The organism is Candidatus Dechloromonas phosphoritropha, from assembly GCA_016722705.1.
Classification (GTDB): Bacteria; Pseudomonadota; Gammaproteobacteria; order Burkholderiales; family Rhodocyclaceae; genus Azonexus; species Azonexus phosphoritrophus.
Map to the genome: position 1 here is coordinate 226,623 of JADKGN010000005.1, position 57,671 is coordinate 284,293.

The following is a 57,671-nucleotide window of genomic DNA, read 5'->3' on the forward strand; positions in this document are numbered from 1 at the left end:
ATCAACAGGGCATCGACCAGCACGAAGGGATACTCGCCGTCCAGCCGCCGTTCGTTGAACGCGCTGACCCGCGGTTCCAGTCCGGCGCACAGTGCGCTCACCATCGATTTGGAGAAGCTGGCGCCGCACAGCTCTTCGGTGATCGCCGAGACCTTGCGCGTCGAGACACCGTGCACGACCATTTCCATGAGCGCCAGAACGAAGGCCTGCTCGCTCCGCTGGTAGCGCTTGAAGATGTCCGTCGAAAAGCTGCCGTCCCGCGTCTGCGGCACCAGCAGCGTCACCGGCCCAACCCGCGTGTAAAGGGTGCGTGGCCGGTAGCCGTTGCGATAGCCGGCCCGTTCGTCCGTGCGCTCGTGCCGCGTCGCCCCCAGCGTTTCCGTCACCTGCGCCTCCAGTACTTGATTGAGCACCGCTTCCACCAGTTTCGCCAGCCCGTCCTGCCCGTTTAAAAGCCCTGGCAGCAAGTCCGTTCCTACGCTAACCTCATACCCAGTCATCGCTTCTCTCCTTCGGTTATCGATCGTCTCGCAACGTCAGTTTACCGAATCGAAGCGGTGGCTACCTGCCACCCGATTTACAGCAGTTTAGGGACTCAATCGTCAACACACCCTAGCTAGAAGCCGCTCTGTCACTAGCTTTTCGTTGTTAACTTGATATTTTATGCAACATAAAAATCCATAAAAAGCGGCGCGGCCATATTTAGTCACTAACCAGTTCAATCATCACAAATCATGAGAAGAATTCAGGATGCGCAAGCCATGGTTGGCACTATGTTGAAGCGGGTCAATGAGCAGGCCGCAGCGACGACTGAACGTCCCAATCGAGTGAGGTAGTAGCGATAGGTATGAGTGACTTTCTTGATCAAGCCGAGCGTACGCAGTCGGGCAAGTTGGCGCGACATGGCGGACGGAGTGAGCTTCAGATAGCTGAGAAGATCGGCACGACGCCAACCGTGAATGTTGAACTCGCCGCGTTGCATGGTTTGCAGCAAGGCTTTCTCGGCAGGATCAAAGAAGTTCACCCCTTTGACACCGGGAGCCGCCCCCAACCGTGGCATGCTCAATCGCTCCAAGTCACGCTCGCCGGCACTGGGGTCATCGAGGCTGGAGAGGAACGCCAGGTAACGTTGGTTGCAGCCGAGCAGGATGTCGCGCAGGTCGATCAGGCTATAGATTGTCTTCTTCAGGGGCGCCAATTCTCGGGTGGCGTGCCTGTCCTTGTGTTCCACCTTGCGGTGGTGTTTGAAGAAACTCACGTCATTGACGGTCGTTTCGACCCGCAGTACGCGGGAGAATTTGTCATACACCTTGACGCCAGCGGCGCCCATGGTGTGCTTGATGCAGCGCCCCTCGATACGGGTGGACAACCGGGAACCGATCTCCTGGGCCAGTTGTGGCGTGACCTTCTTGCCCAGAAAGCTGGAGACGCGTTCTGCGTTGGCGGCCAAGACCGCTTGGCGCGAAATGGCGTCATACAGTGGAACCAATATCTGCTCACTGCGAAACATCAGGTCGGTGGAGTATTCGACTTGGCGCAAGCTCCAGTGATACGAGGATCCAAAGACGTCAAGCACTGGGCACAACCACTGCGCATAGCGATCCAGTCGCGGGTGAAGTACGTCGGGACTGAACGCATCCGCCAGCGCCTGCGCCTGCGCGATGTCGGCGACACGCAGGAAGGCGTTGTCCTGCTGGAGGAAGTCGATCCTTTCTCGCGTCAGAGTTCTTGCCAGAGCGCTGTGACCATTACAGTAGAACTGCAACCCGAACGGTGCCCACGTCGGCACACGCAGGTAGCACAACCCCAGTTCCTCGTCGATGAAATAGAAGTAGTCGTGCAGGCACTTGCCTTGATCGGGGCGCAGGTAAGTCTTGCCACTGCCTTTGTCATGCCACGGTTTGTAGCTCGGACAGGCTTCCATGGCCGAGAGCACATGCACCAAACCCGGTGCGTCGCCGCGACCGGCGAGCACTCGCGCGACCAACTCTTCCTTGCGAATATGGCTTTTGCTGACGTGCGCGATTTCAATACCCGCCGCCAGACACACCTCCTGCGCACGCTCACGAATGCGATCTCGCAGCGGCTCGGCAAATCGCGGGTAGTCGAATACCCGAATTCCGTGCGTGTACAAATAACTCGTCATTCCTGCCGCGTAGCACGCACCAGGCAGCGTGCCGGTGATAATGATCCGGTCAAAGCACGAAAGCACACCATGCATGTTCGTCGCGTATCGTTCCGCCAGAGCCATCGCCAACATGATCGCCTCCTCGGTCATTCGTCAGGCTTCTATCGTAATACCTGTTTGGTTCCGGCTCGTCCGGCTTAGGTTGAATACCGTGCAGCGACACACCTCCAGGCGACCATGATCCTTTTCGACAACGTCGTGAGCCTGATGCGCTGTCTTGTCCGGCGTCGTCTCAAAGGCCTGCCAGAAATCCTTGATCGATTCGGCCAGCATCGGCTGATTGTCCTTGACTGCCGGAACATAGCTCGCTCCCCGCACCCGATTGGCTTGTGCAATCGTCGCTTGCGTCCCCATGGCGTCAATGGTCGCGACGCAGCCTTCCAGCGCCAGCGTCGCCAGCAGTTCGGGAATCGCCGTCTTCTCGTTCGACTTGGCGGGGGTTGCCCGTTGTCCGAGTACCAGGCCAGCGCCCGCGGCAAAGGCGCTGACCAGAGGCAGGGGCGTGGCGTCGACGCCTCCCGAGCAACGGCTGGTCTTGCCATCAATGGCGATGACTTCGCCGTTCGTCAGTGTCGGCAAAACCTGGCGGATCCAACGCACAAAGGCAGCGCTGAACTGATCAGGATCAATCGCCGCAAAAAGCCGACCGAAGGTGTCATGCAATCCTCTTGAGTTAGCGTTTATCATCTAGTTTGCTTAACTTCGTCATCATGCCGCGCCAGGATATGATATATCCTGTAACCAATTGATATAAATAGATTTTATATGGCGGTCTAAATATGCCAATATCGTTTCTCAGCTGACGGACTACATTCATGGTGCTGATTTCCTTGGCGCCGCCCGACGTGACCCCCGGTTTTTCACCCAAAACCGTGTGTTGCCCTCCACAAATCTGATCGCATTCCTGCTTACCGGTATTCGCGGCGCAGTTCAGGCTGAGTTCGATTCCTTCTTTGCCCTGCTTGCCGGAAGAACCCGTCTGTGTCGGGTGATCACGGCCAGTGCCTTCTCGAAGGCGCGTCGCCATCTACTCGTCAATCCCTTCGATCTGCTCAATGTGGAACTGTTGCGTCTGGTCGATGAGGTCATTCCTCAGCAGCCCGACGAGCAAGGCTTGCGGGTCTTGGCGGCAGATGCATCGAAGGTTCGCCTGACCTTGCTTGACCCAGAAGGGCGACGCCATATTCGGGAGGTGGTGATCTTCGGTTTGTTTCGACCAGGGATCGCATTGTTCGACTCGCTGATTTTGCACAGTTCGCTGATCGGCGAACGTCAGATGTTGTTTGAGCGGCTTGACCGGCTCGGTGCCCAGGACATGTTGGTGCTTGATCGGGGATATCCGGGGGCCTGGCTGGTCGCGGCCCTGCGGCATCGGGGTATTCCCTTTTTGCATGCGCTGTGATTCGTCCGCTTCTTTTTCCGCCATCCCCCAGTTCATGCGATCCGGCCTCGATGAGGCGCAGGTGACATTGCCGCCACCCCACCGTCAGGATGCCATTAACTATGAGTGTCCGCGGCAGCCTTCTACGGTTCGTCGGATTCGTCAGTTAGTGCAACATCCGTTCTGTAAATTCTTTGCCTGTTGGTTTTGCGTGGCTGTGCTGGCCGGAGCGATGAGGGCGCGTAGCGCCCGAAGCGCGGAGGACGGCACAGCCGCGCGGCGAAACGATTGAGTCCCTAAACTGCTGTAAATCGGGTGGCAGGTAGCCACCGCTTCGATTCGGTAAACTGACGTTGCGAGACGATCGATAACCGAAGGAGAGAAGCGATGACTGGGTATGAGGTTAGCGTAGGAACGGACTTGCTGCCAGTGCTTTTAAACGGGCAGGACGGGCTGGCGAAACTGGTGGAAGCGGTGCTCAATCAAGTACTGGAGGCGCAGGTGACGGAAACGCTGGGGGCGACGCGGCACGAGCGCACGGACGAACGGGCCGGCTATCGCAACGGCTACCGGCCACGCACCCTTTACACGCGGGTTGGGCCGGTGACGCTGCTGGTGCCGCAGACGCGGGACGGCAGCTTTTCGACGGACATCTTCAAGCGCTACCAGCGGAGCGAGCAGGCCTTCGTTCTGGCGCTCATGGAAATGGTCGTGCACGGTGTCTCGACGCGCAAGGTCTCGGCGATCACCGAAGAGCTGTGCGGCGCCAGCTTCTCCAAATCGATGGTGAGCGCACTGTGCGCCGGACTGGAACCGCGGGTCAGCGCGTTCAACGAACGGCGGCTGGACGGCGAGTATCCCTTCGTGCTGGTCGATGCCCTGTTGATCAAGAGTCGGCAAGAAGATCGTGTGGTTTCGCGTGCCGTGCTGACCGTCTCAGGCATCCGCTCCGATGGCTTCCGGGAGATTCTGGGCGTGCGGATCGGCGACACCGAGAGCTTCGCCACCTGGGACGAGACCTTCCGCTGGCTCAGAGGGCGCGGCCTCAAGGGCACGCAGTTCATCATCTCGGACGACCACGGCGGCCTGCGTGAAGCGGCAGCGCGGCACTTTCAGGGGCCAGCTGGCAACGCTGTCAGGTGCATCTGATGCGCAACATTCTGGGCCAATGCAACACCCGCCACCGCGCCGAGGTGGCAGCTGCCGTCAAGCTCGTGCTGCAGGCGCCCGATTTGGTCGAGGCCAAGCGCCGCCTGGCGGAATTCACCGAGCGCTTCGCCAAGAGCGCCCCCAAAGCGGTGGCCTGCCTCGAAGCAGGATTCGAGGATGCCATGGCGGTAATGGTCTTGCCCGAGAAGTATCGCAAGCGGCTACGCACAACGAACATGCAGGAGCGGCTCAACGAGGAAATTCGCCGGCGGGAGCGCGTGATCCGCATCTTCCCCAACGACGAGTCAGCCTTGCGCCTGATCGGCGCTCTGCTGGCCGAACAGAATGAGGCTTGGCAGGAACGGAAGTACCTCGACATGGATGAATTCAAGGAGTGGGCGGCTTCCCGCGCCGCAGCTAGCGAGGGCAACAACGTTGTTGCCCTCGCTAGCTGAAAACCATTCGTCATTCATCGGATCGAAGAGTATTTACAGCAGATTTTGGACTTGACTGGCGAAACATTGACAGGCTACTCCCGCAGGCGATTTCTTCGGGGCATTCTTAGCCATTCCCACGAAAGAATCGACAGCATGGCACAACGCGTAGAACATCACCCTCTGGATGCCGCTTTTGCGGCGCTGCTAAACAACGGTCTGGATGGCGCCGGCGAAGCCCTGCGTATCCTAGTCAACGAGGCCAGCCGGATCGAGCGCAACCTTTTTCTCAATGCCCAACCCCATGAACGTACCGTCGAGCGCACTGATTACGCCAACGGCTTCAAGCCCAAAACGATGATGACCCGCGTCGGCGAACTGACCTTTGACGTCCCTCAGGTGCGCGGCGGTGGCTTCTATCCCAGCGCCTTGGAGAAAGGGTCGCGTACCGAGCAGGCGCTCAATATCGCCTTGGCCGAAATGTATGTACAGGGGGTTTCCACACGCAAGGTGATCACCGTCCTGCAAGCCTTGCTTGGGCCAGCGGTGTCGATTTCGTCGACGCAGGTGAGTCGCGCTGCCGAACAACTGGATGCGGGTTTGGCCGTCTGGCGTGAGCGACCGCTCGATGAGCCCTCGATCGCCTGACGCAAGAGGCGCTCCGCTTCGCTTTTATCCGGCGCATTGAAGATCGCCCGAATCCGCTGCGCCACGGGTTTGCGCTGATCGAGACGTGTGACATACGACTGCGCGTTCTGTTGCAGGTGGAACTGGCAACGTTGCCAAGGCACGCTGGGCAGGGTCGCGCGGCGAGCCGCATTGAGTCCGGCATGTGCATCGGCGATGATCATCTTGACGCCCTTGAGTCCTCGCCGCACCAGGCTATCCAGGAAAGCCCGCCAATGCACCTCTGCCTCGGACAAGGCAACAGAAACCCCGAGCACCCGGCGATGACCGCTGTGCGTGATGCCCACCGCCACCAGCACGGCACAATCGACTAGTTGGCCACCCTCGCGCACCCGCTCATAGCGCGCATCGAGAAAGACATAAGGCGGCTGGCGGACCGAGGCGCCCAAACTTGCCCAGTGGGGCGAGGAAAATCTGCCAGAGGGCTTCGCTGTCTTTAATTGGCCAGTGGCCCAACGCGTCCGGTTGCGCACGACCAACGGCCTCGAACGCATTAACCGCGAGATCAAACGCCGTACCCGGGTGGCTTCCATCTTCCCCAACACCGCTTCCTGCCTCCGCCTCGTCTCAGCGCTCCTCGCCGAATGCGATGAGGACTGGATGACCGGGAAAATCTATCTCAACCTCAAAGACTGAGCCCATCCCAATGGAATCGCCTGAGAACTTTTACAGAAAAAAAGTTGCGCTGCCATTCGTCAGGTGACACTGACTGGTCAGCTACGGGTGGGTGATGACGTCCTTGCTTGATACCTCGTTGGATCCGGCCACAGACTTTTCGGCGCTTTATCACAGTTGTTGGCGTATCGGAGAGGCGTTCAAGCGTATCAAGCACCGGCTCAATCTGGAGCACACGTCCGGGCTGACTTGGCTGGCCGCCTGCCAGGACGGTGGGTGACAATCTCAACGCCTTGGCCTCCTGTTTGGCTGCCGAGGAGAGGCTGGCCGGCAATTCACAATGGCGAGTGAATCGGACACTGGCCTTCAATACCGTACGCCGACTCTTGGCTCGGGTCCTGGCAGGGGTGCAGAAAATCACCACCTGGGTCACAACGGAAATCTTCTCGGAAATCGTCAAAAACCTCCAGAAATTCATCCCTGATCGATGCCGACCTCGTCCAAATCAGCGGAAACCTCACTTGTCTCATGCATATAAACCTGCCGTATGACCTCGTGTTAAGTTGCGAGGATTGAGGTGTCATGGCTGGGAATACCGTATTCAAGCGTCAGATGCTGGCGTAGCCAAGCTTCCTTCTCATTCGCCCAGGCTTCGATCTCGACGAAGGTATTCGCCCCTGAGAGCACAGCACAGACGGCAATTGTCAGCAATTCCACCCGCTTGTGTTCGACCTTCTTCATCTGTCGCGGATCACCCACACCAACTCAGATATCCAACAGCCGAACCGTGTTTCCTGTCGCTATGGAAAAACTCCAAAAAGCCAGGAAACTACACAAATCAAGGGGCTGTGAACATAGATGGTCGCCCCTCGTTTGCCAAGCCTTCAGTCCGTGACGTTCAACAGGTGGAGATTGCAGCCATAGATCCGGACTTTGATCGAGGCCACAGCCTCTGTCCCTGATGGAATATGCAGATCGGTCGCTCAACAGCCTCCAGTACCCGAAGTACGAAGTTCACAGCAGCATTCACCGATCCCGGTCTGACCTGTCTCGCCATCACGTCATGATTGCCTGTGCAATTGGTGGTTCTCCTTGAAGTTTGCTGCCGTTGTATTGCTACCTTGCAGGGTTATCCACGGGGCCGATAGCCGAAGGTCCTTTTAGACCGTAGGGCAGCGGCACGGTGGATAACCCGTATTCATGCCGCCGATCCATAGCAGGGTTCGTAGTCTCGCTCGTGGGCCAAGAGTGCTCAAACAATTCGAGCGTTCTTGTTGACCTGTGCCACCGCAGCCACGTTTTTGTGACGTCGCCCCATAACCTCTGCGAGCCAACTTCCGGTATAGGCTGCTTTGCGCTCGGCAACACGGATTACGGCTCGAGCTCCGTGGATCAGCAGGGTCCGCAGATACGTGTCGCCACGTTTGCTGATGCCCAACAGTGTTTGCTTGCCGCCGCTGGAATTCTGTCGTGGCACCAGCCCCAACCAAGCCGCCAGTTGTCGGCCATTCTCAAAGTTCCGCGCATTGCCGATCGATGCCACCAGGGCGCTTGCCGTGATCGGACCAATGCCGGGAATCTGCGCTAACTTTCTACTCGCCACGCTCTCCCGGTGCCACGCTTGGATTTGTATTTCCAACTCATGAACCTGCCGGTCCAACTCTTTGAGGTGGTCACCAAGGCGTGCAAGTAGTTGGCGAAACATGCCTGGCAACCCATTCTCACCATCCTCCAGAACCTCAGGTAGGCGCTTACCGATGTACCCAATGCCTTGTGGGATGATGATGCCGTATTCGGCCAGTAGACCACGAATCTGGTTGGCCTGAGCTGTTCTCGCCTTGACGAAGCCTTGGCGGGCGCGATGCAGTGCCAGAACGGCCTGCTGCTCGCCGGTCTTGATTGGCACAAAACGTATGTTTGGCCGACCCGCCGCCTCACAAATTGCCTCGGCGTCGGCTACATCATTCTTATTGTTTTTTACATACGGCTTCACAAACTGCGGAGCCATCAGTTTCACCGTATGGCCCATCGCCTGCAGTTTGTTCACCCAAAAATGAGCGCCACCACAGGCTTCCATGCCGATCAGGCAGGACTGGAAATTGGCAAAAAACGGCAATACCTGATCGCGCTTCAATTGCTTCTTGAGTACCACCTTGCCCCGTTCATCAACGCCATGAACCTGAAAAACCTGTTTCGCCAGATCAATGCCAACTGTCGTAATCTTCATCTCGGTCGCTCCTCTCCCTCAGTGGAATATTGCTATCGCCACTTTGGCATGTTGATGCCGTTTCTGGGAGGGGCGACCATCCCTTTAGCCACCTTCGTAAGCCATTGATCGTCAGAGACTATTTTTGAGGGTGTACAACAGTGGCATTCATGCGATTGCCGCGCCACTCACGCGCAACGGCCTCGAAGTTTTTTTCCGCCTTGAGGCGCGCGGTAATCTTGCCAACCTTGCGAACCATGCAGAGATCAACCTCGTCACGAAGCTGTTCGCGCGCTTGATCGCGAGCCTTACGAGCGGCTTCCAGCGTCACCTTGGGGTAGATCCCCAGGCCAGTGTCTCTTCTGCTTCCTGGCGAAACGATAGGCGAGGCGCCAATACTTTCCGCCCTTGGGATCGACCAGCATGAACATGCCCCCGCGGTCAGTCAGCTTGAAAGCCTTGTCGGCAGCCTTAACTTTCTTGACCACAACGGCGGTCAGCTTTTCGATGCCCGTATCATCCCTTCTGTTGGTATCAACATTGCTGGTATCGGATATACCAGCTAGTGTACCAACCGTTTGTTGGTACTTGAATGGTATTGGATGTTACGGGATGCTACAAGAAAACCCCCGGGATGCTTTAATTTCCGGGGCTTTTGCTATGGGGCGATACTCGGTGATGCTAAGTTTTGGTGGGTGCTGAGGGGTTCGAACCCCCGACATCCAGCTTGTAAGGCTAGCGCTCTACCAACTGAGCTAAGCACCCGAATCCGGTCAGTTGAGGTCATCTTTGAGGGTCTTGCCGGGTGTGAACTTTGGCACCTTGGCAGCCGCTATATTCAGTGACTCGCCGGTACGTGGGTTGCGCCCAGTGCGGGCAGCGCGCTCGCCGACGGAAAAAGTGCCGAAGCCGATCAGGCTGACGCTATCGCCAGCCTTGAGGGCGTCCTTGACGACAGTAAGCGTGGCATCGAGTGCGCGGGCGGAGGCTGCCTTGGAAAGTTCGGTACGCGCAGCAATCGCGTCGACCATTTCAGATTTGTTCATGGAATCCCCTTTAGGTTGGAAAAACGACATCAAAATTTGTTCGCGGAACGATTTATATCTCTGCCGAAATCCTTGTGTCAAGCGGATTCTGGGAGGTTTTGCCGGGCACGATAAAGCCAGTAAACAGGCCAACACAGTACGCAGGCATGCTTCCTTTCCAAATCAATGGGTAAGGACCATTTGTGTAGGCGCATTCTCGGGACCGGCCGCCAACGCTGTACCATCATCGCCTTGCTCCGCCAATGCCTCCGGCTTGCGCGCCAGCGCCCTCTCAAGTACCTGGTCGATCCACTTGACGGGCACGATCTCGATCTTGTTCTTGATGTTATCCGGGATTTCGGCTAGATCCTTGACGTTCTCTTCCGGAATCAACGCCGTCTTGAGGCCTCCACGCACCGCTGCCAGCAGCTTTTCCTTAAGGCCGCCGATTGCGAGAACCTCACCCCGCAGCGTAATCTCTCCGGTCATGCAGACGTCGCAACGGACCGGAATACCCGTGTAGGCTGAAACCAACGCCGTGGTCATGGTGATGCCGGCAGAGGGGCCGTCCTTGGGCGTAGCGCCCTCCGGTACATGGATGTGGATGTCAGTCTTCTCGAAGGCCTCGTCCCGGATTCCAAGGCGACGGGCGCGGGCGCGGACGACCGACCGGGCGGCTTCGACCGATTCCTTCATGACGTCGCCCAGCGAACCGGTGCGCAGGATGTTGCCCTTTCCGGGCATGTTGGCGCACTCGATGGTCAGCAGTTCGCCGCCGACTTCGGTCCATGCCAAGCCGGTGACCTGGCCAATCTGGTTTTCATTTTCAGCCATGCCGAAGCTGTAACGCCGGACACCGAGGAATTTGTCCAGATTTCGGGCATTGACCAGCATCTTGCTGCTGCGCTTCTTCAGAACCAGCGTCTTGACGACCTTGCGGCAGATTTTCGAGATTTCCCGCTCGAGCGCACGAACGCCGGCTTCCCGCGTGTAATAGCGGACGATGTCGCGGACCGCGCTGTCGGCGACGGCCAGTTCGGTCAGCTTGAGACCGTTGTTCTTCAACTGCTTGGGCAGCAGATAGCGCATGGCGATACTGACCTTTTCGTCCTCCGTGTAGCCGGAGAGGCGGATGACTTCCATGCGGTCGAGCAGCGGTGCCGGGATGTTCATCGTATTGGCGGTCGCCACGAACATAACGTCTGAGAGGTCGAAGTCGACTTCAACGTAGTGATCCTGGAAAGTGTGGTTCTGTTCCGGATCGAGCACTTCGAGCAGTGCCGACGAGGGATCACCGCGGAAGTCCTGGCCCAGCTTGTCGACTTCGTCGAGCAGGAACAGCGGATTGCGCACGCCGACCTTGGTCAGGCTCTGCAGGATCTTGCCCGGCATCGAACCGATGTAGGTGCGGCGGTGGCCACGGATTTCGGCCTCGTCGCGTACGCCGCCGAGCGCCATGCGCACAAACTTGCGGTTGGTTGCCCTGGCGATCGACTGGCCGAGCGAGGTCTTGCCAACGCCCGGGGGACCGACGAGGCAGAGGATAGGGGCCTTGACCTTATCAACGCGTTGCTGCACGGCGAGATACTCGACAATCCGCTCCTTGACCTTTTCCAACCCGAAGTGATCAGCATCTAGTACCCTCTCGGCCTCGCGCAGATCCTTATTGGTCCGCGTCTTCTTGCGCCAAGGCAAGCCGACCAGAGTCTCGATGAAGTTGCGAACGACCGTGGCTTCGGCCGACATCGGCGACATCAGGCGCAACTTCTTTATCTCGCCGAGAGCCTTCGCCAGGCCTTCCCTGCTCATCCCCGCGGCCTTGATCTTGCGGTCCAGTTCCTCGAGGTCGGCGCCTTCCTCGCCTTCGCCAAGTTCCTTCTGGATTGCCTTGACCTGCTCGTTGAGGTAATACTCGCGCTGGCTCTTTTCCATCTGACGCTTGACGCGGCCACGGATACGCTTCTCGACCTGGAGAATGTCGATTTCCGATTCCAGTTGCGAAAGCAGGCGGTCGATGCGCTCGCGGACGCTGTCCATTTCCAGCACCTCTTGCTTCTGCTCGAGCTTGAGCGGCAGATGGGCGGCAATGGTGTCCGCTAGGCGTCCAGCGTCCTCGATGCCCGTGATCGACGACAGAACCTCGGGTGGAATTTTCTTGTTCAGCTTGACGAACTGGTCGAACTGGGCAACGACGGCGCGGCGCATCGCCTCGATCTCGTGGTCGTCGACTCCGGATTGCGGCAACGGGGCAGCCGTCGCCATGAATACGGACGATTGCACCTCGATGGCTTCGACGCGAGCACGCTGCGTGCCTTCGACCAGAACCTTGACGGTGCCGTCGGGCAGCTTGAGCATCTGCAGGATATTAGCCAGACAACCGATGCGGTAAAGATCTTCTGGCTCCGGTTCATCCTTGGCGGCCGATTTTTGGGCCAGCAGCAGAATGCTCTTGCCCCCTTCCATGGCCATTTCGAGTGCCTTGATCGATTTCGGACGACCGACGAAGAGCGGGATCACCATGTGCGGGAAGACGACGACATCGCGCAGGGGGAGCAGCGGCAGCTCGACGGTTTCAGGGAGGGTGTGGGGGTTCGACATTAAGATGCCTTTGAAATAGGTATACCCCCGTTACTTGGGGGCGCGAAACCGCAATTCAAGCCCGGCTCAGTTGGAGCCGGAAACCTTCGGCTGATCGGCGTAAATCAGCAGGGGCGGGGTGTCACCGGTGATCATGTTCTCGTCGATGACGACCTTTTCGACATTTTCCATGCCGGGGAGTTCGTACATCGTGTCGAGCAGGGCATGTTCGAGGATAGAACGCAGGCCGCGGGCCCCCGTCTTGCGCGCCAGCGCCTTCCTGGCGATGGCGGAAAGGGCACCGGGACGTACTTCCAGTTCGACGTCTTCCATGCCGAACAACTTCTGGTACTGCTTGATCAGCGCATTCTTGGGTTCAGTAAGGATCTGGATCAGGGCCGGTTCCTCGAGTTCCTGGAGGGTGGCGACGACCGGCAGACGACCGATAAGTTCGGGAATGAGACCAAACTTGATCAGGTCTTCCGGCTCGGCATCGAGCAGGACCTGACCGATGGCCTTCTTGTCCTTCTTGCCCTTGACCTCGGCCCCGAAGCCGATGCCACCTTTTTCCGATCGGTTGAGAATGATCTTTTCCAAGCCGGAAAAGGCGCCGCCGCAGATGAAGAGGATATTGGTTGTGTCGACCTGGACGAAGTCCTGGTTTGGATGCTTGCGCCCGCCCTGTGGCGGAATTGAGGCGACCGTGCCTTCGATCAGCTTGAGCAGGGCCTGCTGCACGCCCTCGCCGGAAACGTCGCGGGTGATCGACGGGTTGTCCGATTTGCGGGAAATCTTGTCAATTTCGTCAATATAAACGATGCCCTGCTGCGCCTTTTCAATGTCGTAATCGCACTTCTGAAGCAGTTTCTGGATGATGTTCTCGACGTCCTCGCCGACGTAGCCGGCTTCGGTCAGCGTGGTCGCGTCGGCCATCACGAAAGGTACGTTGAGCAGGCGGGCGAGGGTCTGGGCGAGCAGGGTCTTGCCGGATCCGGTCGGCCCGACGAGCAGGATATTGCTCTTGGCCAGTTCGACTTCGCCGGCATTCTTGGCGGTGTGGCGCAAGCGCTTGTAATGGTTGTAGACGGCGACGGCGAGAATGCGCTTGGCGACTTCCTGGCCGATCACGTACTGGTCTAGAATCGAGCAGATTTCGCGCGGTGTCGGCAGGTCGGAGCGACCGGCCTTGGCGGACTCTTCCGGAAGTTCGTCCCGGATGATGTCGTTGCACAGCGCGATGCATTCATCGCAGATGAACACCGACGGGCCGGCGATAAGTTTCTTGACTTCGTGCTGGCTCTTGCCGCAGAACGAGCAGTAGAGCAGTTTTTCCTGGGCGCCTTTGGTCATCCGAGCCTCTCCATTCAAGCCGCATCGCGGCGGGTCAGCACCTTGTCGATCAGGCCGTATTCTGCCGCCTCCCCCGCCGAAAGGAAATTATCACGATCGGTATCCTTTTCGATGCGTTCCAGCGGTTGACCGGTGTGTTCGGCCATGATCTGGTTCAGACGATCACGAATCGACAGTATCTCCCTGGCGTGGATGGCGATGTCCGAGGCCTGGCCCTGGAAGCCGCCCAGCGGCTGGTGAATCATGACGCGCGAATTGGGCAACGCGAAACGCTTACCCTTGGCGCCGGCACAGAGCAGGAAGGCGCCCATCGAGGCGGCCTGGCCGATGCACAGCGTGGACACATCCGGCTTGACGAACTGCATCGTATCGTAGATCGAGAGGCCGGCAGTCACCGCGCCGCCCGGCGAATTGATGTAGAAATAGATGTCCTTGTCCGGATTGTCCGCTTCGAGGAAAAGTAGTTGTGCGACAACGAGATTCGCGGTGACGTCGTTGACCGGGCCGACAAGAAATACCACGCGCTCCTTCAGGAGGCGGGAATAGATGTCGAACGCGCGCTCGCCACGGCCGCTCTGTTCGATCACCATCGGGACCATGCCCAGTGCCTGCGGCTCCTGGATGCCTGCGTTATCGCTACTCATGTCTGCCCTCGTCGGTTGCGTTCAAGATGTTCGTCGCCGTTGCGACATCGGGAAGATTACTGCTTCTGGCTCATGAGTTCATCAAAAACCGCAGCCTTGTCAGTGACCTTTGCCTTGGCGAGTACCCATTCGACAACATTGCTCTCGATTGCCAGGGCCTCAACCTCGCCCAAGCGCTGCGGTTGGGCATAGTACCAGCGGACGACTTCCTCCGGGTGCTCGTAACTTTGGGCGCTTTCCTCGACCATTGCGCGAACCTGCTCGGGAGTTGGCTGAAGTTTTTCCGATTTCACCAGTTCCGCAAGAATCAAGCCAAGCACGACGCGGCGTCGCGCCTGGTCGGCAAACCACTCGGGCTGGATCGGCATGTCCGCGACCTTCATGCCACGCTGCTCCATGTCCTGACGGGCAGCCTGCATCAGACGATGGACTTCCATCTCGATCAGCGCGTTCGGCGTGGAAATCGGGTTAGCCTTGATCAGGGCTTCCATGACCTGATCCTTGAGCTTGCCTTCGATGCGGCGTTTCACTTCGCGTTTGAGGTTGGCTTCGATCTCGGCGCGCATCATGGCCACATCACCATCGACGATGCCCATGCTCCTGGCGAATTCGGCATTGATCTCCGGCAGCTTGGGCGCCTGTACCTGCTTGACGGTGACCTCGAACTGTACAGTCTGCCCGGCCAGATCCTTGGCAAAATAATCCTCAGGAAAAGTTAGGTCGAAGGTCCTGAATTCGCCAGACTTGGCGCCTTCAACGGCCTTCTCGAAGTCAGGCAGCATCATGCCTTGGCCCAGCACGAAAGGATAGTCGGTTGCCTGACCGCCTTGGAAAGGCTCGCCATCCTTCTTGCCTAGGAAGTCGATGACGACGCGGTCTTCCTTCGCGGTCGCACGATCGGTGTCTTCGTAGGAGACACGCTGCTTGCGCAGGATGTCGAGGGTCTTGTCGACTTCATTGATACCGACTTCAAGAACTGGACGCTCGACTTCCGCGGCCGACATGTCGGCCGCGGCGAAATCCGGATAGACCTCGAAGATGGCGGAGAACTCGAGGTGAGTCGTGCTTTCGCTGTCCTTGGGCTCGATCCGTGGGTAGCCGGCAACACGCATCTTCTGGGCGGTTACGGTCTCGGCGAAGACGCGGTCCAGTTCTTCGGACAGCACTTCGTGGCGCGCCTGGCTGCCGTATTGCTGTTTGACGATGCCGAACGGCACCTTGCCCGGGCGGAAACCGGGCATCTTGATGTTCTTTCCCATACGCTTCAGGCGCTGATCCATCTCCTTTTCGACATTTTCGATGGCGATGGACAGATCGATGCGGCGTTCCAGTTCGTTGGCTTGAGCGGTGGTCGCTTCCATGAGATTTCCTTGTGACTACGAGCCGAAAGAGATAAAGCTCGCAATTCTATCATGGCAGGTAAAGCAGCAGCATTCATGGTGAGGCACGATCTATAGACAGACGAGCGGATTGTTCGCTACAATTCCCATCCTATTCGATGGCGGCTGTAGCTCAGTTGGTAGAGTCCCGGATTGTGATTCCGGTTGTCGTGGGTTCGAAACCCATCAGTCGCCCCAGATTAAGACCCCCGCATCCCGCAAGGTTTGCGGGGGTTTTCGCTTGAGAGCCAGGACATGTCCGATCTGCCGACACCATCCGTATTCGCGTCGCTTGCACCAGCGACCGTGTGGAAGCATTTCGTCACCCTGTGCGCGGTTCCGCGCGCTTCCAAGCAAGAGGCAAAATTGCGGCAGCAGATGTCAGTCTGGGCAGCGCAACATGGTCTGGCTGCTGTAATCGACTCCGCCGGCAACCTCGTCATCCGCAAGCCGGCCAGCGCCGGGCGGGAGCATCTCCCCGGCGTCATTCTGCAAGCGCACCTGGACATGGTGTGCCAGAACAACACCAACACGCCGCACGACTTTTCGCGTGACCCGATCCTGCCGGTCCGGCGCGGCGGCTGGCTGGTCGCCGACGGCACCACGCTGGGGGCCGACAACGGGATCGGCGTGGCCCTGATTATGGCGGTACTCGAGGACACCCGCCTCCAGCACGGGCCGATCGAGGCGCTGTTCACGGTTGACGAAGAAGCCGGGATGGGAGGTGCCCACGGCCTGCAGCCCGATACACTCAACGGGCGCCTGATGCTCAACCTGGATACCGAGCGGTGGGGAGAGTTCTATCTCGGTTGTGCCGGCGGCCTCGACGTCAATGTGCGGCGCGGCACTACGCCCGAGCCGGTGCCGGAGGGCTGGCAATGCTGGCGAATCGATTTGCACGGTCTCCGTGGCGGGCACAGTGGGGTCGATATCCACGAGGAACGGGGCAATGCGATCAAATTACTGGTGCGTGTCCTGTGTGGACTTGAACAACATCTGTCGCTGCGTCTGGCCAGCCTTAGCGGTGGCACGGCACGCAACGCCCTGCCGCGTGAGGCGTTTGCCATCGTCGCCGTTCCCTCAACAGAGGCGGCGAAACTAGTAGCCCGAATTTTTCATAAAAGCAGGCGAATCTCGTTTAACCCATTGATATAATAGTGGTTACGCCAATAACGCTTTGTAAGAAGCCTAAACGAGACCGCCTATGGACTATTCTATCCCAACCCAGCTTCGCTTTCCCGCCAGCGCCGGATTTACGATCCGGGCAGAGTTTGACGGCGGGGCGATGTCCTCCGACTTTGGCGCACTCCTGTTGCGTGGCATCGACCTGCAAATCGGCCTGATTCCCCGCCTGGTCAGCGCGATTCACGACAAACGCCACGCCTCGTACATTGACCATCCCCTGGCCGACCTGCTCCGCCAGCGGATATTCCAGACCGCCAGCGGTTACGCCGACGGTAATGACGCCAACACGCTGCGGCGCGATCCGCTGTTCAAACTGGCGGTCGGTCGTGCCCCGCTGGACGAGGGAAATGACCTGGCCTCCGGCCCCACGCTCTCCCGGCTCGAAAACAGCGTATCGCGCAAAGACATTTACCGCCTGGCCAAAAGCTTCGTCGACGCCTTCATCGCCAGCTACGCCCAAGCGCCTGCCGTGATCGTGCTCGATATGGATCACTCGGAGGATGCCACTCACGGGCAGCAGGAACTGGCGTTCTATAACCCCCACTACGGGAATCACTGCTACCTGCCGCTGTTTCTCTTCGAAGGACTTTCCGGGAAGTTCATTACTGCCGTCCTGCGTCCGGGCAAACGCCCGACTGGCAAGGAGAACGCGGCCATCATCAAGCGCGTGCTGCGCTTGCTCCGCCAGGCTTGGCCCGAGACCCACATCATTCTGCGCGGGGATGGCCACTTCTCGAATCCCGAACTGATGGCCTTGTGCGCGTCCGATCCGCATCTGGACTTCCTCTTCGGCCTGGCCGGCAACCCGGTGCTCTCGCCCAAGGCCGAGCCGCTGCTGAAGAAAGCCCGTGCGCTGCACCAGACACACAGCGCCAACGCCCAGCGCCTGGGGAACGCCGAGCCTGCGGCGACACGACTGTACGACGATATCGAGTATCAGGCGGGCTCGTGGCCCAAGGCTTACCGCGTGGTGGTCAAGGCCGAGGTGATGGCCTTGGGTGACAACCCGCGGTACGTGGTGACCTCGCTGTCCGACCCGACGCCTGATGTGCTTTACAAAGAGCTGTACTGTGCTCGAGGGCAGGACGAGAACTTCATCAAGGCGGTGAAGAACGACTTGGCCAGTGACCGGACCTCCGATCATGCCTTCCTCGCCAATCACCTGCGGCTGTTCTATTCGTGTGCGGCGTATGGGTTGATTCACGGCTTGCGCGAGAACACGCTGGTGCATACGGAACTGGCCAAGGCGCAACCGCTGTCGATTATCCTGAAACTCTTTAAGTTGGCGGTGCGCGTGGTGCAGTACAAGGATCGGATCAAGCTGTCCTTGCCTACGTCGTGTCCGATGAAGGGGTGCTGGCGCGGGTGACCGAGTTGCTTTACCTCGTCCCGCGCCCGCCGGCACCGGCCTGATCGACTCGGCGACGCCGTCTCATGCTACCGACTCGAATCCGCTTGAGCGGAGGTCAGGTCTCGCCAGCGCTCTGTCCAGGGATCGATGGCGGCAGGGTGTGATGCCCAAAAGTTGGGGTATTTGGCCGATCGTGGCGGGTTGGCAGCAAAATTCGCAGCAAGCTGACTCGCATCACGGCTGGAATGGCACGACATTGACATCGCGCGGCGGGTTTATGAAACATCCGGGATAGTACGTTCCATTAATATATTTACAAACGTGCCTTTAATTGCCATGATTGTCTTAGCATTTGACGTGGAGGTGATCATGGGACGGACAAGCGGGCGAGCAGCACTGTTGCTGACAGACGAGCAGAGATCCAGGTTGTCTGAATTGGCGGCGTCGCGAACGGCAGCGGTGCGCGAAGCGGAGCGTGCCGGCGTGCTGCTCAAATACGCGCAGGGCGTATCGATCACCGAGATTCAGCGGCAGTTGGGCGTCAGCCGGCCGATGATCTACAAATGCATCGACAAGGCACTTGCGGCGGGCATTCAAGCCGGATTGAAGGATGCCTACCACCGGCCTCACGCCCCGGAGATTACTGAGGAGGCCAAGGCTTGGGTGGTCAGCGTAGCGTGCACCAAACCAAGGGAGTTTGGACTGGCTGCGGAGTTGTGGAGCATCTCGGCGCTGGCCCGCCATGTGGCCGAACAGGCAGCGGCATCGGGCTTCCCTCGTCTTGCCGGTGCGGGCAAGAGCACGGTCTGGCGGATTCTTGATGCAAACCAACTCAAACCCCACAAGATCACCTACTACCTGGAGAAACGGGATCCCGACTTCGACCGGAAGATGCATGAGGTGCTGATGGTCCCGGGACGTTTCCCTCTACACCGAAGGCGCCGTTCATGATGGACGGCCGAACCCGATTTACACGGTCAGTGTCGATGAAAAGCCCGGCGTTCAAGCGATTGGCTTGACGGCGCCTGACCGGCCACCGGTTCCCGGCAAAGCGCCGACGGTGAGTCGGGATTACGAGTACGTCCGCCATGGAACCGTATCGATCCTGGCCGGCATCGACTTGCACGCCGGCCATGTGTTTGCCCAAGTCGAAGACCGGCACCGCAGCTGCGAATTCATCGGTTTGCTCCGTTCGATCGATGCGTACTACCCGCCGGAGGCCATTATCCGTGTCGTCCTCGACAATCACTCGGCCCACATCTCGAAAGAGACGATGGCTTACTTGGCGACGCGACCCGGACGTTTCGAGTATGTTCATACACCCAAGCATGGTTCTTGGCTCAACTTGATCGAATGCGCTTTCTCGAAAATGGCCCGGACCTTCCTCCGCCATATCCGCGTCGCCTCGATCCATGAACTCAAAGCGCGCATCCTGAAAGGTATCGATGAGATGAACGCCACCCCAGTTGTCTTTCGCTGGAAGAAATTTGACCTTGAAATCGCATAATACGTAATTATATTGATGGAACGATATACTAGTCGCCGGTCTGGAGAAATGGGATGGCTGGCTGCGCCGGGAACTGGCTGGGGTCGATGAAGGCGTCAAACTTGGATATTCGCCGGAACCCAGCGCTGTGGTGCTGTTGTCGCCCGCCGACCAGGGCGTCTGGCTGGCCTCGCTGCAAGCCGCTCCGCATGGCGTCCGGCGCATGAGCCGGCAACTACCTGGCGTCGTCGAGACCTCCAATAACCTCGGCATGGTCAAACTCGATGTGACTGGTGGCTCGTGCAATTTCATGGTTCGCTCGCTGCTGGACAGTGGCAGCGCAGCGCTGGCGGACGAGATCGTCAGCCTTTTTGCGCTGTCCGGGACCGTTGCCGAGAAGGCGGGACATTACCCGGGATGGTCGCCGAATCCCGATTCGCGGCTGCTCTCCCTGTGCAGGTCGGTCTATCGCCAGGAATTCGGTAGCGATTCTCGGGTGCAGGTAATCCACGCCGGGCTAGAATGCGGGATCATTGGCGCGAAGTATCCGGGGCTCGATATCGTTTCCTTCGGTCCGACGATCCGTGGCGCGCATGCGCCGGGCGAGTCGGTGGAGATTGAGACCGTCGGACGCTGCTGGCAGCTCTTGCAGGCGATACTCACTGCTGTCGAATAGTCGAAGCCACTGAGGAGTCTTGACGATGAAGTGTTTGCCTTTACTTGCCATCCGTGTCTGAGTCGGCTTTGATTTCGGCAGCGCAGTCTTGACGATGAAGTGTTTGCCTTTACTTGCCATCACCCTGTCTCTAAGCGCCTGCGGTGTGGAAACGGCGAGTACTGCGGCAACCGGCACCGCGCTAAAGAAGCAGGAAATCGAGCAGGGCAGGAAGACAATGGAGCAGATGCAGCAGAAGATCGACCAAGCCAACCTGCAGGCGCAGCAGCGCTCCGATCAGGCTAGCGGCGAAAGATAAGAAAGGTCAGCGCCCGCGAAGGGGCGCGGCAATTCGTTGAACCGGGTCGATCAGCCAGCTTGTTCGGGCAAGTCTGCGGCGCGCAGCAGGAAAACGAATTCATTGCCGGCAGCGGTATCGAGCCAGGTGAAGGGCAGTGTCGGATAGGCGGCTTCCAGTTCTTCGCGGTTGTGGCCGATCTCGACGATGAGCAGGCCGTCTGGGGTCAGGTGACGCTTCGCCTCGCGCAGGATGGTGCGGGTGAAATCGAGGCCATCCTTGCCTGAGCCGAGCGCCATGACCGGTTCGTGCAGGTATTCCGGCGGCAGCGCGGCGACCGAGTCGGCATTGACGTAGGGCGGGTTGGAGATGATCAGGTCGTAGCGTTTTCCAACCAGACTGGCGAAGGCGTCAGAGTGGATGATTTCGATGCGCTCGCTGAGGCCGTATTCCTCGATATTGCGTTCGGCGACGGAAATTGCCTCTGGTGACAGGTCGACCGCATCGACCCGAGCTTGCGGGAAGGCGAGGGCGGCGAGGATGGCCAGGCAGCCGGAGCCGGTGCATAGGTCGAGTGCAGATTCGATGGCCCACGGATCGTCGATCCACGGCGCCAGTTGTTCTTGCAACAGTTCGGCAATGAAGGAGCGTGGCACGATGACGCGTTCGTCGACATAGAAACGGTGGCCGGCAAGCCAGGCTTCGTTGGTCAGGTAGGCAGCTGGCAGGCGATCCTCGACACGGCGCCGGTAGATGTCGAGCAGGGCGTCGCGTTCGCTGGCCAGCAGGCGGGCGTCGAGGAAGGGTTCTAGGCGGTCGAGTGGCAGATTGAGGGTGTACAGCGTCAGGTAGACGGCTTCGTCCCAGGCGTTGTCGTTGCCGTGGCCGAAGAAGAGGCCGGCGGCGGTGAAGCGGCTGACCGCGTAGCGGATGTAGTCGCGAACTGTGGCAAGTTCGCTGCGCGCGGTCGGGTCGCTCATGCTGTTAGCAGGCGCTCGAGGATGCGAGTGTAGATCGCCGAGAGTTTCGGCAGTGCCGCGATGTCGACGCATTCGTCGATCTTGTGGCTGGTTGCGTTGACCGGGCCGATTTCCAGCAACTGGTCGCAGATTTCGGTGATGAAGCGGCCGTCCGAAGTGCCGCCGGTGGTCGATAGCTCGGTTTCGATGCCGCAGATTTCGTGGATAGTGCTACTGGCAGCTTCGGCCAGCGGGCCGCGCTCGGTCAGGAACGGCCGGGCACCAAGCGTCCATTTGATGTCGTAGTCCAGGCTATGCTTGTCGAGGATGCCGGTCAGGCGCTGCTGCAGTCCTTCCGGCGTACTGGCCGTGGAAAAACGGAAATTGAATTTGATCTCGACGCTGCCCGGCACGACGTTGGTGGCGCCGGTGCCGCCATGAATGTTGGAAATCTGCCAAGTCGTCGGCGGGAAATATTCGTTGCCCTGGTCCCATTCGGTGTCGCTCAGTTCGGCGATCGCCGGCGCCGCCAGATGGATCGGATTGCGGCCGAGGTGCGGGTAGGCGATGTGGCACTGGATGCCCTTGACGGTCAGGGCGCCGGACAGTGAACCGCGGCGGCCGTTCTTGATCATGTCGCCCAGCGTGTCGACCGAGGTTGGTTCGCCGATGACGCAGAAATTTAGCCGTTCGCCACGCGCCTTGAGGGCTTCGACGACGGCGATGGTGCCATCGTTGGCATCGCCTTCCTCGTCGGAGGTAAGCAGGAAGGCGAGCGAGCCGGGATGTTGCGGGTGGGCGGCGATGAACGCTTTCGTTGCGGTCAACATCGCCGCCAGCGAGGATTTCATATCGGCGGCACCGCGCCCGTAGAGCATGCCGTCGCGGATTTCCGGGGCGAACGGCGGTGAGGTCCACAGATCGAGCGGGCCGGTCGGCACGACATCGGTGTGGCCGGCGAAGACGAACAGCGGTTTGGCGGTGCCGCGCCGCGCCCACAGGTTGGTGACGCCGTTGCGGTCGATGAACTCGCAGAAAAAGCCCAGCGCTTGCAGGCGGGCCGCGATGATTTCCATGCATCCGGCATCGTCTGGGGTCACCGAAGGCCGGGCGATGATCTGCCCGGCCAGTGCCAGGGTCGGATCGGGCATCAGTTGCTCGGGTCGCCGTCGCCGAGGCTGAGCGAAAACTCCTTGAACGATACGCCGCTCGCGTCGGTGCTGTCGAACTCCAGCGCGGCGTCGGTTTTCCGCTCGTCCTTGTTGCCCTGATTGATCTCTGAATTGTTGATCAGCCAGGAGAGATTTGTCGGCGAGTCGGCGTTGGTTAGCGCTTCGTCAAGCGAAATCTTGCCCTCGCGATAGAGCCTGAAGAGATCCTGTTCGAAGGTCTGCGATCCCGGTGCGAGCGTCTGCTCCATCGCATCCTTGATGCCCTGGACTTCGCCGCGCTCGATCAGTTCGCTGATGTGACGAGTGTTGATCATGACCTCGCAGGCGGGGAGCCGCAGGCCGTCAGGTCTCCTCACCAGGCGCTGGGACATGATCGCGCGCAGGGCGACGGAAAGGTCGAGGAACAGCGCCGGCCGGTTCTCCAGCGGAAAGAAGCTGATGATCCGGTTGAGCGCGTGGTAGCTGTTGTTGGCGTGCAGCGTGGCGAGGCACAGGTGGCCGGTCTGCGCGTAGGCGATCGCCGCCTGCATCGTTTCCTTGTCGCGGATTTCGCCGATCAGGATGCAATCCGGCGCCTGACGCATGGCGTTCTTCAGCGCGGCAGCCCAGTCCAGCGTATCCATGCCGATTTCGCGCTGGTTGACGATGGATTTCTTGTGCTTGAACAGGAATTCGATCGGGTCCTCGACGGTAAGGATGTGGCCGGCGCGATTGGCGTTGCGGTGATCGAGCATGGAGGCGATGGTCGTCGACTTGCCCGATCCGGTGGCGCCGACGATCAGCACCAGTCCGCGTTTTTCCATGATCAGGTCGCCAAGCACCGGCGGCAGGTCGAGCGATGCGATCTGCGGAATGTTGCCAAGAATGAAGCGGACTACGATGCTGATTGACCCGCGCTGGCGGAAGAGATTGACCCGGAAGTTGCCGATCTGCGGCACGCCGAAGGACAGGTTCATCTCCATCGTTGCCTCGAAAACCTTGGCTTGGTCGGGCGACATCAGCTCGAAGGCGATCTTTTCGATCATGTCCGGCAGCATCACCTGCTGGTTCACGGGCATGGTGTTGCCCTGAATTTTGATGTGAATCGGCGTGCCGGCGGATATGAAAATATCGGAGGCCTGCTTTTCAGCCATCAACTGGAACAATTTGTCGAGGATCATTCGTGACCTCCGGGTCTCGGGGTTGCGATCAGGCGCGCAGCAGTTCGTTGATGCTGGTCTTGGCGCGGGTCTGCGCGTCGACCTTCTTGACGATGATTGCTGCGTATAGGCTGTACTTGCCGTCGGCCTTGGGCAGGCTGCCGCTGATGACGACCGAGCCCGGCGGGATGCGGCCGTAGCTGACAGTGCCGGTTTCGCGGTCGTAGATCGGCGTGCTCTGGCCGAGATAGACGCCCATCGAAACGACGGAGTTCTCGCCGACGATGACGCCTTCAACCACTTCCGAGCGGGCGCCGATGAAGCAGTTGTCTTCGATGATGGTCGGGTTGGCTTGCAGCGGCTCGAGGACGCCACCAATGCCGACGCCGCCGGACAGGTGCACGTTCTTACCGATTTGTGCGCAGGAACCGACGGTGACCCAGGTGTCGACCATGGTGCCCTCATCGACATAGGCGCCGATGTTGACGAACGACGGCATCAGCACTGCGTTTTTGGCGACAAACGAACCCTTGCGCACGATGGTGCCCGGCACGACACGGAAGCCACCCTGGCGAAACTGCTCCTCGGTCCACGCTTCGAACTTGGTGTCGACCTTGTCGTAAAAGCGGATGTCGCCGGCTTGCTGAATGCGGTTGTCGCGGACACGGAACGACAGCAAAACTGCCTTCTTGATCCACTGGTGGGTGAGCCATTCGCCAGCAATTTTCTCAGCGACGCGTAGCTTGCCGGCGTCGACATCGGCAATGACCGATTCAATGGCGGTGATGGTGGCGACCGACGATTGCGGAGACAGTTCGGCGCGGCGTTCCCAGAGTTCTTCGATGGGGGCTTGCAGAGGATGGGTCATGTAACGAGTCTCCGATTAAAGTTGTTGGGAAAATTGACGAATCCGGCCGGCGGCGTCGAGACACTCGGCCAACGACGCGACCAGTGCGATACGGACGAAACCAGCGCCCGGGTTGGCGCCATCGACTTCGCGAGCCAGAAAGCTACCGGGCAGAACGATGACATTATAGTGCTCGAGCAGGCCGCGGGCGAACTCGGTGTCGGTGATGGGTGCGAGTTTGTCTACCCTCGCCCACAGGTAGAAGCTGGCGTCGGGCACGGCGGTGCCGAGCACCTCGCCGATCAGTGGCGTGCAGGCGGCAAATTTCTCACGGTACTGGTTGCGGTTGTCGAGCACATGTGCTTCGTCGTTCCAGGCGGCGACTGAGGCGGTCTGTACCGGCGGGGCCATGGCGCAGCCGTGGTAAGTCCGGTAGAGCAGGAATTTCTTGAGGATTTTTTCGTCGCCGGCAACGAAACCGGAACGCATGCCTGGTACGTTGGAGCGCTTCGACAGGCTGGAGAACATGACCAGCCGTTCGTTCGAGCGGCCGAGCAGTTTCGCCGCCTGCAGTCCGCCGATCGGCGGATTGGCCTCGTCGAAATAGATTTCGGAATAGCACTCATCGGAGGCGATGATGAAACCGTATTTGTCGGACAGTTCGAACAGTCTCTTCCAGTCGGCCAGAGACAGCACCTTGCCGGTTGGGTTGCCCGGCGAACAGACATAGAACAGCTGGACGCGCGACCATTCCGCCTCCGATAGCGCACCGTAGTCGAAAGCAAAATCGTTTTCGGGCAGGTTGTTCAGGAAGCGCGGTTCGGCGCCAGCGAGATAGGCCGCGCCTTCGTAGATCTGATAGAACGGGTTCGGGCTAACGACTATTGGAACATGACCGCGGCTGGGATCGATTACCGTCTGCGCAAATGAAAAAAGCGCCTCGCGCGAGCCGTTGACCGGCAGAATTTCGCTTTCCGGATTCAGTTCAAGACCATAACGGCGCTGGCACCACGCGGCAATTGACTGGCGTAGCGCCGGAATGCCCTGCGTTGTCGGGTAATTGGCCAGCCCTTTCAGGCCATTGGCCAGCGCGCCCATGATGAACGCCGGTGTCGGGTGTTGCGGTTCACCGATGGAGAGCTTGATTTCCTTGTATTGCGGGTTGGGTGTCACACCGGCAAATAGGGTGCGCAGCTTTTCGAAGGGGTAGGGCTGGAGTTGGGCGAGATGCGGATTCACGTCGAGTGCCGAATGGGGTGGCAAAGTGGGAATTATCGCTGAAAATACCTTGCGCCGCCGTGCCGGCAAGAGTGCCGCTGCTGGAAACTGCCGCCCTTGAGGCAAAATAGGCGGCTCGATATTCTCATCTGCAATTTTTATGCCGTACACGCTTGCCAGCCGCACCGCCAGCCTGATTTTCGCTACGCACCTCGAACACTTCGACCGCGACGTCATCGAGGCGTCGCACACCGTGCCGGTCATGGTCGATTTCCGGGGTGACTGGTGCCCGCTGCGCCGGGCGCTGACGCCGGTGCTCAAACGGGTCATCGCCGATCACTTCGGCAAGCTGAAGATGACCCAGGTTGAAGTTGACAAGGGCGCCAGCATGAAGCTTGCCGGGTGCTATGTGCGGCGCGGCTTTCCCAGCGTCCTGTTGTTCGTTAATGGCGAAGTTGTCGGGCGCTTTTTCAGTGTCAAGGCCGAGCACCGGGTCCGCGAATTTATTGACGATCACCTCGATATCACGCGCGCACCTGCGCTTCCCGAGCACACATGAAGAACTGTCGCGCTGCCGTGGTCTTCCTGATTCCGTTCCTGGTGGCAGCTTGCGCCGTCGGCTATCAGGCGCGCGGCACGCTGAGCGACGTGCCTGGGGAGTTGCATGGCAAGGGGTATCCGGGCAACAGCGGCGGCGGGCGTTTCGTACTGAGCGACCCGGCCGGGCATTTGACCTGCGACGGCCAAGCATCTCCGCCATCGGCTTCAACTACGCCTGGCAGTTGCATCGGGGAAAGTGGCGAGGGAGTCGTGCGCTGCAGCGACGGACGGCGCATCCCCATGCATTGGGAAGCGATCAGCTGTCGCTCCTGGAAAGGCAGCGGTGTCGATGAGCAGGGCAACCGCCTGGAATTTCGCGTCGAACGGCCTTGACCGGAGCGCTGGCAGGCACTCCCGGCGCAAGCTAGAACGCTGGCGTTTTCCTCAGTAATATCCCTCCATGGAGCATCATATTCACAGCGTATTCGCCGGTTTCGAATGTCTGGGAAAAGCAACAAGCATTGCCTAGCGGCCCGTCGGACTTGATTCACTAATCTACCGTAAAGCAGAGCCTGCGGTTGATGGAATATGCATTTGCAATGAATTTCGCTTGATTCTCGCTTGTGGACGCACCATTCCTCCTTATTTTCCTTACTGTGGGCGCAATACGGCCACGCGCTTCAAATTCCACGTGAGGCAAACCAGCGTCCATTCGTTGCGGACATTCTCCAGGCCACGCAGCAGAAACTGCTGGAAGCCCATCACCGACTTGATGATGCCGAACCTCGGCTCGACAGTCTGCTTGCGCAGTGCGTAGGTCTTCCGACCCACCGCGGTCTTGAGCGTGTGCTTCATAGTCTCGACCGGACTGGCGCCCCAATCCTCTCAACTTAGTCCATAGTCATACGGCGGGTTTGTAAGCAAAGGACAGGTGAGGCTTTCGCTGGTTTGGCCGAGGTCGAGCACGATCAGGGATAAATTTCTGAAGGTTTTTGACGATTTCCGAGAAGATTTCCTTGGTAACTCGGGTGGTGATTTGCTGCACACCCGCCAAGACTCGGGGCAAGATACGACGTACGGTATTGAAGGCCATCGTCCGATTCACTCGCCATGGCGAATCGCTGGGCAGCCGCTCTTCCGCAGCCAGGTAGGTGGCCAGGGCATTGAGATTGTCACACACCATCTTGGCCCCAACATCCTGGCAGGCGGCCAGCCAAGTCAGGCCGGACGTGTGCTCCAGATTGAGCCGGTGTTTGATGCGCTTGAACGCCTCCTCGATACGCCAACGGCTGTGATAAAGGGCTGAGAAGCTTGTGGCCGGATACCGCGCGGTATCAAGCAAGGAGGTCATCAAGACCCGTACCTTGCCAGTCGGCGTCACCTGACGAATCAGGCGAACCATAGAAGGCAGACGCGGACACTCGTAATCAATGGCATCCTGACGATGCGGTGGCGGCAATGTCACCTGCGCCTCATCTTCTCCGGATCGCATGAACTGGGTGATGGCAGAAAAGGAAGCGGACGAATCACAGCGTATGCAAAAGGGGATACCTCGATGCAACAGCGCCGCGACCAACCAGGCACCCGGATACCCGCGATCAAGCACCAGCATGTCCTGAGCACCGAGTCGGTCAAGCCGCTCAAACAACATCTGACGTTCGCCGACCAGCGAACTGTGCAAAATCAGCGAGTCGAACAATTCGATCCCTGGCCGAAACAAACCGAAGATGGCCGCTTCTCGAATATGGCGGCGCCCTTCCAGGTCAAGCAAGGTCAGACGTACCTTCGATGCATCCGCCGCCAAGACCCGCAAGCCTTGCCAGTCCGGCTGCTGCGGAACGACCTCATCGACCAGGCGCAGCAATTCTGTATTGAGCGGCTCAAAGAGATTGGCGACCAGATGGCTGCGCGCCTTTGAGAAGGCACTGGCCGTGATCGCCCGACAAAGGCGGGTTCTTCCGGCAAGCAGGGCAAAGAAGGAATCAAGCTCCGCCTGAACTGCGCCGCGAATGCCGGTGAGCAGGAAAGCGATCAGATTCGTGAATGGCAATTCACGGTTTCGGGTGAAAAACCGAGGCTCGCGGCGGGCGGCGGCAAGGAAATTGGCGCCATGAATGTAGTCCGTTAGCCGTGAAACGATATTGGCATATTTAGGCCGTCATATAACGCCTATTTATATCAATTGGTTACATGCTCGATTATATCTTGGCGCGGCCAGATGGCAAAGTTGCCAAAATTAGATGACAGACCGCTAAGTCAAGAGGATTGACTGGCGCCCACCGCCAGCGGCTCGGGTTCGGTAAAGCGATCCCGCCAGGCCGGATGATGCGCATCCCGGCCCACGGCAATCATCGGCTCGAGCTTCGCATCGAGACACGTCGCAACGTTCTTCTCGCTGAAGAAACCCGTGTCCGCCAAGAGCGCTTCCGGCCGATTCAGTCCTTCCGGGAGCGCCTGTACTTTGGCCACCATCGAGGCTACCTGTTCCTTGTCGTTAGCCGCGTCCGTGACGTGCGGCGCCAGCACCAGCATCGTTTCGCTATCGACCGCGGCTTGAGCGTTGTCCCCCAAGGGGACTTCCTTCGGGGCGTAGCACTGCTCGAAGCCGCCACCGACCACCTTCATGATGCGGGACTCCTCATCCGTCAGGTTGATCTGATCCTCCTCTCGCGGCGCCGGGTCCGGTGCCTTGGGTTCGCGCCCCTTCGACCTCTTGCCCGTCCCTTCCTTGGCCGCACGCGCGGCCAGCTTCGCTTCGTATTCGGCCTGTTCTCGATCGAAGCGCTCTTTGGCGCACGCTTCGATCTTGCCCTTGGCCTCGGCCATTGCTGCCAGATGGTCTTCCCGGCGCTTGATCTCGTCGGGCAGGCTCACCCCATTGGGTACCGATGACTGATCCGCCGCTTCGGCCAGAGCCAGCAGTTCCTGTACTTCGGCCTTGAGTTGGGCTTCGATCTTCTCGATATGACCATGCGACAGGGCGCTGTGCCGACTGGCGTTGGCGTGTATCTTTGTCCCGTCCAGGCTGACGGTGCCAAACTTGGACAGTTGATTTTCGCGCGCGACTTGCAGCACTTGCACAAAGACAGATTGGAATTCCTCTGCAAAGCGCTGCCGAAAGGTGGCCAGGGTGTCGTGGTCGGAGTGGCAGTTGCAGGCAATGAACCGAAAGGCCAGCGAGTCGTACGTCGCCCGTTCGACCTTGCGACTGGAGAAGCCGCCCGTGGCGTAACCGTAAATCAAGAGCCCCAACAGCATCGCCGGATGATAGGCGTCGCTGCCGCGTCCCGCGTAGGCGCGTTCCAGTGCCGACAGGTCGAGTCCTTCGATGACATCCACGACAGAACGCGCCAGATGCGCTTGCGGCAACCACTCCTGCACCGACGGCGATAGCAGGTAGTCCGTGTCTCGATCTATCGGGTGAAAGGCCATGGTAACGTTCAGCAGAGTCAATGGATATGATCATAACATATTTACGGGAAAGCCCGACAGGCTGCTAGCCCGGATGTTTCATAAACCCGCCGCGTGATGTCAATGTCGTGCCATTCCAGCCGTGATGCGAGTCAGCTTGCTGCGAATTTTGCTGGCAACCCGCCATGATGGGCCACATAGTCCTACGTTTGGGCGTCACACCCTGCCGCCATCGATCCCTGGACAGAGCGCTGGCGAGACCTGACCTCCGCTCAAGCGGATTCGAGTCGGTAGCATGAGACGGCGTCGCCGAGTCGATCAGGCCGGTGCCGGCGGGCGCGGGACGAGGTAAAGCAACTCGGTCACCCGCGCCAGCACCCCTTCATCGGACACGACGTAGGCAAGGACAGCTTGATCCGATCCTTGTACTGCACCACGCGCACCGCCAACTTAAAGAGTTTCAGGATAATCGACAGCGGTTGCGCCTTGGCCAGTTCCGTATGCACCAGCGTGTTCTCGCGCAAGCCGTGAATCAACCCATACGCCGCACACGAATAGAACAGCCGCAGGTGATTGGCGAGGAAGGCATGATCGGAGGTCCGGTCACTGGCCAAGTCGTTCTTCACCGCCTTGATGAAGTTCTCGTCCTGCCCTCGAGCACAGTACAGCTCTTTGTAAAGCACCTCAGGCGTCGGGTCGGACAGCGAGGTCACCAGGTACCGCGGGTTGTCACCCAAGGCCATCACCTCGGCCTTGACCACCACGCGGTAAGCCTTGGGCCACGAGCCCGCCTGATACTCGATATCGTCGTACAGTCGTGTCGCCGCCGGGGCTGGATTCCCCAGGCGCTGGGCGTTGGCGCTGTGTGTCTGGTGCAGCGCACGGGCTTTCTTCAGCAGCGGCTCGGCCTTGGGCGAGAGCACCTGGTTGCCGGCCAGGCCGAAGAGGAAGTCCAGATGCGGATCGGACGCGCACAAGGCCATCAGTTCGGGATTCGAGAAGTGGCCATCCCCGCGCAGAATGATGTGGGTCTCGGGCCAAGCCTGGCGGAGCAAGCGCAGCACGCGCTTGATGATGGCCGCGTTCTCCTTGCCAGTCGGGCGTTTGCCCGGACGCAGGACGGCAGTAATGAACTTCCCGGAAAGTCCTTCGAAGAGAAACAGCGGCAGGTAGCAGTGATTCCCGTAGTGGGGGTTATAGAACGCCAGTTCCTGCTGCCCGTGAGTGGCATCCTCCGAGTGATCCATATCGAGCACGATCACGGCAGGCGCTTGGGCGTAGCTGGCGATGAAGGCGTCGACGAAGCTTTTGGCCAGGCGGTAAATGTCTTTGCGCGATACGCTGTTTTCGAGCCGGGAGAGCGTGGGGCCGGAGGCCAGGTCATTTCCCTCGTCCAGCGGGGCACGACCGACCGCCAGTTTGAACAGCGGATCGCGCCGCAGCGTGTTGGCGTCATTACCGTCGGCGTAACCGCTGGCGGTCTGGAATATCCGCTGGCGGAGCAGGTCGGCCAGGGGATGGTCAATGTACGAGGCGTGGCGTTTGTCGTGAATCGCGCTGACCAGGCGGGGAATCAGGCCGATTTGCAGGTCGATGCCACGCAACAGGAGTGCGCCAAAGTCGGAGGACATCGCCCCGCCGTCAAACTCTGCCCGGATCGTAAATCCGGCGCTGGCGGGAAAGCGAAGCTGGGTTGGGATAGAATGGTCCATGGGCGGTCTCGTTTAGGCTTCTTACAAAGCGTTATTGGCGTAACCCCAATTATATCAATGGGTTAAACGAGATTCGCCTGCTTTTATGAAAAATTCGGGCTAGCTGATTACTGTAATGCTGCTATAAACAACCTGGAGGTTCACAAACAATCCTCGTGACTTAGCATCTTGTCATGGAGCGGTTTTGTAGGCATGAGACTTGTGTGGCTTGGGTCGAATAGGTCGCGGTCGGTTTCGGTTGGGGATGAATTTTTGAAGGTTCAGGACAATCTCGGAGAACAGTGCGGCGACGATGCGCGAGGTCAAGCGAAGGCGGCCGGTGAGCACTTGGGGCAGCAGACGGCGCAGATGCGAGAAAGCCAAGGTGCGATTGATACGCCACGGCGAATCTGGGGCGATGAGGTGCTCCGTGGCCAGATAGACCGCCAGCGCATTGAGGTTGTCGCAGAGCATCTTGGCGCCGACGTCCTGACAGGCCGCGAGCCAGGTCAAGCCAGACGTATGCTCAAGCGACAGGCGATGCTTGAGGCGCTTGAAGGCCTCTTCGATGCGCCAGCGCCGATGATAGAGATCTGCGAATGCAGGCGCCGGATACTGCGCACTGTCGAGCAAGGACGTCATGAGCACGCGCACCTTACCGGCGGGTGTCACTTGGCGGATCAGGCGCACGGTCGAGGCCTGGCGGGGACACTCATAATCGACGGCATCCCGGCAATTCGGCGGTGGCAGGGTCACCACGGTGTCGTCCTGGCCGGAGCGCATGAACTGCGTGATGGCGGCAAAGGTCGACGACGAATCGCAGCGCATGCAAAAGGGAATCTCCCGATGCAGCAAGGCGGCCACCAGCCACGCGCCCGGGTAACCGCGGTCGAGCAGCAGCATGTCGTGGCGGTCAATCCGGTCCAGGCGCTCGAACAGCATCTGCCGCTCACCAACCAGGGGGCTGTGCAGGATCAGCGAATCGAACAACTCGATGCCCGGACGAAACAAGCCGAACAGCGTCGCCTCGCGCACACACCGCTTGCCCTCCGCGTTGAGCAAGGTCAAGCGAACCTTGGAGGCATCGGCGGCCAGAACCCGCAATCCCTGCCAGAGCGGCTGACCGGGAAGGGCTTCATCGACCAGCCGCAGCAACTCTGTGTTGAGCGGATCGAAGACATTCGCATAGAGGCGGCTACGCGCCTTCGAGAACGCACTGGCGGTCACCACCCGAGACAAGCGGGTTCGCCGCGCCAGCAGCGTGAAGAACGCATCGAGTTCGCCCTGCACGGCCCCACGCACACCGCTGAGCAGGAAAGCGATCAGATCGGTGAAGGGCAATCCACGGCTGCGCGTGAAATTCCGGGAATCACGGCGAGCCGCTTCGCGAAAGGCTGCGCTCTGAATGAAGTCCGCAAGCCTGAAAAGCACATTGACATATTTAGGACGGCATATTTAACCTATAAATATCAATCCGTTACGAGACCCAATTCTACCCCGATATGGCCGGCTTATCGCGGCGGCTGTAAAATATGCAAACGCGCTAAGTCAAGAGGATTGATCAAGACCCGTACCTTGCCAGTCGGCGTCACCTGACGAATCAGGCGAACCATAGAAGGCAGACGCGGACACTCGTAATCAATGGCATCCTGACGATGCGGTGGCGGCAATGTCACCTGCGCCTCATCTTCTCCGGATCGCATGAACTGGGTGATGGCAGAAAAGGAAGCGGACGAATCACAGCGTATGCAAAAGGGGATACCTCGATGCAACAGCGCCGCGACCAACCAGGCACCCGGATACCCGCGATCAAGCACCAGCATGTCCTGAGCACCGAGTCGGTCAAGCCGCTCAAACAACATCTGACGTTCGCCGACCAGCGAACTGTGCAAAATCAGCGAGTCGAACAATTCGATCCCTGGCCGAAACAAACCGAAGATGGCCGCTTCTCGAATATGGCGGCGCCCTTCCAGGTCAAGCAAGGTCAGACGTACCTTCGATGCATCCGCCGCCAAGACCCGCAAGCCTTGCCAGTCCGGCTGCTGCGGAACGACCTCATCGACCAGGCGCAGCAATTCTGTATTGAGCGGCTCAAAGAGATTGGCGACCAGATGGCTGCGCGCCTTTGAGAAGGCACTGGCCGTGATCGCCCGACAAAGGCGGGTTCTTCCGGCAAGCAGGGCAAAGCAGGAATCAAGCTCCGCCTGAACTGCGCCGCGAATGCCGGTGAGCAGGAAAGCGATCAGATTCGTGAATGGCAATTCACGGTTTCGGGTGAAAAACCGAGGCTCGCGGCGGGCGGCGGCAAGGAAATTGGCGCCATGAATGTAGTCCGTTAGCCGTGAAACGATATTGGCATATTTAGGCCGTCATATAACGCCTATTTATATCAATTGGTTACATGCTCGATTATATCTTGGCGCGGCCAGATGGCAAAGTTGCCAAAATTAGATGACAGACCGCTAAGTCAAGAGGATTGGGCAGGCAACCCGAAGCGGACGCCTTACTAAATGACGCTGACCCTCATGATACTACATAATCAGAGAATCGAATATACCATATTAGATCCATTATCCAAGTCGCTTTTATATATTGGATTAGGTCTTGTAATTTGTTTCTTGAAAGGCTCGTTTGCAACAGAAACAACGCCCCCAAGCCAACTGAAGAGTAGCATAAACAGCAGCACTCTGTCGTCTTCGGGAAACTGTTTCAATTTTCCAGTTTCCTATTGCATAGTGCCCCAGAAGGATGACGGAACAATTGATCTTCCAGATACCACAGACTACTGGCAAAGTGTATTAGCTATTGGAGATGATGGTGTTCCCTACTTTAAATCGCCTGAAGGGAAGCGCTACTACAATATGGCAACTATCGCATTCTCAATATTTGGGCGCAACCAAAAGCCATTCGAACTTCAATGCAAGAAATTCAAAATTGATAGCAAACAATTTAACCCGAATTTTTCATAAAAGCAGGCGAATCTCGTTTAACCCATTGATATAATAGGGGTTACGCCAATAACGCTTCGTAAGAAGCCTAAACGAGACCGCCTATGGACTATTCTATCCCAACCCAGCTTCACTTTCCCGCCAGCGCCGGATTTACGATCCGGGCAGAGTTTGACGGCGGGGCGATGTCCTCCGACTTTGGCGCACTCCTGTTGCGTGGCATCGACCTGCAAATCGGCCTGATTCCCCGCCTGGTCAGCGCGATTCACGACAAACGCCACGCCTCGTACATTGACCATCCCCTGGCCGACCTGCTCCGCCAGCGGATATTCCAGACCGCCAGCGGTTACGCCGACGGTAATGACGCCAACACGCTGCGGCGCGATCCGCTGTTCAAACTGGCGGTCGGTCGTGCCCCGCTGGACGAGGGAAATGACCTGGCCTCCGGCCCCACGCTCTCCCGGCTCGAAAACAGCGTATCGCGCAAAGACATTTACCGCCTGGCCAAAAGCTTCGTCGACGCCTTCATCGCCAGCTACGCCCAAGCGCCTGCCGTGATCGTGCTCGATATGGATCACTCGGAGGATGCCACTCACGGGCAGCAGGAACTGGCGTTCTATAACCCCCACTACGGGAATCACTGCTACCTGCCGCTGTTTCTCTTCGAAGGACTTTCCGGGAAGTTCATTACTGCCGTCCTGCGTCCGGGCAAACGCCCGACTGGCAAGGAGAACGCGGCCATCATCAAGCGCGTGCTGCGCTTGCTCCGCCAGGCTTGGCCCGAGACCCACATCATTCTGCGCGGGGATGGCCACTTCTCGAATCCCGAACTGATGGCCTTGTGCGCGTCCGATCCGCATCTGGACTTCCTCTTCGGCCTGGCCGGCAACCCGGTGCTCTCGCCCAAGGCCGAGCCGCTGCTGAAGAAAGCCCGTGCGCTGCACCAGACACACAGCGCCAACGCCCAGCGCCTGGGGAACGCCGAGCCTGCGGCGACACGACTGTACGACGATATCGAGTATCAGGCGGGCTCGTGGCCCAAGGCTTACCGCGTGGTGGTCAAGGCCGAGGTGATGGCCTTGGGTGACAACCCGCGGTACGTGGTGACCTCGCTGTCCGACCCGACGCCTGATGTGCTTTACAAAGAGCTGTACTGTGCTCGAGGGCAGGACGAGAACTTCATCAAGGCGGTGAAGAACGACTTGGCCAGTGACCGGACCTCCGATCATGCCTTCCTCGCCAATCACCTGCGGCTGTTCTATTCGTGTGCGGCGTATGGGTTGATTCACGGCTTGCGCGAGAACACGCTGGTGCATACGGAACTGGCCAAGGCGCAACCGCTGTCGATTATCCTGAAACTCTTTAAGTTGGCGGTGCGCGTGGTGCAGTACAAGGATCGGATCAAGCTGTCCTTGCCTACGTCGTGTCCGATGAAGGGGTGCTGGCGCGGGTGACCGAGTTGCTTTACCTCGTCCCGCGCCCGCCGGCACCGGCCTGATCGACTCGGCGACGCCGTCTCATGCTACCGACTCGAATCCGCTTGAGCGGAGGTCAGGTCTCGCCAGCGCTCTGTCCAGGGATCGATGGCGGCAGGGTGTGATGCCCAAAAGTTGGGGTATTTGGCCGATCGTGGCGGGTTGGCAGCAAAATTCGCAGCAAGCTGACTCGCATCACGGCTGGAATGGCACGACATTGACATCGCGCGGCGGGTTTATGAAACATCCGGGTTAATGCCCTCCAGTTTGTCAAGGAAAATACTGTCAGTATAAATGATCAAGCAATTAAGTGGAATTATAATTATGAAACGAATATTAATGATACGATTCTTAGGCCGCCTTGGGCGAGTGCTTTTAGTCAGGCGGCATTGATTGAGCGACTGTTGCTGGCAATCCTCTTGACTTAGCGGTCTGTCATCTAATTTTGGCAACTTTGCCATCTGGCCGCGCCAAGATATAATCGAGCATGTAACCAATTGATATAAATAGGCGTTATATGACGGCCTAAATATGCCAATATCGTTTCACGGCTAACGGACTACATTCATGGCGCCAATTTCCTTGCCGCCGCCCGCCGCGAGCCTCGGTTTTTCACCCGAAACCGTGAATTGCCATTCACGAATCTGATCGCTTTCCTGCTCACCGGCATTCGCGGCGCAGTTCAGGCGGAGCTTGATTCCTTCTTTGCCCTGCTTGCCGGAAGAACCCGCCTTTGTCGGGCGATCACGGCCAGTGCCTTCTCAAAGGCGCGCAGCCATCTGGTCGCCAATCTCTTTGAGCCGCTCAATACAGAATTGCTGCGCCTGGTCGATGAGGTCGTTCCGCAGCAGCCGGACTGGCAAGGCTTGCGGGTCTTGGCGGCGGATGCATCGAAGGTACGTCTGACCTTGCTTGACCTGGAAGGGCGCCGCCATATTCGAGAAGCGGCCATCTTCGGTTTGTTTCGGCCAGGGATCGAATTGTTCGACTCGCTGATTTTGCACAGTTCGCTGGTCGGCGAACGTCAGATGTTGTTTGAGCGGCTTGACCGACTCGGTGCTCAGGACATGCTGGTGCTTGATCGCGGGTATCCGGGTGCCTGGTTGGTCGCGGCGCTGTTGCATCGAGGTATCCCCTTTTGCATACGCTGTGATTCGTCCGCTTCCTTTTCTGCCATCACCCAGTTCATGCGATCCGGAGAAGATGAGGCGCAGGTGACATTGCCGCCACCGCATCGTCAGGATGCCATTGATTACGAGTGTCCGCGTCTGCCTTCTATGGTTCGCCTGATTCGTCAGGTGACGCCGACTGGCAAGGTACGGGTCTTGATGACCTCCTTGCTTGATACCGCGCGGTATCCGGCCACAAGCTTCTCAGCCCTTTATCACAGCCGTTGGCGTATCGAGGAGGCGTTCAAGCGCATCAAACACCGGCTCAATCTGGAGCACACGTCCGGCCTGACTTGGCTGGCCGCCTGCCAGGATGTTGGGGCCAAGATGGTGTGTGACAATCTCAATGCCCTGGCCACCTACCTGGCTGCGGAAGAGCGGCTGCCCAGCGATTCGCCATGGCGAGTGAATCGGACGATGGCCTTCAATACCGTACGTCGTATCTTGCCCCGAGTCTTGGCGGGTGTGCAGCAAATCACCACCCGAGTTACCAAGGAAATCTTCTCGGAAATCGTCAAAAACCTTCAGAAATTTATCCCTGATCGTGCTCGACCTCGGCCAAACCAGCGAAAGCCTCACCTGTCCTTTGCTTACAAACCCGCCGTATGACTATGGACTAAGTTGAGAGGATTGGTTGCCTGCCCAGCGCTGTAGCGGCAGCAGCGCATCGGGAAGTGGGTGGTGTTCCATGACGATGCGGCGCGCCAAAAAGTGGCGGTTCAGTTCGCAGTACAACTCGTCGTCGCAAAAGCCGATGGCGGCCGCTTCATCGCGGGTGTTGGCGAAGACGATGCGGCCGATGCGCGCCCAGTAGGCAGCGGACAGGCACATCGGGCACGGCTCGCTGGACGCATAGAGTGTGGAATCGGGCAGGTGGAAGCTGTCGACCGCGGCGCACGCCCTGCGGATGGCACCGATTTCGGCGTGTGCGGTCGGGTCTCCGCTCGCCACTACCCGGTTCCAGTCTTCGCCGATAATCTTGCCGTCGCGGACGATGACGGCGCCGAACGGGCCGCCTTCGTTCACTTCGCTGCCCTTGAGCGCCAGTTCGAGGGCGCGGGCGAGGAAACGATCGTCGGCGTTCATTCAGCCTCGGGTATTCGATTCGCTGTCGAAAACGCTGAGATCGACGCGCGGCGCCGGTTGCCAGCCCGGCTTGCGAAATTCGGCAACGACATTGGTGAATATGCCGCCGCGCACGTAGAACTTGGCGGTCAGGCGCATGAAGCGCGGCGCGGTGGCGGCGACCAGGTCGTCGAGAATGCGATTGGTGACGGCTTCGTGGAAGGCGCCCTCGTTGCGGTAGGACCAAATGTAGAGCTTGAGACTCTTCAGTTCGATGCAGGTCTGGTCCGGGATGTAATCGAGAATCAGCGTCGCGAAATCGGGCTGGCCGGTCATCGGGCACAGGCAGGTGAATTCCGGAATCTGCATGTGAATGTGAAAGTCGCGGTCGACCGCCGGATTGGGAAAGGTTTCGAGGGTTCTCGTCGGTTGGCTGGGCATGCTCAGATTCATCGAAATGGAGTAAATGTTATTATACGGCCCCCGTCAAGGTGGGCCATTCCCGAGCCTGCCGTTATCCAATGCGCCTGACCAGACTCAAACTCGCCGGCTTCAAGTCCTTCGTCGATCCGACCGCCGTTGCCGTGCCCGGGCAACTGGTTGGCGTCGTCGGCCCCAATGGCTGCGGCAAATCCAACATCATGGATGCCGTGCGCTGGGTGCTGGGTGAGTCGAAAGCTTCCGAATTGCGCGGCGAGTCGATGATGGACGTCATCTTCAACGGAACGACGGGCCGCAAGCCCGTGTCGCGCGCTTCCGTCGAGCTAATTTTCGAGAACCTGCTCGGCCGCGCGCTCGGCCAGTGGTCGCAATATGCCGAACTGTCGGTCAAGCGCACGCTGACACGGCAGGGGCAGTCGGACTACTTTATCAACAACCTCAAGGTCCGGCGCAAGGACATCACCGATCTCTTCCTCGGCACCGGCCTCGGACCGCGTGCCTATGCGATCATCGGCCAGGGCATGATCTCGCGCATCATCGAGGCGCGGCCGGACGAGCTGCGCGTCTTTCTCGAGGAAGCAGCCGGGGTTACCCGCTACAAGGAGCGGCGCAAGGAAACCCAGGGAAGGCTCGAGGACACGCGCGAGAACCTGACACGCGTCGAGGATATCCGCGTCGAACTTGGCAGTCAGATGGAACGGCTGGAAGCGCAGGCCGAGGTGGCACGTCGCTACCAGGCGTTGAATGAACAGCTAGTGCAGCGTCAGCAGGTGCTCTGGCTGCTGAAGAAGCGCGAGGCCGAGGCCGAGCGGCAGCGGGCGGCGCTCGAAGTCGAGCGCGCAGTGACCGATCTCGAGGCACAGAATGCGGCGCTGCGCGAAACCGAGGCGCGCGCCGAGGAAACTCGCGAGGCACACTTTGCCGCCGGCGATGCCCTGCACCAGGCGCAGGGCGACATGTACGCGGCCAACGCCGAAGTGGCGCGCCTGGAAGCCGAAATCCGCCATCGCCGCGAGTCGCGCAATCAGCTCGAGGCGCGCCTGGTCCAGCTCGAAGACGAGCTTGCGCACTGGAGCCGGACAGCGGAGAAGCTCGCGGTCGACCGTCAGAAATGGGAGGAATCGCAGGCGGCCACCCGCCTGCGCGTCGCCGAGGCCGACGAGCACCTGCGCCAGCAGATGAACATCACGCCCCAGGTCGAGGAAAGCCATGCCCAGGCGCAGGAAGAACTGCAACGCCTGCGGACCCGGACCAGCAACGGCGAGCAGCGGCTCGAGGTCGAGCTGACCAACAAGGCGCATGCCCAGCGCGCCTTGCAGTCGATTGGCCAGCGCCGCGAACGGCTGCGCGAGGAGGGTGGCGGCCAGGACGTGCCGGACGCGCTGGATCTCGCCGGGAAGGAAGAGGAACTGGCGCTGCTGCGCGAAGAACTGGCCGGCGATCAGGATCACTTGCAGCAGTTGCAGCAGGAATTGCCGCAACTCGAGGCGAACCGCCGCCAGGCGCAGGAAGAATTGCAGCGCGGCGAGCGGGAACTGGCGGGCGGCCAGGCGCGCCGGGCGGCGCTCGAGCAGATGCAGGCGCGCGCCAGGGAATCGGGCGAATTGCCGGAATGGCTGCGCCGCCACGGACTCGAAGACGCGCCCGCGCTGTGGCAGCAAATTCATGTCGATGCCGGCTGGGAAGATGCCGTCGAGGCCGTGCTGCGCGAGCGGCTGAACGCCATTCCCTGTGACGATCCGGCCAAGCTTGATGGATGGCTGCATGATCGGCCTGCGGCCCGGCTCGCGGTAACCCTGCCGGCCGACGCGGCGAATGGCGAGCGGGTGGGGCGCCTGAGCGAGCGTGTGCACAGCGGCAATCCCGCGCTTGCCGCCGCGCTCGCCGACTGGCTGGCTCCGGTGCTCACCGCCGACAGTCTGGATGCCGCGCTGGCTCGCCGCGGCGAATTACCATCGGGCACGCTGCTGGTGACCGCCGGCGGCGACCTGCTGACCCGCGCCAGCGTCACGTTCTTTGCGCCGGACAAGGGCGAGCACGGCCTGCTCGAACGTCAGCGCGAGATCGAGACACTCGGCGCCGGCATTGCCGCGGCCGAGGAACAGGCCGAAACCGTGCGCGAGCGACTCGCGGTGCTCGACGAGCAGTTCGCCGACAAGCAGGAAGAAATGGGCGAAACGCGCCAGTACGTGACCGACCGCCAGCAGCGCGTGCATGCGGTGCAACTCGAGGTGCTTCGGCTTGGCCAGGCCATCGAGCGCCATCGCGAGCAGAAGGAGCGCATGCAGGAGCAGTTGGCTGAACTGGCTGCCGAGGACGAGGCCGAGCGTGAGCGCGACATGGCGGCCGACGACAAGATCGCCGAGGTGCGCGAGGGCCTGGCCCGCATCCGTGTCCTCGTTGCCGGCGCCCAGTCACGCCTGGATGAAGCCGAGCGTGCCGTGCGCGCCGAACGCGAGCGCAACGCCGATCTCGACCGCGCCCTGCGCGAGGCGCAGTTCTCGCTGCGCGAGTCCGAGGGCAAGTTGCAGGACATCTTCGCCCAGCAGGCGCTGGCGCAGCGCGAACTGGGCCGCATCGGGAACGACCGTGTGCAATGCGCCGAACAGGTTGAGGCAGTCCCGGCCGACGTCATGGAGGAAAACCTGCAGGTGGCGCTGGCAACCCGGCAGGAGAAGGAAAGGGCGCTGGCACACAGTCGTGACGCGCTGGAGTCGGCAACCAGCGCGCTGCGCGCGCTTGAGGAACAGCGGCTGCGGATAGAGCAGGGACTCGAGCCGCTGCGTGCGCGCATCGGCGACCTCAGGCTGCGGGAGCAGGCGGCGGAACTCAATGCGGAGCAGTTCGCGCAGCAGTTGCGCGAAGCCGGCGCCGACGAGACGATCCTGCGCCAGGAAATCGGCAACGCCCGCCCGGCTGGCTTACAGGCCGAGATTACCCGGCTCGCCAATGCCATCTCCGAACTCGGGGCGGTCAACCTCGCCGCGCTCGAAGAACTGGACACGGCCAGCGAGCGCAAGGGCTACCTCGACATGCAGGCAGCAGACCTCACCGAGGCGATGGAAACGCTGGAAAACGCCATCCGCCGCATCGACCGTGAAACCCGCGATTTGCTGCAAAACACATTCGATGCGGTCAACGACCATTTTGGGCGACTTTTCCCGGAATTGTTCGGTGGCGGGCGGGCCGAACTGGTGATGACGGGCGAGGAAATCCTCGATGCCGGCGTCCAGGTCAGCGCCCAGCCGCCGGGCAAGAAAAACTCGACCATCCATCTGCTCTCCGGCGGCGAGAAGGCGCTGACGGCAATTGCGCTAGTCTTCTCGCTGTTCCAGCTCAATCCGGCGCCGTTCTGCCTGCTCGACGAGGTTGATGCGCCGCTAGACGACAGCAATACCGAGCGTTTTTGCAGTATGGTCAAGAAAATGTCGGCGAATACGCAGTTCTTGTTCATTTCCCATAATAAAATCTCGATGGAGATGGCCGAACAACTCGTCGGCGTTACCATGCAGGAATCAGGCGTTTCGCGCGTCGTTGAAGTGGATATCGAAGAAGCCTTGAAGATGAGGGATGCGGCTTAAATGACCGAACTCCAGATGGGATTGATTGGCCTGGGCGCTGCGGCGGTGGTCGGAGTGCTCGGCTACAACAAGTGGCAGGAATACCGGCAGCGCAAGCTCGCGGATGCGCTCCTCAAGCCGCGGCACCATGATGTCCTGCTCGGTGCCGCCCCTGCCAGCGAGGCGTCAGCCGTCCGCGACGAGCCGGAATCGCGCGCTACGGCACCGGTCGCGACACCCGAACGCCGGGAACCGGTGCTGGCCGACATGCCGCGGGCCGGTGATTCCGCTGAGCCGGTTTTCGCGGAGGGCGATGGCAAGGGCGGTGGGGCGGAATGGGGTCGCACCGTCTCGCCTCAGGATGAAGCGGAAGTTCCCGAACTGCCGGTGGGCCTGGTTCCCGGAGCCCTGCTCGATCCGCGCCTGGAGTTCATCGTGGCGATGGAGTTGGTCGATCCCGTGCCGGCGTCGCAGATCATCGATTCGCAGCTCAGGACGTTGGAGCGCGTGAGCAAACCGATCCACTGGGTGCACTTCAATGAGCGCAACCGCGAATGGGAGCGCATCCCGTCGGACAGCGAGGTGCCGGTGCGACGTCTGCGGGTCGGGCTGCAACTGGTTGACCGCACGGGTCCCGTATCCGAAGCCGATCTGGTGACCTTCACCGGCGCCATGCACCTGCTGGCCGACGAATTGCTGGCCGTGGCCGACATGCCGGCCAGCCGGCTGCTCGATCAGGCGGCCGAGATCGACAGGTTCTGCGCTGCGGTCGACCTCGAGATTGGGGTCAATCTGATCAGCCGCGGGACGCCGTTTTCCGGCACCAAGATCCGCGCGCTGGCCGAGGCGGCGGGAATGGTGCTGGACGACGACGGCGCCTTCACGCGGCGCGATGATGAGGGACGCACCCAGTTCACGCTGCAGAACTTCGAGACGAACCGCTTCTCGGCCGAATCGATCCGCAACATCACGACGCATAGTCTGACCTTCGTTCTCGACGTGCCGCGCGTCGCTCATGGCGAGCGGGTCTTCCAGCAGATGGTCGCACTCGCCAAGCGCTTCGCCGAAACCCTGCAGGGCACGCTGGTGGACGACAACCGGCAGCCGCTGAATGACGTGCAACTTGATCATATCCGGCGTGAATTCATCGGCAAGCCGCAAGCGACGATGGCCAGCTTTGGTCTGCCGGCCGGATCGGCACAAGCACTGCGCCTGTTTTCCTGATGGCCGCGCCGGCACTCGCCGCCGGGCGCGTGCGGGAACTGCGCGCCGAGATCGAGCGCCACAACCACGCTTACTACGTCCTCGACGCGTCGACGGTTCCCGACGCTGAGTACGACCTGCTGTTCCGCGAACTGCAGGACCTTGAGCAGCAATACCCGGAGCTGCTGACACCCGACTCGCCGACCCGACGCGTCGGCGGCGCTCCGCTCAGCGAGTTTCCGCCCTGTGTCCATGGCGTGCCGATGCTGTCGCTGAACAACGCCTTTGATCCGGCTGAGGTCCAGGCATTCGACCAGCGCGTGCGCGACGGGCTGGAAGCGATTGCCGCGGTCGACTACGCTGTTGAGCCAAAATTCGACGGGCTGGCGATCAGCCTGACCTACGAGAACGGGTTATTCACCCGCGGTGCGACGCGCGGCGACGGGATGACCGGCGAGGAAGTGACGCCCAATCTGCGGACCTTGCGCGGCATCCCGCTGCGCCTCGCCGGCAGCGGCTGGCCGCCGCTGATCGAGGTGCGCGGTGAAGTGCTGATGTTCAAGGATGCCTTTGCCTCGCTCAATGCCCGCCAGCGCGAGCGTGGTGAGAAGGAATTCGCCAATCCGCGCAATGTGGCCGCCGGCAGCCTGCGCCAGCTCGATTCGCGGATCACCGCCGCTCGCCCGCTGGCGTTTTTCGCCTACGGAGTCGGGGCGGGGGGCGAGGCTCTGCCGGTCACGACCCATGGCGGTCTGATGGACCTGCTGGCCGCCTGGGGCTTTCCGGTGGCGGCGGAACGCCGGGTAGTCCAGGGCGCTCCGGGTTTGCTTGCCTACTTTTCCGAGATGGGCGAGAAACGGCACGCCTTACCGTATGACATCGACGGCGTGGTGTACAAGGTCAATCGATTGGCGGCGCAGGCACAGCTGGGTTTTGTTTCGCGCGCCCCGCGCTTTGCCATTGCCCACAAGTTCCCGGCCGAGGAGGCGCTGACCGAGATCCTCGGCATCGACGTCCAGGTCGGCCGCACCGGTGCGATCACCCCGGTCGCCCGGCTCAGGCCGGTATTCGTCGGCGGGGTCACGGTGACCAACGCGACCCTGCATAATGAAGACGAGGTGAGGCGCAAGGACGTGCGGACCGGCGATACGGTCATCGTTCGCCGGGCTGGTGATGTCATTCCGGAAGTGGTGGCCATCGTCCCCGAGCGCCGGCCGATACGCGACCCGTTCGGTGGCGAACCGCTGCATCCGCCTTTTGAATTGCCGAAAATCTGCCCCGAATGCGGGTCGACCGTGACCCGGGGCGAGGACGAGGCAATCGCTCGCTGCAGCGGCGGCCTCTACTGTCCGGCACAGCGCAAGCAGGCGCTGCTGCATTTCGCCGCGCGGCGGGCGCTGGACATCGAGGGGCTCGGCGACAAGCTGGTCGAGCAACTGGTCGATGCCGGGCTGGTCCATTCGCCGGCCGACATCTACGGGCTGACCGCCGAAACGCTGGCCGGGCTGGAGCGCATGGGCGACAAGTCGGCGCGGAATCTGGTCGCGGCGATCGCGAAGAGCAGGCAGACGACGCTGGCCCGCTTCATCTTCGCGCTCGGTATCCGCAATGTCGGCGAGGCGACGGCGCGCGATCTTGCCCGCCATTTCGGCAGCCTCAAGGCACTGCTCGCGGCCGATGATGCCGCCTTGCAGGAGGTACCGGACATCGGGCCGATCGTTGCCGCGAGTATTTCCGCTTTTCTCGCCGAGCCGCACAACCGGGAGATCATCGGCCGCCTGCGGGAAGGCGGTCTGACCTGGCCGGAAGGAGAGCAGGCGGAGTCAAGGCCGCGCGCTTTCACGGGCAGAACGCTGGTGCTGACCGGCACGCTGCCAACGCTCAAACGCGACCAGGCCAAGGCGCTGATCGAGGCCGCTGGCGGCAAGGTGGCCGGCTCGGTATCGACCAAGACCGATTTCGTGGTCGCCGGAGAGGAAGCAGGTTCCAAGCTGGAAAGTGCCCGAAAACTGGGTATTGCGGTGATCGATGAGGCAGAATTGCTGAAATTGTTGGAAAGGGAAGCGGAACAGTGAAAAAGGTTCGTAAAGCAGTCTTTCCGGTGGCCGGTCTGGGTACCCGTTTCCTGCCGGCGACCAAGGCCAGCCCGAAGGAAATGTTGCCCATCGTCGACAAGCCGCTGATCCAGTACGCGGTGGAGGAGGCTGTGGCGGCCGGAATTACCGACATGATCTTCGTCACCGGCCGTTCCAAGCGGGCGATCGAGGACCACTTCGACAAGGCGTACGAGCTGGAATCGGAGCTGGCGGCACGGGGCAAGAACGAGACCCTTGATTTCGTGCGCAACATGATCCCCAAGAACATCAACTGCATCTACATCCGCCAGGCGGAAGCGCTCGGCCTCGGCCACGCCGTGCTGTGCGCCAAGCCGGTGATCGGCGACGAGCCGTTCGCCGTGCTGCTCGCCGACGATCTGCTCGACGGTGAGCCACCGGTGATGAAGCAGATGACCGATACCTATGATTACTATCGCTGCTCGGTGCTCGGCGTGCAGGACGTGCCGCGCGGCGAGACGGGGAGCTATGGCATCGTCGATGCCCGGCGCGTCGCCGATCGTCTGGAGCAGATCGGTGCCATCGTCGAGAAACCGAAGCCCGAAGTGGCGCCATCGACGCTGGCCGTCGTCGGCCGCTACATCCTGACCCCGCGCATCTTCCATCATCTCGAAACAATCAAGGCGGGCTCCGGCGGTGAGATCCAGCTCACCGACGGCATCTCCTCGCTGCTCAGCGAGGAGCAGGTGCTCGCCTATCGCTATTCCGGTACCCGCTACGACTGCGGTTCCAAGCTTGGCTATCTGCAGGCGAGCGTCGTATTCGGGTGCCGTCATCCCGAAGTCGGGGCGGCTTTCGCTGCCTACCTGAAGGAAGTCACTGGAGGCCTGAGTGGATAGCAACGAGGCGCGCGCGCTGCTGGCGGATGCCGAACCGATTCATTCCGCAGCGACCATCCAGGCCGCGCTCGGCCAGGTTGCGGCGCGGATCCATGGGCAACTAGCCAAGCGGAATCCGCTGGTGCTGTGCGTGATGACCGGAGGCGTGGTCTTCTGCGGTCAACTGTTGCCCAGGCTCGATTTTCCCCTTGACTTCGACTATCTGCACGCCACGCGTTACGGCCCCGAGACGCAGGGCGGCAAGATCTCGTGGCGCAGTGCACCGTGGATTCCGGTCAAGGACCGGACGGTCCTTGTCGTCGACGACATTCTCGACGAGGGCGTGACGCTGGCGGCGATCAAGGAAAGCCTGAGGCGACTCGGCGCTGCCGAGGTGCTGCTGGCGGTATTTGCCGACAAGCTGAACGGCAAGAGCAAGCCCGTTTCCGCCGATTTTGTCGGGTTGACCGTACCGGACCGCTTCGTCTTCGGCTTCGGCATGGATATCCATGGCGCTTGGCGCAATCTGCCGGCCATCTACGCGGTCAGGGAGAAGGCGGGATGAGTGGTGCCACGGTCAGCGACTTTGTCGACTACTGGCGGAATGAGGGCGAGGCTTATGTGCGGCGCGGTGATTATGCGTGGATGGCCGGACTGGTTCCCGGCCGGCGCGTGCTCGAAATCGGCTGCGGGCTCGGTTTCGGCACCGCCGCGCTGGTCGCGCGTGGATTGGCGGTATTGGCGCTCGACACGCTACCGGAGTGCCTGGCGGCCAGTGCCGAGCGCGTGGGCGAGGCGGCCGGCGGGGTTACCCTGATGCAGGGCGACGTGGCGGCGCTGAGCACGGAACAATTGGCAACGATCGAGACATTTGCCCCGGATGTCGTCGTTTGCTGGCTGATGGGGGCACCGGCCGTGACGACTGGCGCGGCAGCCGGCGACGAGGGAAAGGCGGTGGCCGCCTATCGTGAGGCCGTTCATCGTCAGGTCGCGGAGTTGGCGGCGAAGTTGCTTGCGGTGCGCGCCCTGCATCTTGTCGACCGCACGGCAATGCCTTGGCAGGCCAAGGACATCGGGCGCGACACGCTGCTACGCTATCATCTGGGGACGACGCTGCGCGACCTGCCGTTCGTTGCCGAACGGCGCAATGCGCTATACCGGAAATTCGAAAGCGAAGCGCTGGATGGTGCCCGCATCCGCCGCGCCTATCCGGGGCTGAAAGGCGTCGTGCCGACTCTGGCCTCGCTGTTGGCCGAAAGGAAGGGCTGAATGCTGGCAATCATCGGTGGCAGCGGGCTGACCATGCTGTCCAATCTGGACGTCTCGCATCGCGAGGTGGTGCGTACGCCTTATGGCGAACCTTCGGGAGCGCTGGTCTTCGGGCAGATCTGCGGCCAGCCGGCAATGTTCCTGCCGCGTCATGGGTACGGCCACACGATCCCGCCGCACATGGTCAACTACCGGGCCAACCTGTGGGCGCTGCATCGCCACCAAGCGACAGGCATTATTTCGGTGGCCTCGGTCGGCGGCATCCGTACCGACCTGCAGCCGGGCGAAATCGTCATTCCCAACCAGATTGTCGACTACACGTCGGGGCGCAAGGGCACTTTCTTCGAGGGCAACGGGTCAGCGGTGACCCATGTCGACTTCACTGAACCCTATGACCACGAGCTGCGTCGGCGGATCGCCGAGGCCGGCGCGGCACTGGGCATCGCGATGAAGTTCGGTGGCGTCTATGCGGCGACGCAGGGGCCACGCCTGGAAACCGCCGCCGAGATCAATCGGCTCGAGCGCGACGGCTGCGACCTGGTCGGCATGACCGGGATGCCGGAGGCTGTGCTGGCCCGCGAACTCGGACTGCCGTACGCGGCGATCAGCGTCGTCGCCAACCACGCAGCGGGACGCGGCAACAGCGCCAATGGCATCCACTTCGAGAGTCTCGATAGGGTTCTGCAGGAGGCCATGGGCCGGGTCCGGGTGGTGATCGAGGAACTGGTGGGCTGCCGAAGCAGCCGATTGCCGACCGAAATTCCCGGCTAGACCTTCAGCCGTTCCATCAGATCGGCTTCGAGCTGGATACGGCGGCGGCTCAGTCTGAGGTTGTCGCCACTGATCAGGAAGACGTCTTCCACCCGTTCACCGAGCGTCGAGATCTTGGCTGTGTGCAGGTTGGCCCCGTGCTCGGCGAGGGTGGTCGCGACCGTGTAGAGGAGTCCGGGACGGTCGGCGGCGGTCAGCGTCAGGACGTAATTGGTGCCCCTTTCGTCGGGCTGGATGCTGGCCTCGGCCTTCATCGGAAAATTTCTGACCTGACGCGACAGACGGCCTGCCGACGGCGCCTCCGGTGGAGTCTGGCGGTACAGGCGGTCGGTGAGTTCGTGCTCGACGTAGGAAATCATCTCACGGTCGCTGTGTTGCTCGGCGACATTGAGCAGGACAAAGCTGTCGAGCGCATAGCCGTGGGACGTCGTGTGAATCTTGGCGTCGACGATGCTGTAGCCGGACCGCGCGAAGAAGGCGACGATGCGGACGAACAGATCGGGCTGATCCCTGGTGTAGACAAATACCTGGAGGCCCTCGCCATCCTGATGGAGGCGGGCGCGCACGACCGGCTTGTCGATGAAGATCCGGTAATGCAGCGAACGCGTGTGCCAGGCGATTTCTTCGGCCGAATGGCGCAGGAAATAGACGGTATCGAGTTCTTTCCACAGGCGTTGGTGCACCGTTTCCGGCAGCGCGAAGAAACGCAGCAGGCGTATGGCCTCGGCCTGCCTTTCAGCGATGATGCCCTGCGCCGCCGGCTGGCTGTCGCAGCCGAGATTGTCGAGCGTCAGATGGTAGAGGTCGGCCAGCAACTTGCCTTTCCAGTTATTCCACACCTTGGGGCTGGTGCCGCGAATGTCGGCGTGCGTCAGCAGGTAGAGGGCAGTCAGGTGACGGGCGTCACCGACCAGGCGGCCAAAGGCAGCAATCGCCTCGGGGTCGGAAAGATCTTCCTTCTGGGCGACCTGCGACATGACGAGATGGTGGCGAACCAGCCAGACGACCAGTTCGGTGTCCGCGGCTGACATTTCGTGAGCTTCGCAGAAGGCTTGGGCATCGACGGTGCCGAGTTCCGAGTGATCGCCGCGGCGCCCCTTGGCAATGTCGTGGAAAATCGCCGCAACGTAGAGCAGCCAGGGCCGGTCGAATCCGGTGATCGCGCGCGAGCAGATCGGGTACTCGTGGGCAAATTCGGTCATCGCGAAGCGCCGGATGTTCCGTAAAACCTGCAGGATGTGCTGGTCGACCGTGTAAACGTGGAACAGGTCGTGCTGCATCTGCCCGACGATGCGTCCGAAGGCTGGCAGATAGGCGCCGAGGATATCGAGCTGGTTCATCCGGCGAAATTCATGCACGACCCCGCGCTCGCCCTGCAACAGCTTCAGGAAGGCTACGCGATTGGCCGGGTTCGCCCGAAACTCCGGGGTGATCAATTCACGAGCCCGCCACAGGGCACGCAGCGTCCTGGCGGTCATGCCGTGGAGATCGGAGTTTTCCTGCATGATCAGGAAACTAACAAAAATCAGCGCCGTATTGCCAGCGAAGGCGTCGTCGTCGCGGATGTCGAGCAGTCCGCCGACCGACTGAAAATTGGCGTCGATCGGCTGAGGCATCTGCTGGTTTTCGGGCGCCAGCGCCGCGCCGATGTTCTGCAAGAGTATGGTGTTGGCCAGGGTGATTGCCTTGGCATTGCGGTAATAGCCCTGCATCAGCCGCTCAGAGGCGCGCTTGGCCGGGGTCGATTCGAGACCGTGCTCGGCTGCCAGCGCGTTCTGGTAATCGAACAGCAGCCGGTCCTCGTGGCGCCCGGTCATCAGGTGCAGGCGGATGCGCAGGTGTTGCAGGTACTCCTCGCAGCGCCTGGCATGCACGCACTCCTCGCTGGTCAGGAAGCCGTGCCGTTCGAGGTCGGCCCAGGTCTGGCCGTAACCGGCCGCATTCGCCGTCCAGAAGATTGCCTGAAGGTCGCGCAGGCCGCCTGGCGCTTCCTTGATGCTGGGTTCCAGGCTGTACGGCGTGTCGTTGTAACGCAGGTGCCGTTCCTGCTGCTCGAGCCGCTTGCGTTCGAAGAAAACGAGCGGGTCGAGGTTGCCGCGCAACCGCTTCGCGAAGGCGGTGAACAGGTCCTTGTTGCCGGTCAGTAGACGGGACTCGAGCAGGGCGGTCTGGATGGTGATGTCGCCGGCTGCCGCATCGAGGCATTCCTGGATCGTGCGCACGCTGTGCCCGATTTCAAGCCCGATGTCCCAGAAGTTGCCAACCAGCGTCTCCAGCCTTTCCTGCACTGTGGCGCCGGGTTCCTGCGGCAGGAGGATGAGCAGGTCGATGTCCGAGGCGGGGTAGAGTTCTCCGCGCCCATAGCCACCGACCGCGGCAAGCGTCAGCGAGGCGGGAAAGTCGAGGCTGGTCCACAGCCGGGCAAGGACGTCGTCGACCATCAGGCACCGATTCGTGAGCAGGGCCGCGGCATCGTTGGTTTGTGCATAGTCCGCGAACAGGCCTTCCTGCGCGGTCTTGACCTCGCTGCGCAGTGCCGCGACATCGATGCTCATCAGGCGATCCAGTCGGGCTTTGGACGGCATCCGGCGGAGAGTGTCAGGACCTCGTGGCCGGTAGCGGTGACCAGCACGGTGTGTTCCCATTGCGCGGAGAGGCTGTGGTCCTTGGTGACTATGGTCCAGCCGTCGGCCATTTCGCGGATGGCGGCCTTGCCGGCATTGATCATCGGCTCGATGGTGAAGATCATGCCGGACTCCATCAGCGGACCGGTGCCGGACTTGCCGTAGTGGGTCACCTGCGGATCCTCGTGGAAATTGACGCCAATGCCGTGCCCGCAGTATTCCCGCACGACCGAGTAACCGCTTTTCTCGGCATGCTTCTGGATGATGGCGCCGATGTCGCCGATGTGTCCGCCGGGCCGCACCACGGAGATGCCAAGCCACAGGCATTCAAAGGTGATTTCGCAGAGTCGTCTTGCCTGGATCGAGGCATCGCCGATCAGGTACATGCGGCTGGTGTCGCCATGGTAGCCATCCTTGATCGGAGTGACGTCGAGATTGACGATGTCGCCGTTCTTGAGGATGCGATCACCGGGCACGCCGTGGCAGACTTGGTAATTGACCGAGGCACAGATCGATTTCGGGTAGGGGTTGTAACCCTTGGGCGCGTAATTCAGCGGCGCGGGAATGGCGCCCTGCACGTTGACCGTGTAGTCATGGCAGAGGCGATCCAGCTCATTGGTTGTCACGCCGGCCCTGACGAATGGCTCTATATAGTCGAGCACTTCCGAAGCAAGGCGCCCGGCGACGCGCATCTTTTCAATTTCCCGTGGTGTCTTGATGGAAATGCTCATGGCGGAGGCTGGCGGAAAGGTTGCGAGGGGGCCAAGGATAAAGTATTGGCAGTCATTCTCAAAGCCGGCGGCGCGAGTGGCATAATCCCACGTTTGTGATTTGAGGTTGGGAAACGATGAGCATCCTTCTCCTGGGCAAGGACGGTCAGGTTGGCTGGCAGTTGCAGCGCTCACTGGCGCCGCATGGCCCAGTCATCACCTGCGGCCATGCCGACTGCGATCTAAACGATCTCGATCGATTGCGTTTGCTGGTCAGGCAGATCGGTCCATCAGTCATCGTCAACGCGGCGGCCTACACGGCGGTTGATCGGGCCGAAGCCGAACCCGAACTGGCCATGCGCATCAATGGCGAGGCGCCGGGCGTCCTGGCGCAGGAGGCGGCAAGGCTCGGCGCGTTGCTGGTCCATTACTCGACCGATTATGTCTTTGATGGCAAGAAGCCGGCGCCCTACGTCGAGAGCGACCCGAGCGCTCCGCTGAGCGTCTACGGCCGCAGTAAGCTGGCGGGCGAGGAGGCGATCCAGGCTGCGGGCTGCAAGTCCGTCATCTTCAGGACTAGCTGGGTGTTTGGCGCGCGCGGCGAAAATTTCGCCAAGACCATCCTGCGCCTGGCGCACGAGAAGCGGACACTGAATGTGGTCAGCGATCAGATTGGCTCGCCGACGCCGGCGGCGTTGATCGCCACCGTGACCGGCATCGTGCTCGCCATGCTGCGTCAGGGCCACGCGATGAACCGCGAGACACAGCGACGCTACCACCTCTGTTGCGGTCGACCGGTCAGTTGGCACGAATTTGCCCGCACCATCGTCAAGTTAGCCGGCGCAACGCCGGGCTTCGACCTGCGTCTTAAGCCTGGGGCGATAATCGCCATTCCGGGCAGCGAGTATCCCGCTGCCGCTGCCCGTCCGGCCAATTCGCGGCTCGACTGCTCGCGCCTTGAGAAAGAGTTCGGCTTGCAGATGCCGGACTGGCAACCCCATCTCGTGCGCATGCTGCAACTGCTTGCACTGACACAGAACGGCTATTGAGCTTTCTCTGCACCGCTCGGCAATGCTACAATTCAAAAGTTTTTTCGCGGCGAAAGTCTCGAAGAAGCGGTTGCACGCGAGCTGCGCGCAATCAATCCACACATCCGCAGATTAAGGGTGTCCGCCAGATTTCAGGAATGGCGGGCGTTTCAGGCGGGTGGCGGTTCAACCCTTAAAGGAGTTCTCGTATGTCCGTAACCATGCGTCAAATGCTGGAGGCCGGTGTTCATTTCGGTCACCAGACCCGCTTCTGGTGCCCCAAGATGGCTCCGTACATCTTCGGCGCCCGCAACAAGATTCACATCGTCAACCTCGAACAGACCTTGGCCAAGTACAACGAAGCCATGGCCTTCGTGAAGAAGCTGTCCGCCAACCGCGGTACCATCCTGTTCGTCGGCACCAAGCGCCAGGCGCGCGAGATTGTGTCCGAGGAGGCGCGGCGTGCCGGCGCGCCTTTTGTCGACCAGCGCTGGCTCGGCGGCATGTTGACCAACTTCAAGACGGTCAAGACCTCGATCAAGCGCCTCAAGGAAATGGAGTTGGCGGTCGAGGCCGGCGACCTCGAGCGCATGCCCAAGAAGGAGGCGCTGACTTTCCGTCGCGAAATGGAAAAGCTGCAGAAGTCGATCGGCGGCATCAAGGAAATGCCTGGCCTGCCGGATGCCATCTTCGTCATCGACGTCGGCTACCACAAGATTGCGATCACCGAAGCCAGCAAGCTCGGTGTGCCGATCATCGGGGTCGTCGATACCAATCATTCGCCGGTTGGCATCAACTATGTTATCCCGGGCAACGATGACTCATCGCGAGCCATCCAGCTTTACGCCCGTGGCGTCGCCGATGCCATCCTCGAAGGCCGCAGCAACTTCGTTCAGGAAATCGTCGCTACCGTTGGTGATGACGAGTTCGTCGAATTCCAGGATGAAGCGGTGGAATGAGTCCGCAGTGGCGGGGTACACAGCCCCGCCAGTTTGAAAAGACCAGGAGAACAAGTATGGTGGCAATCACCGCAAGCATGGTGTCTGAACTGCGCGGCAAGACCGACGCACCCATGATGGAATGCAAGAAGGCCCTCACCGAAGCGGACGGCGACATGGCCAAGGCGGAAGAAATCCTCCGCGTCAAGTTGGGCAACAAGGCGAGCAAGGCGGCTTCCCGCATTGCCGCGGAAGGCGTGCTCGGCCTCTATCTTTCGGCGGACGGCAAGCTCGGTGCCCTCGTCGAAGTGAATAGCGAAACTGATTTCGTCGCCAGGAACGACGAATTCATCGCCCTGGCCAAGGGTTGTGCCGAACTGGCGGCGACCCGCGACCCGGCCGATGTCGCGGCGCTGTCGGCGCTGCCGATGGGTGAGGGCACGGTGGAATCGACCCGCTCGGCTCTGGTCGGCAAGATCGGCGAAAACATGACGATCCGCCGTTTTGCACGTATCGCGGCGAGCGGCAAGCTGCTCTCCTACGTTCATGGCGGGTCCAAAATCGGCGTACTGGTCGATGTCATCGGTGGTGACGACCAGCTGGGCAAGGATCTGGCGATGCACATCGCAGCTTCCAAGCCGAAATCCCTGGATGCGTCGGGGGTGCCTGCCGAGTTGATCGAAATGGAGCGTGCGGTCGCCACTGGCAAGGCCGCCGAAGATGCGAGAAAAGCCCAAGAAGAGGGCAAGAAGCCGCAGTCGGAAGATATCGTGGCGAAGCGCATTGAAGGTTCGGTACAGAAATTCCTCAAGGAGGTCACCCTGCTCGGTCAGGTGTTCGTCAAGGCTGAAGACGGCAAGCAGACGATCGAACAACTGCTTAAGGCCAAGGGCGCGTCGGTGGCCGGCTTCACGCTGTTCATGGTCGGCGAGGGTATCGAGAAGAGGGTGGATGATTTCGCCGCCGAAGTGGCTGCCCAGGCTGCTGCTGCCGCCGCCAAGATTTAATCCGCAGGGAAACGCCATGACCACGGCCCGGTACAAACGCATCCTTCTGAAACTTTCGGGTGAGGCCCTGATGGGCAACGACACCTACGGCATCAATCCGCTGACCATCGCGGAGATCGTCGCGGAGATCAAGATGGTTGCCGACCTCGGCGTGGAAATCGGCGTCGTCATCGGCGGTGGCAACATCTTTCGCGGAATGGCTGGTACAGCAACCGGCATGGATCGGGCGACCGCAGATTATATGGGCATGCTGGCCACGGTGATGAATGCGATGGCCCTCTCCGATGCGATGCGTCAGGTGGGCCTGAATGCTCGGGTACAGTCGGCCCTGCGTATCGAGCAGGTGGTCGAGCCGTACATTCGCGGCAAGGCTATCCGCTATCTGGAGGAAGGCAGGGTAGTCATCTTCGGCGCCGGGACCGGCAACCCTTTCTTCACGACTGACACCGCCGCCGCATTGCGCGGATCGGAAATCGGCGCAGAAATCGTGCTCAAGGCGACCAAGGTAGATGGCATCTATTCAGCCGATCCGAAGAAGGATCCTGCCGCGATCCGCTTCGACAGGATCAGCTTCAACGATGCGATCGCGAGGAATCTCGCGGTCATGGATGCCACCGCGTTTGCTCTGTGCCGCGATCAGAAATTGCCGATCAACGTGTTCTCAATTTTCAAGGCCGGCGCGCTGAAGCGCGTGGTCTGTGGGGAAGATGAGGGTACGCTGGTCTATTGTTGATGGAGAAACCGATGATTCCTGAACTCAAGAAGAATGCCGAGAACAAGATGCAGAAGACGCTGGAGTCGCTGCGAGGTGATCTGCTGAAGATTCGTACCGGCCGCGCCCACACCGGGCTGCTGGATCATGTCCTGGTCGACTATTATGGCTCGCTTATGCCGGTAAACCAGGTTGCCAACATCACCTTGGTCGATGCTCGCACCATAGGCGTGCAACCTTGGGAGAAGAGCATGGTACAGAAGGTCGAAAAGGCGATTCGCGACTCCGATCTCGGCCTCAATCCCGCTTCTCAAGGGGAACTGATACGGGTGCCGATGCCGGCGCTGACCGAAGAGCGGCGCAAGGAAATGATCAAGGTCGTCAAGCACGAAGGCGAAAACGCAAGGGTGGCGATCCGCAATCTGCGCCGTGACGCCATCACTCACCTCAAGGATGCGCTGAAAAAGGGAGAGATTTCCGAGGATGACGAGCGCAGGGCGCAGGACGATATCCAGAAACTCACCGACCGGCACATTGCCGATGTCGACAAGATGCTCGGCCAGAAAGAGGTCGAGTTGATGCAGGTTTGACTGACGCTTCAGGCTGACCGCAGGCTACATGGCTCTATTTACCAGTTCGACGCGGCAGGTTCCGGAGGCGGTAGCCGTACCCCGGCACGTCGCCATCATCATGGACGGCAATGGCCGCTGGGCGAGGAAACGCTTCATGCCGCGTTTTTCCGGCCATGCCAAAGGTGTCGAGATGGTGCGCGAAACCGTGCGTTCCTGCCTCGAGTGCGGCGTGGAATTCCTGACCCTGTTCGCCTTCAGTTCCGAAAACTGGCGCCGTCCGCCTCAGGAGGTCAGTCTCCTGATGCAGTTATTTGTCAAGGCGTTGGAGCAGGAAGTCGAAAAACTTGACCGCAACGGTGTGCGTTTGCGGGTCATTGGTGATCTCTCGCGTTTCGAAAAGGGCCTGCGGGAACTCATCGTTGCCGCCGAGGCGCGAACCGCAAGTAATACGCGCCTGCAACTGACAATCGCGGCAAATTACGGAGGTCGCTGGGACATCATGCAGGCAGTTAATGCCATGCTGCGCGCGCAACCCGGGAAGCAGTCGGGCTGGAACGAAGTCGATCTCGAGTCCTTCCTGTCGATGAGTTTCGCACCCGAGCCCGACCTTTTCATTCGTACCGGTGGCGAAGCGCGGATCAGCAACTTCCTGCTCTGGCAACTTGCCTATACCGAACTTTATTTCACCGGAACCCTGTGGCCGGAATTCGGCCGCGTCGAGTTCGACCTGGCGATTGCTTCCTTTCAGAAACGCGAGCGCCGCTTCGGGCGGACCAGCGCGCAAATTGTTGGCGGCGAGTCCAATGCTTAGAACTCGTGTGATTACGGCATTGGTCCTGGTGGCGTTGCTGCTGCCCAGCCTCTTCCTGCTACCCCCGGCCTACTGGGCCTTGCTGGCGGCTGTTTTCATCGGTGTCGCAGGCTGGGAATGGGGCGGCCTCCTCGGTCTGGGCGATCTGCGACGCCTTTTTCTCGGTGGGGCGCTCACGGCTTTCTGCGCGGCCGTTTCGCTGCTCGCGCCGGCGGCGATGGGAGTCGGCGGGTCGGGGGGTGAGGCATCTTCGGCGTGGGTCGTTGCCACCTATCTGGTGGCGGCGGGTTTCTGGGGTGTGCTCGTGCCTTTCTGGCTGCGTGTGAAATGGCATCTGCCCCACGGCTTGGCAGGTATTCTGGCGGGCTTCGTGGTCCTCTTCCCGACCTGGCTCGCTTTGGTCCAGCTCAGAATCCCTGGCCCTGGCGTCCTGCTGGCCGTGCTAGCCGTAGTCTGGATGGCCGACGTGGCGGCCTATTTTTCCGGAAGAGCCTTCGGCAAGCGCAAGCTGGCGCCCTCGATCAGTCCCGGCAAGACCTGGGAAGGCGCCATCGGCGCGGCAGTTGGCGTGGTGCTCTACGGGATTGCCTTGCGCATCGGGTTCGCCTTCACGCCGGTCAGTTTGCCGTTATGGGTGATCTGTCTGCTGGGCGTTACGGCGGTCAGCGTCGTCGGCGACCTGTTCGAGTCGATGCTCAAGCGGCAGGCCGGAATCAAGGACAGCAGCAATGTGCTGCCCGGACACGGTGGCGTGCTCGACCGCATCGACAGCCTGACCTCGACGCTGCCCGTGGTGGCGTTTCTCTGGCTGTTGCTACGGGGTCACGGGTGAATCACCAGAGCGTAACG

General features: G+C 60.4%; 49 protein-coding genes, 2 tRNA genes and 8 pseudogenes (2 of these 59 cut by a window edge). 31 read left to right on the top strand and 28 right to left on the bottom strand.

The window, feature by feature from the left end:
* The 3 genes from IPP03_20725 to IPP03_20735 form a co-directional block, all read right to left on the bottom strand.
* Positions 1-500 carry the start of an IS256 family transposase gene (locus tag IPP03_20725; GenBank protein MBL0354941.1) on the bottom strand. The gene continues 718 nt to the left of window position 1, outside the view, so 500 of the gene's 1,218 nt are visible here — the first part of the coding sequence; the start codon lies at positions 498-500; the stop codon falls past the left edge of the window.
* 245 nt (positions 501-745) lie between these two features.
* Positions 746-2,278 carry a MarR family transcriptional regulator gene (locus IPP03_20730; GenBank protein ID MBL0354942.1) on the bottom strand — a complete coding sequence of 511 codons (1,533 nt, stop codon included), beginning with the start codon at positions 2,276-2,278 and terminating at the stop codon, positions 746-748.
* 3 nt (positions 2,279-2,281) lie between these two features.
* Positions 2,282-2,851 (bottom strand): ISAs1 family transposase, encoded by a 570-nt coding sequence (locus IPP03_20735; protein ID MBL0354943.1) that lies wholly within the window; start codon positions 2,849-2,851, stop codon positions 2,282-2,284.
* A gap of 214 nt (positions 2,852-3,065) precedes the next feature.
* Here IPP03_20735 and IPP03_20740 point away from each other — a divergent pair, with 214 nt between their 5' ends.
* The 3 genes and pseudogenes from IPP03_20740 (at position 3,066) to IPP03_20750 (ending at position 5,800) form a co-directional block, all read left to right on the top strand.
* A complete protein-coding gene (locus tag IPP03_20740; GenBank protein MBL0354944.1) occupies positions 3,066-3,590 on the top strand; it encodes a hypothetical protein in 525 nt (174 codons plus the stop codon).
* 366 nt (positions 3,591-3,956) lie between these two features.
* Positions 3,957-5,173 (top strand): annotated as a pseudogene (locus IPP03_20745) (IS256 family transposase).
* A gap of 135 nt (positions 5,174-5,308) precedes the next feature.
* Positions 5,309-5,800 carry a transposase gene (locus IPP03_20750; GenBank protein MBL0354945.1) on the top strand — a complete coding sequence of 164 codons (492 nt, stop codon included), beginning with the start codon at positions 5,309-5,311 and terminating at the stop codon, positions 5,798-5,800.
* Here the strand turns inward: IPP03_20750 and IPP03_20755 are convergent.
* A pseudogene (locus tag IPP03_20755) lies at positions 5,791-6,204 on the bottom strand (transposase). The gene IPP03_20750 and the pseudogene IPP03_20755 overlap by 10 nt on opposite strands.
* A gap of 49 nt (positions 6,205-6,253) precedes the next feature.
* Here IPP03_20755 and IPP03_20760 point away from each other — a divergent pair.
* A complete protein-coding gene (locus IPP03_20760) occupies positions 6,254-6,475 on the top strand; it encodes a transposase (protein ID MBL0354946.1) in 222 nt (73 codons plus the stop codon).
* 94 nt (positions 6,476-6,569) lie between these two features.
* A complete protein-coding gene (locus tag IPP03_20765; protein ID MBL0354947.1) occupies positions 6,570-6,734 on the top strand; it encodes a hypothetical protein in 165 nt (54 codons plus the stop codon).
* A 278-nt stretch (positions 6,735-7,012) separates the two neighbouring features.
* On the opposite strand, the gene IPP03_20770 is transcribed toward IPP03_20765, so the two are convergent.
* The 9 genes from IPP03_20770 to IPP03_20810 all read right to left on the bottom strand — a co-directional run bounded on the left by IPP03_20770 (position 7,013) and on the right by IPP03_20810 (position 15,617).
* On the bottom strand, positions 7,013-7,195 hold the full coding sequence (locus IPP03_20770) for a transposase family protein (protein MBL0354948.1): 183 nt from the start codon (positions 7,193-7,195) through the stop codon (positions 7,013-7,015).
* A 511-nt stretch (positions 7,196-7,706) separates the two neighbouring features.
* Complete coding sequence (locus IPP03_20775; GenBank protein ID MBL0354949.1) at positions 7,707-8,681, bottom strand: IS110 family transposase; 975 nt, start codon at positions 8,679-8,681, stop codon at positions 7,707-7,709.
* A 118-nt stretch (positions 8,682-8,799) separates the two neighbouring features.
* Positions 8,800-8,991, bottom strand: a complete 192-nt coding sequence (locus tag IPP03_20780) for a hypothetical protein (protein MBL0354950.1) — start codon at positions 8,989-8,991, stop codon at positions 8,800-8,802.
* 358 nt (positions 8,992-9,349) lie between these two features.
* Positions 9,350-9,425, bottom strand: a tRNA-Val gene (locus tag IPP03_20785).
* 8 nt (positions 9,426-9,433) lie between these two features.
* Positions 9,434-9,706 carry an HU family DNA-binding protein gene (locus IPP03_20790; GenBank protein ID MBL0354951.1) on the bottom strand — a complete coding sequence of 91 codons (273 nt, stop codon included), beginning with the start codon at positions 9,704-9,706 and terminating at the stop codon, positions 9,434-9,436.
* Positions 9,707-9,868: 162 nt separating this feature from the next.
* The gene (gene lon, locus IPP03_20795) at positions 9,869-12,283 is read right to left on the bottom strand and encodes an endopeptidase La (protein ID MBL0354952.1); all 2,415 of its coding nucleotides are present in this window, start codon (positions 12,281-12,283) and stop codon (positions 9,869-9,871) included.
* Between the two features lie 66 nt (positions 12,284-12,349).
* Positions 12,350-13,612, bottom strand: coding sequence for an ATP-dependent Clp protease ATP-binding subunit ClpX (gene clpX / locus IPP03_20800; protein MBL0354953.1), 1,263 nt, complete (start codon positions 13,610-13,612; stop codon positions 12,350-12,352).
* Between the two features lie 14 nt (positions 13,613-13,626).
* Positions 13,627-14,256 carry an ATP-dependent Clp endopeptidase proteolytic subunit ClpP gene (gene clpP, locus IPP03_20805; protein MBL0354954.1) on the bottom strand — a complete coding sequence of 210 codons (630 nt, stop codon included), beginning with the start codon at positions 14,254-14,256 and terminating at the stop codon, positions 13,627-13,629.
* A gap of 56 nt (positions 14,257-14,312) precedes the next feature.
* Positions 14,313-15,617 (bottom strand): trigger factor, encoded by a 1,305-nt coding sequence (locus IPP03_20810; GenBank protein ID MBL0354955.1) that lies wholly within the window; start codon positions 15,615-15,617, stop codon positions 14,313-14,315.
* 140 nt (positions 15,618-15,757) lie between these two features.
* On the opposite strand from IPP03_20810, the gene IPP03_20815 reads away from it, so the two are divergent.
* The 6 genes and pseudogenes from IPP03_20815 to IPP03_20840 all read left to right on the top strand — a co-directional run bounded on the left by IPP03_20815 (position 15,758) and on the right by IPP03_20840 (position 20,631).
* Positions 15,758-15,833 (top strand) — tRNA-His (locus IPP03_20815).
* 57 nt (positions 15,834-15,890) lie between these two features.
* Positions 15,891-16,790, top strand: coding sequence for a M20/M25/M40 family metallo-hydrolase (locus IPP03_20820; protein MBL0354956.1), 900 nt, complete (start codon positions 15,891-15,893; stop codon positions 16,788-16,790).
* A 49-nt stretch (positions 16,791-16,839) separates the two neighbouring features.
* A pseudogene (locus IPP03_20825) lies at positions 16,840-18,233 on the top strand (IS1380 family transposase).
* Between the two features lie 307 nt (positions 18,234-18,540).
* Positions 18,541-19,678: pseudogene (locus IPP03_20830) on the top strand (IS630 family transposase).
* Positions 19,679-19,703: 25 nt separating this feature from the next.
* Complete coding sequence (locus tag IPP03_20835; protein ID MBL0354957.1) at positions 19,704-20,333, top strand: M20/M25/M40 family metallo-hydrolase; 630 nt, start codon at positions 19,704-19,706, stop codon at positions 20,331-20,333.
* 94 nt (positions 20,334-20,427) lie between these two features.
* Entirely contained in the window at positions 20,428-20,631 is a 204-nt protein-coding gene (locus IPP03_20840; GenBank protein ID MBL0354958.1) for a hypothetical protein, read from the top strand.
* A 50-nt stretch (positions 20,632-20,681) separates the two neighbouring features.
* Here IPP03_20840 and prmB read toward each other — a convergent pair whose 3' ends face one another.
* The 5 genes from prmB to IPP03_20865 are packed head-to-tail and all read right to left on the bottom strand — an operon-like array spanning position 20,682 to position 25,966.
* Positions 20,682-21,590 (bottom strand): 50S ribosomal protein L3 N(5)-glutamine methyltransferase, encoded by a 909-nt coding sequence (gene prmB, locus IPP03_20845; protein MBL0354959.1) that lies wholly within the window; start codon positions 21,588-21,590, stop codon positions 20,682-20,684.
* A complete protein-coding gene (gene dapE / locus IPP03_20850) occupies positions 21,587-22,720 on the bottom strand; it encodes a succinyl-diaminopimelate desuccinylase (GenBank protein ID MBL0354960.1) in 1,134 nt (377 codons plus the stop codon). The genes prmB and dapE overlap by 4 nt, the downstream gene beginning before the upstream one ends.
* Positions 22,720-23,901, bottom strand: a complete 1,182-nt coding sequence (locus tag IPP03_20855) for a PilT/PilU family type 4a pilus ATPase (protein MBL0354961.1) — start codon at positions 23,899-23,901, stop codon at positions 22,720-22,722. The genes dapE and IPP03_20855 overlap by 1 nt, the downstream gene beginning before the upstream one ends.
* Positions 23,902-23,929: 28 nt before the next feature.
* Entirely contained in the window at positions 23,930-24,748 is an 819-nt protein-coding gene (dapD, locus tag IPP03_20860) for a 2,3,4,5-tetrahydropyridine-2,6-dicarboxylate N-succinyltransferase (GenBank protein ID MBL0354962.1), read from the bottom strand.
* A gap of 15 nt (positions 24,749-24,763) precedes the next feature.
* On the bottom strand, positions 24,764-25,966 hold the full coding sequence (locus IPP03_20865) for a succinyldiaminopimelate transaminase (protein ID MBL0354963.1): 1,203 nt from the start codon (positions 25,964-25,966) through the stop codon (positions 24,764-24,766).
* 139 nt (positions 25,967-26,105) lie between these two features.
* On the opposite strand from IPP03_20865, the gene IPP03_20870 reads away from it, so the two are divergent.
* Both IPP03_20870 and IPP03_20875 read left to right on the top strand, forming a co-directional pair.
* Positions 26,106-26,504 carry a thioredoxin gene (locus tag IPP03_20870; protein ID MBL0354964.1) on the top strand — a complete coding sequence of 133 codons (399 nt, stop codon included), beginning with the start codon at positions 26,106-26,108 and terminating at the stop codon, positions 26,502-26,504.
* Entirely contained in the window at positions 26,501-26,878 is a 378-nt protein-coding gene (locus IPP03_20875; GenBank protein ID MBL0354965.1) for a hypothetical protein, read from the top strand. Before IPP03_20870 ends, IPP03_20875 begins: the two co-directional genes overlap by 4 nt.
* Before the next feature lie 258 nt (positions 26,879-27,136).
* On the opposite strand, the pseudogene IPP03_20880 reads toward IPP03_20875, so the two are convergent.
* The 6 genes and pseudogenes from IPP03_20880 to IPP03_20905 all read right to left on the bottom strand — a co-directional run bounded on the left by IPP03_20880 (position 27,137) and on the right by IPP03_20905 (position 33,848).
* Positions 27,137-27,358: pseudogene (locus IPP03_20880) on the bottom strand (transposase).
* Positions 27,359-27,386: 28 nt separating this feature from the next.
* Positions 27,387-28,601: an IS4 family transposase gene (locus IPP03_20885; protein MBL0354966.1), complete on the bottom strand. Its 1,215-nt coding sequence runs from the start codon at positions 28,599-28,601 to the stop codon at positions 27,387-27,389.
* 167 nt (positions 28,602-28,768) lie between these two features.
* Positions 28,769-29,917 (bottom strand): annotated as a pseudogene (locus tag IPP03_20890) (transposase).
* A 297-nt stretch (positions 29,918-30,214) separates the two neighbouring features.
* Positions 30,215-31,608: pseudogene (locus IPP03_20895) on the bottom strand (IS1380 family transposase).
* A gap of 171 nt (positions 31,609-31,779) precedes the next feature.
* Positions 31,780-33,042 (bottom strand): IS4 family transposase, encoded by a 1,263-nt coding sequence (locus IPP03_20900; GenBank protein MBL0354967.1) that lies wholly within the window; start codon positions 33,040-33,042, stop codon positions 31,780-31,782.
* A gap of 56 nt (positions 33,043-33,098) precedes the next feature.
* Positions 33,099-33,848: a hypothetical protein gene (locus IPP03_20905; GenBank protein MBL0354968.1), complete on the bottom strand. Its 750-nt coding sequence runs from the start codon at positions 33,846-33,848 to the stop codon at positions 33,099-33,101.
* Positions 33,849-34,322: 474 nt separating this feature from the next.
* Here IPP03_20905 and IPP03_20910 point away from each other — a divergent pair, with 474 nt between their 5' ends.
* From IPP03_20910 to IPP03_20920, 3 genes and pseudogenes are all read left to right on the top strand, one after another.
* On the top strand, positions 34,323-34,556 hold the full coding sequence (locus IPP03_20910; protein MBL0354969.1) for a hypothetical protein: 234 nt from the start codon (positions 34,323-34,325) through the stop codon (positions 34,554-34,556).
* An 83-nt stretch (positions 34,557-34,639) separates the two neighbouring features.
* Positions 34,640-36,033: pseudogene (locus IPP03_20915) on the top strand (IS1380 family transposase).
* A gap of 540 nt (positions 36,034-36,573) precedes the next feature.
* Positions 36,574-37,788 carry an IS4 family transposase gene (locus IPP03_20920; protein ID MBL0354970.1) on the top strand — a complete coding sequence of 405 codons (1,215 nt, stop codon included), beginning with the start codon at positions 36,574-36,576 and terminating at the stop codon, positions 37,786-37,788.
* Here the strand turns inward: IPP03_20920 and IPP03_20925 are convergent, their stop codons facing one another.
* Together IPP03_20925 and queF are read right to left on the bottom strand one after the other, a co-directional pair.
* On the bottom strand, positions 37,789-38,265 hold the full coding sequence (locus IPP03_20925; GenBank protein ID MBL0354971.1) for a nucleoside deaminase: 477 nt from the start codon (positions 38,263-38,265) through the stop codon (positions 37,789-37,791).
* Positions 38,266-38,685, bottom strand: coding sequence for an NADPH-dependent 7-cyano-7-deazaguanine reductase QueF (gene queF, locus IPP03_20930; protein ID MBL0354972.1), 420 nt, complete (start codon positions 38,683-38,685; stop codon positions 38,266-38,268).
* Between the two features lie 80 nt (positions 38,686-38,765).
* Here queF and smc point away from each other — a divergent pair, with 80 nt between their 5' ends.
* Genes smc through IPP03_20965 form a run of 7 tightly spaced genes read left to right on the top strand, consistent with a single transcriptional unit; the run spans position 38,766 to position 48,420 of the window.
* Positions 38,766-42,266 (top strand): chromosome segregation protein SMC, encoded by a 3,501-nt coding sequence (gene smc, locus IPP03_20935; protein MBL0354973.1) that lies wholly within the window; start codon positions 38,766-38,768, stop codon positions 42,264-42,266.
* On the top strand, positions 42,267-43,469 hold the full coding sequence (locus tag IPP03_20940; protein ID MBL0354974.1) for a cell division protein FtsZ: 1,203 nt from the start codon (positions 42,267-42,269) through the stop codon (positions 43,467-43,469).
* A complete protein-coding gene (gene ligA, locus IPP03_20945) occupies positions 43,469-45,523 on the top strand; it encodes an NAD-dependent DNA ligase LigA (protein ID MBL0354975.1) in 2,055 nt (684 codons plus the stop codon). The genes IPP03_20940 and ligA overlap by 1 nt, the downstream gene beginning before the upstream one ends.
* The gene (gene galU, locus IPP03_20950) at positions 45,520-46,401 is read left to right on the top strand and encodes a UTP--glucose-1-phosphate uridylyltransferase GalU (GenBank protein MBL0354976.1); all 882 of its coding nucleotides are present in this window, start codon (positions 45,520-45,522) and stop codon (positions 46,399-46,401) included. The genes ligA and galU overlap by 4 nt, the downstream gene beginning before the upstream one ends.
* Positions 46,394-46,945, top strand: a complete 552-nt coding sequence (locus IPP03_20955; GenBank protein MBL0354977.1) for a hypoxanthine-guanine phosphoribosyltransferase — start codon at positions 46,394-46,396, stop codon at positions 46,943-46,945. Before galU ends, IPP03_20955 begins: the two co-directional genes overlap by 8 nt.
* The gene (locus tag IPP03_20960) at positions 46,942-47,649 is read left to right on the top strand and encodes a class I SAM-dependent methyltransferase (protein MBL0354978.1); all 708 of its coding nucleotides are present in this window, start codon (positions 46,942-46,944) and stop codon (positions 47,647-47,649) included. The genes IPP03_20955 and IPP03_20960 overlap by 4 nt, the downstream gene beginning before the upstream one ends.
* The gene (locus IPP03_20965) at positions 47,650-48,420 is read left to right on the top strand and encodes an S-methyl-5'-thioinosine phosphorylase (GenBank protein MBL0354979.1); all 771 of its coding nucleotides are present in this window, start codon (positions 47,650-47,652) and stop codon (positions 48,418-48,420) included. It begins immediately after the preceding gene.
* Here IPP03_20965 and IPP03_20970 read toward each other — a convergent pair.
* Positions 48,417-50,975: a [protein-PII] uridylyltransferase gene (locus IPP03_20970; GenBank protein MBL0354980.1), complete on the bottom strand. Its 2,559-nt coding sequence runs from the start codon at positions 50,973-50,975 to the stop codon at positions 48,417-48,419. The genes IPP03_20965 and IPP03_20970 overlap by 4 nt on opposite strands.
* Complete coding sequence (map, locus tag IPP03_20975) at positions 50,975-51,775, bottom strand: type I methionyl aminopeptidase (protein ID MBL0354981.1); 801 nt, start codon at positions 51,773-51,775, stop codon at positions 50,975-50,977. Before map ends, IPP03_20970 begins: the two co-directional genes overlap by 1 nt.
* 116 nt (positions 51,776-51,891) lie before the next feature.
* On the opposite strand from map, the gene rfbD reads away from it, so the two are divergent.
* The 8 genes from rfbD to IPP03_21015 form a co-directional block, all read left to right on the top strand.
* Positions 51,892-52,803 carry a dTDP-4-dehydrorhamnose reductase gene (gene rfbD / locus IPP03_20980; protein MBL0354982.1) on the top strand — a complete coding sequence of 304 codons (912 nt, stop codon included), beginning with the start codon at positions 51,892-51,894 and terminating at the stop codon, positions 52,801-52,803.
* Positions 52,804-52,991: 188 nt separating this feature from the next.
* Positions 52,992-53,741 (top strand): 30S ribosomal protein S2, encoded by a 750-nt coding sequence (rpsB, locus tag IPP03_20985; protein ID MBL0354983.1) that lies wholly within the window; start codon positions 52,992-52,994, stop codon positions 53,739-53,741.
* Between the two features lie 56 nt (positions 53,742-53,797).
* Positions 53,798-54,727 (top strand): elongation factor Ts, encoded by a 930-nt coding sequence (locus IPP03_20990; protein ID MBL0354984.1) that lies wholly within the window; start codon positions 53,798-53,800, stop codon positions 54,725-54,727.
* Positions 54,728-54,743: 16 nt separating this feature from the next.
* Positions 54,744-55,460, top strand: coding sequence for a UMP kinase (locus IPP03_20995; GenBank protein MBL0354985.1), 717 nt, complete (start codon positions 54,744-54,746; stop codon positions 55,458-55,460).
* Positions 55,461-55,471: 11 nt separating this feature from the next.
* Positions 55,472-56,029: a ribosome recycling factor gene (gene frr / locus IPP03_21000; protein ID MBL0354986.1), complete on the top strand. Its 558-nt coding sequence runs from the start codon at positions 55,472-55,474 to the stop codon at positions 56,027-56,029.
* A 28-nt stretch (positions 56,030-56,057) separates the two neighbouring features.
* Positions 56,058-56,822 (top strand): di-trans,poly-cis-decaprenylcistransferase, encoded by a 765-nt coding sequence (uppS, locus tag IPP03_21005; protein ID MBL0354987.1) that lies wholly within the window; start codon positions 56,058-56,060, stop codon positions 56,820-56,822.
* Positions 56,815-57,654 (top strand): phosphatidate cytidylyltransferase, encoded by an 840-nt coding sequence (locus IPP03_21010; GenBank protein MBL0354988.1) that lies wholly within the window; start codon positions 56,815-56,817, stop codon positions 57,652-57,654. The genes uppS and IPP03_21010 overlap by 8 nt, the downstream gene beginning before the upstream one ends.
* A protein-coding gene (locus IPP03_21015) for a 1-deoxy-D-xylulose-5-phosphate reductoisomerase (GenBank protein ID MBL0354989.1) crosses the window boundary here: on the top strand, positions 57,651-57,671 show its start. The gene runs 1,170 nt beyond the window's last position; the window shows 21 of its 1,191 coding nt (coding positions 1-21); it begins with the start codon at positions 57,651-57,653; the stop codon falls past the right edge of the window. Before IPP03_21010 ends, IPP03_21015 begins: the two co-directional genes overlap by 4 nt.

Coding starts and splice junctions, on each gene's coding strand:
- IPP03_20730 (MBL0354942.1), bottom strand. CDS start 2,278: ATGACCGAGGAGGCGATCATGTTGGCGATGGCTCTGGCGGAACGATAC.
- IPP03_20750 (MBL0354945.1), top strand. CDS start 5,309: ATGGCACAACGCGTAGAACATCACCCTCTGGATGCCGCTTTTGCGGCG.
- IPP03_20765 (MBL0354947.1), top strand. CDS start 6,570: ATGACGTCCTTGCTTGATACCTCGTTGGATCCGGCCACAGACTTTTCG.
- IPP03_20770 (MBL0354948.1), bottom strand. CDS start 7,195: ATGAAGAAGGTCGAACACAAGCGGGTGGAATTGCTGACAATTGCCGTC.
- IPP03_20775 (MBL0354949.1), bottom strand. CDS start 8,681: ATGAAGATTACGACAGTTGGCATTGATCTGGCGAAACAGGTTTTTCAG.
- IPP03_20790 (MBL0354951.1), bottom strand. CDS start 9,706: ATGAACAAATCTGAAATGGTCGACGCGATTGCTGCGCGTACCGAACTT.
- lon (MBL0354952.1), bottom strand. CDS start 12,283: ATGTCGAACCCCCACACCCTCCCTGAAACCGTCGAGCTGCCGCTGCTC.
- clpX (MBL0354953.1), bottom strand. CDS start 13,612: ATGACCAAAGGCGCCCAGGAAAAACTGCTCTACTGCTCGTTCTGCGGC.
- clpP (MBL0354954.1), bottom strand. CDS start 14,256: ATGAGTAGCGATAACGCAGGCATCCAGGAGCCGCAGGCACTGGGCATG.
- IPP03_20810 (MBL0354955.1), bottom strand. CDS start 15,617: ATGGAAGCGACCACCGCTCAAGCCAACGAACTGGAACGCCGCATCGAT.
- IPP03_20820 (MBL0354956.1), top strand. CDS start 15,891: ATGTCCGATCTGCCGACACCATCCGTATTCGCGTCGCTTGCACCAGCG.
- IPP03_20840 (MBL0354958.1), top strand. CDS start 20,428: ATGAAGTGTTTGCCTTTACTTGCCATCACCCTGTCTCTAAGCGCCTGC.
- prmB (MBL0354959.1), bottom strand. CDS start 21,590: ATGAGCGACCCGACCGCGCGCAGCGAACTTGCCACAGTTCGCGACTAC.
- dapE (MBL0354960.1), bottom strand. CDS start 22,720: ATGCCCGATCCGACCCTGGCACTGGCCGGGCAGATCATCGCCCGGCCT.
- IPP03_20855 (MBL0354961.1), bottom strand. CDS start 23,901: ATGATCCTCGACAAATTGTTCCAGTTGATGGCTGAAAAGCAGGCCTCC.
- dapD (MBL0354962.1), bottom strand. CDS start 24,748: ATGACCCATCCTCTGCAAGCCCCCATCGAAGAACTCTGGGAACGCCGC.
- IPP03_20870 (MBL0354964.1), top strand. CDS start 26,106: ATGCCGTACACGCTTGCCAGCCGCACCGCCAGCCTGATTTTCGCTACG.
- IPP03_20875 (MBL0354965.1), top strand. CDS start 26,501: ATGAAGAACTGTCGCGCTGCCGTGGTCTTCCTGATTCCGTTCCTGGTG.
- IPP03_20925 (MBL0354971.1), bottom strand. CDS start 38,265: ATGAACGCCGACGATCGTTTCCTCGCCCGCGCCCTCGAACTGGCGCTC.
- queF (MBL0354972.1), bottom strand. CDS start 38,685: ATGCCCAGCCAACCGACGAGAACCCTCGAAACCTTTCCCAATCCGGCG.
- smc (MBL0354973.1), top strand. CDS start 38,766: ATGCGCCTGACCAGACTCAAACTCGCCGGCTTCAAGTCCTTCGTCGAT.
- IPP03_20940 (MBL0354974.1), top strand. CDS start 42,267: ATGACCGAACTCCAGATGGGATTGATTGGCCTGGGCGCTGCGGCGGTG.
- ligA (MBL0354975.1), top strand. CDS start 43,469: ATGGCCGCGCCGGCACTCGCCGCCGGGCGCGTGCGGGAACTGCGCGCC.
- IPP03_20960 (MBL0354978.1), top strand. CDS start 46,942: ATGAGTGGTGCCACGGTCAGCGACTTTGTCGACTACTGGCGGAATGAG.
- IPP03_20965 (MBL0354979.1), top strand. CDS start 47,650: ATGCTGGCAATCATCGGTGGCAGCGGGCTGACCATGCTGTCCAATCTG.
- IPP03_20970 (MBL0354980.1), bottom strand. CDS start 50,975: ATGAGCATCGATGTCGCGGCACTGCGCAGCGAGGTCAAGACCGCGCAG.
- map (MBL0354981.1), bottom strand. CDS start 51,775: ATGAGCATTTCCATCAAGACACCACGGGAAATTGAAAAGATGCGCGTC.
- rfbD (MBL0354982.1), top strand. CDS start 51,892: ATGAGCATCCTTCTCCTGGGCAAGGACGGTCAGGTTGGCTGGCAGTTG.
- rpsB (MBL0354983.1), top strand. CDS start 52,992: ATGTCCGTAACCATGCGTCAAATGCTGGAGGCCGGTGTTCATTTCGGT.
- IPP03_20990 (MBL0354984.1), top strand. CDS start 53,798: ATGGTGGCAATCACCGCAAGCATGGTGTCTGAACTGCGCGGCAAGACC.
- IPP03_20995 (MBL0354985.1), top strand. CDS start 54,744: ATGACCACGGCCCGGTACAAACGCATCCTTCTGAAACTTTCGGGTGAG.
- frr (MBL0354986.1), top strand. CDS start 55,472: ATGATTCCTGAACTCAAGAAGAATGCCGAGAACAAGATGCAGAAGACG.
- uppS (MBL0354987.1), top strand. CDS start 56,058: ATGGCTCTATTTACCAGTTCGACGCGGCAGGTTCCGGAGGCGGTAGCC.
- IPP03_21010 (MBL0354988.1), top strand. CDS start 56,815: ATGCTTAGAACTCGTGTGATTACGGCATTGGTCCTGGTGGCGTTGCTG.